The sequence below is a fragment of the Streptomyces caelestis genome (assembly GCF_001279005.1).
Lineage (GTDB): Bacteria > Actinomycetota > Actinomycetes > Streptomycetales > Streptomycetaceae > Streptomyces > Streptomyces heliomycini.
Genome location: NZ_LGCN01000251.1, coordinates 55454 through 113124, shown reverse-complemented (window position 1 = coordinate 113124; position 57671 = coordinate 55454). Strand labels below are relative to the sequence as shown.

50 protein-coding genes and 1 pseudogene (2 of these 51 running past the window's edge) are annotated in these 57671 nt (G+C 72.1%); 15 read left to right on the top strand and 36 right to left on the bottom strand.

The window, feature by feature from the left end:
- The 8 genes in view from hisF to hisD are tightly spaced (at most 4 nt apart) and all read right to left on the bottom strand, a layout consistent with a single transcriptional unit that may run on beyond the window.
- Positions 1–397: the 5' portion of an imidazole glycerol phosphate synthase subunit HisF gene (gene hisF, locus ADK41_RS34545; protein WP_030820684.1), read on the bottom strand. Its footprint begins 359 nt before the window's first position; only the first 397 of its 756 coding nucleotides appear in the window; the start codon lies at positions 395–397; its stop codon lies beyond the left edge, outside the window.
- Entirely contained in the window at positions 394–798 is a 405-nt protein-coding gene (locus ADK41_RS34540; protein WP_030820682.1) for a Rid family hydrolase, read from the bottom strand. Before ADK41_RS34540 ends, hisF begins: the two co-directional genes overlap by 4 nt.
- A complete protein-coding gene (gene priA / locus ADK41_RS34535) occupies positions 795–1520 on the bottom strand; it encodes a bifunctional 1-(5-phosphoribosyl)-5-((5-phosphoribosylamino)methylideneamino)imidazole-4-carboxamide isomerase/phosphoribosylanthranilate isomerase PriA (RefSeq protein ID WP_030820680.1) in 726 nt (241 codons plus the stop codon). The genes ADK41_RS34540 and priA overlap by 4 nt, the downstream gene beginning before the upstream one ends.
- Positions 1521–1524: 4 nt before the next feature.
- A complete protein-coding gene (gene hisH, locus ADK41_RS34530; protein WP_030820678.1) occupies positions 1525–2166 on the bottom strand; it encodes an imidazole glycerol phosphate synthase subunit HisH in 642 nt (213 codons plus the stop codon).
- Positions 2167–2170: 4 nt separating this feature from the next.
- Positions 2171–2329: a hypothetical protein gene (locus tag ADK41_RS42340; RefSeq protein WP_030820676.1), complete on the bottom strand. Its 159-nt coding sequence runs from the start codon at positions 2327–2329 to the stop codon at positions 2171–2173.
- A 3-nt stretch (positions 2330–2332) separates the two neighbouring features.
- On the bottom strand, positions 2333–2926 hold the full coding sequence (gene hisB / locus ADK41_RS34520) for an imidazoleglycerol-phosphate dehydratase HisB (protein ID WP_030820674.1): 594 nt from the start codon (positions 2924–2926) through the stop codon (positions 2333–2335).
- Positions 2923–4032 carry a histidinol-phosphate transaminase gene (locus ADK41_RS34515; protein WP_030820672.1) on the bottom strand — a complete coding sequence of 370 codons (1110 nt, stop codon included), beginning with the start codon at positions 4030–4032 and terminating at the stop codon, positions 2923–2925. Before ADK41_RS34515 ends, hisB begins: the two co-directional genes overlap by 4 nt.
- Complete coding sequence (hisD, locus tag ADK41_RS34510; RefSeq protein ID WP_030820670.1) at positions 4029–5378, bottom strand: histidinol dehydrogenase; 1350 nt, start codon at positions 5376–5378, stop codon at positions 4029–4031. Before hisD ends, ADK41_RS34515 begins: the two co-directional genes overlap by 4 nt.
- A gap of 192 nt (positions 5379–5570) precedes the next feature.
- Between hisD and ADK41_RS34505 the strand changes: the two genes are divergently transcribed.
- The 4 genes from ADK41_RS34505 to ybaK all read left to right on the top strand — a co-directional run bounded on the left by ADK41_RS34505 (position 5571) and on the right by ybaK (position 9662).
- The gene (locus tag ADK41_RS34505; RefSeq protein WP_030820668.1) at positions 5571–7148 is read left to right on the top strand and encodes a hypothetical protein; all 1578 of its coding nucleotides are present in this window, start codon (positions 5571–5573) and stop codon (positions 7146–7148) included.
- A 151-nt stretch (positions 7149–7299) separates the two neighbouring features.
- The gene (locus ADK41_RS34500; RefSeq protein WP_030820666.1) at positions 7300–8376 is read left to right on the top strand and encodes a hypothetical protein; all 1077 of its coding nucleotides are present in this window, start codon (positions 7300–7302) and stop codon (positions 8374–8376) included.
- 11 nt (positions 8377–8387) lie between these two features.
- Entirely contained in the window at positions 8388–9128 is a 741-nt protein-coding gene (locus ADK41_RS34495; RefSeq protein WP_030820662.1) for an LON peptidase substrate-binding domain-containing protein, read from the top strand.
- 30 nt (positions 9129–9158) lie between these two features.
- Positions 9159–9662, top strand: a complete 504-nt coding sequence (gene ybaK / locus ADK41_RS34490) for a Cys-tRNA(Pro) deacylase (protein ID WP_030820659.1) — start codon at positions 9159–9161, stop codon at positions 9660–9662.
- A 273-nt stretch (positions 9663–9935) separates the two neighbouring features.
- Here the strand turns inward: ybaK and ADK41_RS34485 are convergent, their stop codons facing one another.
- The 4 genes from ADK41_RS34485 to ADK41_RS34470 all read right to left on the bottom strand — a co-directional run bounded on the left by ADK41_RS34485 (position 9936) and on the right by ADK41_RS34470 (position 13958).
- Positions 9936–10649 carry a hypothetical protein gene (locus ADK41_RS34485; RefSeq protein WP_030820657.1) on the bottom strand — a complete coding sequence of 238 codons (714 nt, stop codon included), beginning with the start codon at positions 10647–10649 and terminating at the stop codon, positions 9936–9938.
- Between the two features lie 34 nt (positions 10650–10683).
- Positions 10684–11505, bottom strand: coding sequence for an ABC transporter permease (locus tag ADK41_RS34480; RefSeq protein WP_030820655.1), 822 nt, complete (start codon positions 11503–11505; stop codon positions 10684–10686).
- Positions 11506–11585: 80 nt separating this feature from the next.
- On the bottom strand, positions 11586–12560 hold the full coding sequence (locus ADK41_RS34475; protein WP_030820652.1) for an ABC transporter ATP-binding protein: 975 nt from the start codon (positions 12558–12560) through the stop codon (positions 11586–11588).
- A 189-nt stretch (positions 12561–12749) separates the two neighbouring features.
- The gene (locus ADK41_RS34470; RefSeq protein WP_030820651.1) at positions 12750–13958 is read right to left on the bottom strand and encodes an NYN domain-containing protein; all 1209 of its coding nucleotides are present in this window, start codon (positions 13956–13958) and stop codon (positions 12750–12752) included.
- Between the two features lie 221 nt (positions 13959–14179).
- Between ADK41_RS34470 and ADK41_RS42335 the strand changes: the two genes are divergently transcribed.
- The gene (locus tag ADK41_RS42335; protein WP_167353504.1) at positions 14180–14347 is read left to right on the top strand and encodes a hypothetical protein; all 168 of its coding nucleotides are present in this window, start codon (positions 14180–14182) and stop codon (positions 14345–14347) included.
- A 107-nt stretch (positions 14348–14454) separates the two neighbouring features.
- Here ADK41_RS42335 and dnaE read toward each other — a convergent pair whose 3' ends face one another.
- A complete protein-coding gene (gene dnaE / locus ADK41_RS34465) occupies positions 14455–17994 on the bottom strand; it encodes a DNA polymerase III subunit alpha (RefSeq protein WP_030820644.1) in 3540 nt (1179 codons plus the stop codon).
- Positions 17995–18199: 205 nt separating this feature from the next.
- Here dnaE and ADK41_RS34460 point away from each other — a divergent pair, with 205 nt between their 5' ends.
- The 4 genes and pseudogenes from ADK41_RS34460 to ADK41_RS34445 all read left to right on the top strand — a co-directional run.
- Positions 18200–19552 (top strand): DUF2252 domain-containing protein, encoded by a 1353-nt coding sequence (locus ADK41_RS34460; protein ID WP_030820642.1) that lies wholly within the window; start codon positions 18200–18202, stop codon positions 19550–19552.
- A 68-nt stretch (positions 19553–19620) separates the two neighbouring features.
- Entirely contained in the window at positions 19621–20322 is a 702-nt protein-coding gene (locus ADK41_RS34455) for a hypothetical protein (protein WP_030820640.1), read from the top strand.
- Positions 20323–20417: 95 nt separating this feature from the next.
- Complete coding sequence (locus ADK41_RS34450) at positions 20418–21233, top strand: DsbA family protein (RefSeq protein ID WP_030820638.1); 816 nt, start codon at positions 20418–20420, stop codon at positions 21231–21233.
- 90 nt (positions 21234–21323) lie between these two features.
- Positions 21324–23047: pseudogene (locus ADK41_RS34445) on the top strand (alkaline phosphatase D family protein); the annotation flags it as partial.
- 15 nt (positions 23048–23062) lie between these two features.
- Here ADK41_RS34445 and ADK41_RS40330 read toward each other — a convergent pair.
- Positions 23063–23638, bottom strand: coding sequence for a dienelactone hydrolase family protein (locus tag ADK41_RS40330; protein WP_078661824.1), 576 nt, complete (start codon positions 23636–23638; stop codon positions 23063–23065).
- A 107-nt stretch (positions 23639–23745) separates the two neighbouring features.
- Between ADK41_RS40330 and ADK41_RS34440 the strand changes: the two genes are divergently transcribed.
- Positions 23746–24879 carry a mechanosensitive ion channel family protein gene (locus tag ADK41_RS34440; RefSeq protein ID WP_030820635.1) on the top strand — a complete coding sequence of 378 codons (1134 nt, stop codon included), beginning with the start codon at positions 23746–23748 and terminating at the stop codon, positions 24877–24879.
- A gap of 6 nt (positions 24880–24885) precedes the next feature.
- On the opposite strand, the gene ADK41_RS34435 is transcribed toward ADK41_RS34440, so the two are convergent.
- The 6 genes from ADK41_RS34435 to ADK41_RS44425 all read right to left on the bottom strand — a co-directional run bounded on the left by ADK41_RS34435 (position 24886) and on the right by ADK41_RS44425 (position 29932).
- The gene (locus ADK41_RS34435) at positions 24886–25626 is read right to left on the bottom strand and encodes an SDR family NAD(P)-dependent oxidoreductase (RefSeq protein WP_030820633.1); all 741 of its coding nucleotides are present in this window, start codon (positions 25624–25626) and stop codon (positions 24886–24888) included.
- 41 nt (positions 25627–25667) lie between these two features.
- Positions 25668–27254 carry a Na+/H+ antiporter gene (locus ADK41_RS34430; RefSeq protein WP_030820631.1) on the bottom strand — a complete coding sequence of 529 codons (1587 nt, stop codon included), beginning with the start codon at positions 27252–27254 and terminating at the stop codon, positions 25668–25670.
- A gap of 63 nt (positions 27255–27317) precedes the next feature.
- The gene (locus tag ADK41_RS34425) at positions 27318–27809 is read right to left on the bottom strand and encodes a GNAT family N-acetyltransferase (protein WP_030820629.1); all 492 of its coding nucleotides are present in this window, start codon (positions 27807–27809) and stop codon (positions 27318–27320) included.
- Positions 27806–28750, bottom strand: a complete 945-nt coding sequence (locus ADK41_RS34420; RefSeq protein ID WP_030820627.1) for an RluA family pseudouridine synthase — start codon at positions 28748–28750, stop codon at positions 27806–27808. The genes ADK41_RS34425 and ADK41_RS34420 overlap by 4 nt, the downstream gene beginning before the upstream one ends.
- Before the next feature lie 43 nt (positions 28751–28793).
- Positions 28794–29390, bottom strand: coding sequence for a signal peptidase II (lspA, locus tag ADK41_RS34415; protein WP_030820625.1), 597 nt, complete (start codon positions 29388–29390; stop codon positions 28794–28796).
- Between the two features lie 65 nt (positions 29391–29455).
- On the bottom strand, positions 29456–29932 hold the full coding sequence (locus tag ADK41_RS44425) for a TraR/DksA family transcriptional regulator (RefSeq protein WP_030820624.1): 477 nt from the start codon (positions 29930–29932) through the stop codon (positions 29456–29458).
- A gap of 1224 nt (positions 29933–31156) precedes the next feature.
- On the opposite strand from ADK41_RS44425, the gene ileS reads away from it, so the two are divergent.
- Positions 31157–34303, top strand: coding sequence for an isoleucine--tRNA ligase (ileS, locus tag ADK41_RS34400; RefSeq protein ID WP_030820620.1), 3147 nt, complete (start codon positions 31157–31159; stop codon positions 34301–34303).
- 305 nt (positions 34304–34608) lie between these two features.
- On the opposite strand, the gene ADK41_RS34395 is transcribed toward ileS, so the two are convergent.
- The 16 genes from ADK41_RS34395 to rsmH form a co-directional block, all read right to left on the bottom strand.
- Positions 34609–35871, bottom strand: coding sequence for a DivIVA domain-containing protein (locus ADK41_RS34395; protein WP_030820617.1), 1263 nt, complete (start codon positions 35869–35871; stop codon positions 34609–34611).
- Positions 35872–35923: 52 nt separating this feature from the next.
- Positions 35924–36214, bottom strand: coding sequence for a YggT family protein (locus ADK41_RS34390; protein ID WP_030820615.1), 291 nt, complete (start codon positions 36212–36214; stop codon positions 35924–35926).
- Positions 36215–36263: 49 nt separating this feature from the next.
- Positions 36264–36905, bottom strand: coding sequence for a cell division protein SepF (locus tag ADK41_RS34385; protein ID WP_030820613.1), 642 nt, complete (start codon positions 36903–36905; stop codon positions 36264–36266).
- A 129-nt stretch (positions 36906–37034) separates the two neighbouring features.
- A complete protein-coding gene (locus ADK41_RS34380; RefSeq protein WP_030820611.1) occupies positions 37035–37754 on the bottom strand; it encodes a YggS family pyridoxal phosphate-dependent enzyme in 720 nt (239 codons plus the stop codon).
- A gap of 6 nt (positions 37755–37760) precedes the next feature.
- Complete coding sequence (pgeF, locus tag ADK41_RS34375; RefSeq protein WP_030820609.1) at positions 37761–38489, bottom strand: peptidoglycan editing factor PgeF; 729 nt, start codon at positions 38487–38489, stop codon at positions 37761–37763.
- On the bottom strand, positions 38486–39676 hold the full coding sequence (ftsZ, locus tag ADK41_RS34370) for a cell division protein FtsZ (RefSeq protein WP_030820607.1): 1191 nt from the start codon (positions 39674–39676) through the stop codon (positions 38486–38488). Before ftsZ ends, pgeF begins: the two co-directional genes overlap by 4 nt.
- Before the next feature lie 288 nt (positions 39677–39964).
- The gene (locus ADK41_RS34365; protein ID WP_030820605.1) at positions 39965–40762 is read right to left on the bottom strand and encodes a cell division protein FtsQ/DivIB; all 798 of its coding nucleotides are present in this window, start codon (positions 40760–40762) and stop codon (positions 39965–39967) included.
- Positions 40763–40787: 25 nt separating this feature from the next.
- Complete coding sequence (murG, locus tag ADK41_RS34360; protein WP_030820604.1) at positions 40788–41882, bottom strand: undecaprenyldiphospho-muramoylpentapeptide beta-N-acetylglucosaminyltransferase; 1095 nt, start codon at positions 41880–41882, stop codon at positions 40788–40790.
- Between the two features lie 6 nt (positions 41883–41888).
- The gene (gene ftsW, locus ADK41_RS34355) at positions 41889–43241 is read right to left on the bottom strand and encodes a putative lipid II flippase FtsW (RefSeq protein ID WP_030820601.1); all 1353 of its coding nucleotides are present in this window, start codon (positions 43239–43241) and stop codon (positions 41889–41891) included.
- A 74-nt stretch (positions 43242–43315) separates the two neighbouring features.
- Positions 43316–44734 (bottom strand): UDP-N-acetylmuramoyl-L-alanine--D-glutamate ligase, encoded by a 1419-nt coding sequence (gene murD, locus ADK41_RS34350; RefSeq protein ID WP_030820599.1) that lies wholly within the window; start codon positions 44732–44734, stop codon positions 43316–43318.
- Positions 44716–45789 (bottom strand): phospho-N-acetylmuramoyl-pentapeptide-transferase, encoded by a 1074-nt coding sequence (gene mraY, locus ADK41_RS34345; protein ID WP_030820598.1) that lies wholly within the window; start codon positions 45787–45789, stop codon positions 44716–44718. Before mraY ends, murD begins: the two co-directional genes overlap by 19 nt.
- Positions 45786–47201 carry a UDP-N-acetylmuramoyl-tripeptide--D-alanyl-D-alanine ligase gene (locus ADK41_RS34340; protein ID WP_030820596.1) on the bottom strand — a complete coding sequence of 472 codons (1416 nt, stop codon included), beginning with the start codon at positions 47199–47201 and terminating at the stop codon, positions 45786–45788. The genes mraY and ADK41_RS34340 overlap by 4 nt, the downstream gene beginning before the upstream one ends.
- A 4-nt stretch (positions 47202–47205) precedes the next feature.
- Positions 47206–48726, bottom strand: coding sequence for a UDP-N-acetylmuramoyl-L-alanyl-D-glutamate--2,6-diaminopimelate ligase (locus tag ADK41_RS34335; RefSeq protein ID WP_030820594.1), 1521 nt, complete (start codon positions 48724–48726; stop codon positions 47206–47208).
- Positions 48727–48896: 170 nt separating this feature from the next.
- On the bottom strand, positions 48897–50855 hold the full coding sequence (locus tag ADK41_RS34330) for a peptidoglycan D,D-transpeptidase FtsI family protein (protein ID WP_030820592.1): 1959 nt from the start codon (positions 50853–50855) through the stop codon (positions 48897–48899).
- A 5-nt stretch (positions 50856–50860) separates the two neighbouring features.
- On the bottom strand, positions 50861–51328 hold the full coding sequence (locus ADK41_RS34325) for a septum formation initiator family protein (protein WP_030820590.1): 468 nt from the start codon (positions 51326–51328) through the stop codon (positions 50861–50863).
- 75 nt (positions 51329–51403) lie between these two features.
- Entirely contained in the window at positions 51404–52360 is a 957-nt protein-coding gene (rsmH, locus tag ADK41_RS34320; RefSeq protein ID WP_078661816.1) for a 16S rRNA (cytosine(1402)-N(4))-methyltransferase RsmH, read from the bottom strand.
- Between the two features lie 417 nt (positions 52361–52777).
- On the opposite strand from rsmH, the gene ADK41_RS34315 reads away from it, so the two are divergent.
- The 4 genes from ADK41_RS34315 to ADK41_RS34300 all read left to right on the top strand — a co-directional run.
- Positions 52778–53326, top strand: a complete 549-nt coding sequence (locus ADK41_RS34315) for a beta-class carbonic anhydrase (RefSeq protein ID WP_030820588.1) — start codon at positions 52778–52780, stop codon at positions 53324–53326.
- Positions 53327–53588: 262 nt separating this feature from the next.
- Positions 53589–54635: an AAA family ATPase gene (locus ADK41_RS34310; protein ID WP_030820587.1), complete on the top strand. Its 1047-nt coding sequence runs from the start codon at positions 53589–53591 to the stop codon at positions 54633–54635.
- The gene (locus ADK41_RS34305; protein WP_030820579.1) at positions 54635–55996 is read left to right on the top strand and encodes a DUF58 domain-containing protein; all 1362 of its coding nucleotides are present in this window, start codon (positions 54635–54637) and stop codon (positions 55994–55996) included. The genes ADK41_RS34310 and ADK41_RS34305 overlap by 1 nt, the downstream gene beginning before the upstream one ends.
- 47 nt (positions 55997–56043) lie before the next feature.
- A protein-coding gene (locus ADK41_RS34300) for a transglutaminase TgpA family protein (protein WP_199822365.1) crosses the window boundary here: on the top strand, positions 56044–57671 show its 5' portion. Its footprint extends 709 nt past the window's final position; the window shows 1628 of its 2337 coding nt (coding positions 1–1628); its start codon is at positions 56044–56046; the stop codon falls past the right edge of the window.

The window sequence follows — 57671 nt, the reverse complement described above, 5'->3', positions numbered from 1 at the left end:
GGGCGTCCACCGACAGCACCAGGACCTGCCGGCCGAAGCGTTCCGCGATCTCGCGGATGAGCTCGGGCCGGGCGATGGCCGCCGTGTTGACGCCCACCTTGTCGGCGCCCGCGCGGAGCAGCTTGTCCACGTCCTCGGTGGTGCGGACGCCGCCGCCCACCGTCAACGGGATGAACACCTGCTCGGCGGTGCGGCGCACCACGTCGTACGTCGTCTCGCGGTTGCCGGACGAGGCGGTGATGTCCAGGAACGTCAGCTCGTCGGCGCCCTCGGCGTCGTACACCTTGGCCATCTCGACGGGGTCGCCCGCGTCGCGCAGGTTCTGGAAGTTGACGCCCTTGACGACCCGGCCGTTGTCCACGTCCAGGCAGGGGATGACTCGGACCGCCAGGGTCATGAAGTCACGGCTCCTCTGAATGCTTCGAGTTCCACTGAGACCAGTACGCGCGAGTCGACGAAGCCCTCGACCACCAGCAGGGTGGTGACCGGGCGCACCGAGTCGAACAGCTCCTTGTGGGCGCGTCCGGCCGCGTCGACGTCCCGCGCGTGGGCGAGGTGGACGCGCGTGCGGATCACGGACTCGATGCCGAGCCCGAACTCGGCGATCGCCTCCAGCGCGCCGGCGAAGGCCACCTTGGCCTGCTCGTACGGGTCGCCCTCGCCGTACAGCACCTCGCCCCGGAACGCGGTCGTGCCCGCCACCAGGACGCGGTCGCCCGCCGCCACGGCACGTGCGAAGCCGAAGGTCTCCTCCCAGGGGTTTCCGCTCTGCACGCGCCGTACGGCATCGATCGTCATGAGGACACGGCCTCCAGAGCCTCTTCCAGGGTGAACGCCTTGGCGTACAGGGCCTTCCCGACGATGGAGCCCTCGACACCGAGCGGGACGAGCTCGGCGATGGCGCGCAGGTCGTCGAGGGAGGAGACGCCGCCCGAGGCGACCACCGGACGGTCGGTGGCGGCGCAGACGTTCTTCAGCAGCTCCAGGTTGGGGCCCTGGAGGGTGCCGTCCTTGGCGATGTCGGTGACGACGTAGCGGGCGCAGCCCTCCTTGTCGAGGCGCTCCAGCGTCTCGTAGAGGTCACCGCCGTCACGGGTCCAGCCGCGGCCGCGCAGCGTGGTGCCGCGCACGTCGAGGCCCACGGCGATCTTGTCGCCGTGCTCGGCGATGACCCGGGCGACCCACTCGGAGGTCTCCAGGGCGGCGGTGCCGAGGTTGACGCGGGTGCAGCCGGTGGCGAGGGCGGCGGCGAGGGTGTCGTCGTCGCGGATGCCCCCGGACAGCTCCACCTTGATGTCCATCGCCCCGGCGACCTCGGCGATCAGCGCGCGGTTGTCGCCGGTGCCGAACGCGGCGTCCAGGTCGACCAGGTGCAGCCACTCGGCGCCCGAACGCTGCCAGGCGAGGGCGGCCTCCAGGGGGGAGCCGTACGACGTTTCCGTCCCGGACTCGCCGTGCACCAGGCGGACCGCCTGGCCGTCGCGGACGTCGACGGCGGGGAGGAGTTCGAGCTTGGCCATGTCTCTACAGGGTTCCGATCCAGTTGGTGAGGAGCTGGGCGCCGGCGTCGCCGGACTTCTCGGGGTGGAACTGGGTGGCCCACAGGGCGCCGTTCTCCACGGCCGCCACGAAGGGCTTGCCGTGGGTGGACCAGGTGACCAGCGGGGCGCGCATCGCCGGGTTCGTCGTCTGAAGCGTCCAGTCGTGGACGGCGTAGGAGTGCACGAAGTAGAAGCGGGCGTCCGCGTCGAGGCCGGCGAACAGCTCGGAACCGGCCGGGGCGTCCACGGTGTTCCAGCCCATGTGGGGCACGATCTCGGCCTGGAGCGGCTCGACCGAGCCGGGCCACTCGTCGAGGCCCTCGCTCTCCACGCCGTGCTCGACGCCCCGTGCGAACAGGATCTGCATGCCGACGCAGATGCCCATCACCGGGCGTCCGCCGGACAGCCGGCGGTCGACGATCCAGTCGCCGCGCGCCTCCTTCAGACCCCGCATGCAGGAGGCGAAGGCGCCGACGCCGGGCACCAGCAGCCCGTCGGCCTCCATGGCCCTGTCGAAGTCGCGGGTGATCTCGACGTCGGCTCCCGCGCGGGCGAGGGCACGCTCGGCGGAACGGACGTTGCCGAAGCCGTAGTCGAAGACCACGACCTTCTTGGTGGTGCTCAAGGGTTCACACCTCCAGTCGCAGAAGACCCGTGACGAGGCACATCGCGGCGCCGATGGAGAGCAGCACGATGAGGCTCGTGGGCATCTTCTGCCTGGCGAAGGAGATGATGCCGCCGACGAAGAACAGGCCGACGACGATCAGGACGGTGGACAGACCGTTCATGGCTTACAGCGCGCCCTTCGTCGAGGGCAGGATGCCGGCCGCGCGGGGGTCGCGCTCGGAGGCGTAGCGCAGGGCGCGGGCGAGGGCCTTGAACTGGCACTCCACGATGTGGTGCGCGTTGCGCCCGTAGGGCACGTGCACGTGCAGCGCGATCCGGGCCTGGGCGACGAAGGACTCCAGGATGTGCCGGGTCATCGTCACGTCGTACTCGCCGATCATCGGCGCCATGTTCTCGGGCTCGGTGTGCACGAGGTAGGGGCGGCCGGACAGGTCGACGGTGACCTGGGCGAGGGACTCGTCCAGCGGGACCGTGCAGTTGCCGAAGCGGTAGATGCCCACCTTGTCGCCGAGCGCCTGCCTGAAGGCGGCGCCGAGCGCGAGGGCGGTGTCCTCGATGGTGTGGTGGGAGTCGATGTGCAGGTCGCCCTCGGTCTTCACGGTCAGGTCGAACAGACCGTGCCGGCCGAGCTGGTCGAGCATGTGGTCGTAGAAGCCGACCCCGGTGGAGATCTCGGTCCTCCCGGTGCCGTCGAGGTCGATCTCGACGAGGACGGACGTCTCCTTGGTGGTGCGTTCCACGCGTCCTGTGCGGCTCATGAACTCTGCTCCTTCTTCAACTCGCGTACCGCGTCGAGGAACGCGTCGTTCTCTTCGGGGGTTCCGGCGGTCACCCGCAGCCATCCGGGCACGCCGTTGTCCCGGACCAGGACGCCCCGGTCGAGGATCTTCCGCCAGGTGGCGTGGGAGTCCTCGAACCGTCCGAACTGGACGAAGTTCGCGTCGGACTCGGTCACCTCGTAGCCGAGGGCGCGCAGTTCGGCGACCAGCCGGTCGCGCTCGGCCTTGAGCTGCTCGACGTAGCCGAGCAGCGTGTCGGTGTGCTCCAGGGCGGCCAGCGCGGTCGCCTGGGTGATCGCCGAGAGGTGGTACGGCAGCCGGACCAGCTGGACGGCGTCGACGACCGCCGGGTGGGCGGCGAGGTAGCCGAGGCGCAGGCCCGCCGCGCCGAACGCCTTCGACATGGTGCGGGAGATCACCAGGTTCGGGCGCCCGTCGAGCAGTGGGAGCAGCGAGTCGCCGTGGCTGAACTCGACGTACGCCTCGTCGACGACCACCATCGACGGCTTGGCCGCCTGGGCGGCCTCGTACAGCGCGAGGACCGTCTCCGGCGGGACCGCGTTGCCGGTGGGGTTGTTGGGCGTCGTGACGAAGACGACGTCGGGCCGGTGCTCGGCGATCGCCTTCTCGGCGGCGGCCAGGTCGATGGTGAAGTCCTCGTTGCGGGGCCCGGAGATCCAGCCGGTGCCGGTGCCGCGCGCGATGAGGCCGTGCATCGAGTACGACGGTTCGAAGCCGATGGCGGTGCGGCCGGGTCCGCCGAAGGTCTGCAGCAGCTGCTGGATGACCTCGTTGGAGCCGTTGGCGGCCCACACGTTCTCGACGGCGACCGGGTGCCCGGCCGTCTTCGTCAGGTATGCGGCCAGCTCGGTGCGCAGTTCGACCGCGTCCCGGTCGGGGTAGCGGTTGAGCTGCCGGGCGGCCTCGCGGACCCGCTCGGCGATCCGCTCGACCAGCGGCTCGGGCAGCGGGTAGGGGTTCTCGTTGGTGTTCAGCCGTACGGGGACGTCCAGCTGGGGAGCGCCGTAGGGGGACTTGCCCCGCAGCTCGTCCCGTACGGGAAGATCGTCGATTCCGAAGCTCACTTGTTCTCAGGCACCTTCCACCCACGCGACATCTGTTCGTCTCCGACGAACCTCGCCTTGATCGCCGCGCCGTGCGCGGGCAGGTCCTCCGCCTCCGCCAGCGTGACCACGTGGTGCGCGACCTCGGCCAGCGCGTCCTTCGTGTAGTCGACGATGTGGATGCCGCGCAGGAAGGACTGGACGGACAGGCCCGAGGAGTGGCAGGCGCAGCCGCCGGTGGGCAGCACGTGGTTGGAGCCGGCCGCGTAGTCGCCGAGCGAGACCGGGGACCAGGGGCCGATGAAGATCGCGCCCGCGTTGCGCACCCGGTCGGCGAGCGCCGCGGCGTCGGCGGTCTGGATCTCCAGGTGCTCGGCGCCGTAGGCGTCGACGACCCGCAGGCCCTCGTCGAGACCGTCGACCAGGACGATCGCGGACTGGCGGCCGGACAGGGCCGGGACGATCCGGTCGTCGACGTGCTTGCTGGCCTCGACCTGCGGCCGCAGTTCCTTCTCCACCGCGTCCGCGAGCTCGGCGGAGTCGGTGACCAGGACGGCGGCGGCCAGCGGGTCGTGCTCGGCCTGGCTGATCAGGTCGGAGGCCACGTGCACCGGGTCGGCCGTGGAGTCCGCGAGGATCGCGATCTCGGTCGGGCCGGCCTCGGCGTCGATGCCGATCTTCCCGGTGAAGTAGCGCTTGGCGGCGGCGACCCAGATGTTGCCGGGGCCGGTGACCATGTTCGCGGGCGGGCAGGACTCGGTGCCGTACGCGAACATCGCGACGGCGGTGGCGCCGCCGGCCGCGTAGACCTCGTCGACGCCGAGCAGGGCGCAGGCGGCGAGGATGGTGGGGTGCGGCAGCCCGCCGAAGTCGGCCTGGGCCGGGGAGGCGAGCGCGAGGGAGGGGACGCCGGCTTCCTGGGCGGGTACGACGTTCATGATCACGGAGGAGGGGTAGACGGCCCGGCCGCCCGGCGCGTACAGCCCCACGCGGTCGACCGGAACCCACTTCTCGGTGACCGTGCCGCCGGGCACGACCTGGGTGGTGTGGGTGGTGCGGCGCTGCTCGCGGTGGACGAGCCGGGCGCGCCGGACGGACTCCTCCAGGGCCGCGCGCACGGCCGGGTCCAGCTCTTCCAGCGCGCGCTCGATGGCGGCGGCCGGGACCCGCACCCGCTCCAGCTTCACGCCGTCGAAGCGCTCGGCGAAGTCGATCAGCGCCGCGTCACCCCGATGATGCACGTCCTCGCAGATGGGCCGCACCTTCTCCAGGGCGGCCGCGACGTCGAAGTCGGCTCGGGGCAGCAGGTCGCGCAGGGCGGGGCCCTCGGGGAGGGCGTCGCCGCGCAGGTCGATTCGCGAGATCACGTGCTCAATTCTCTCAGACCCGCACGGTGGGCCGTCCGCCCGTTCCAATGGCTGATACGTCACCCCGCGGTGACGGTCCGCGCACATTCCGGAGATCCTCTTCACTTTCCGTGTTCGACGCGTCACCGTACCGGGCATGAACGGTTGTACGAAGGGACGAACCGGCGAGTAGGCGGGGAGGAGGGGAGTGCCGTGACCCACGGGGTGGGACCGGGCGGCGGAGAGCCGCCGGAGGATCTGACCGCCACGGAGGCCGGCATGTGGCAGGCCTTCCGCAACGGCAGCGTGTACGACCTGAGCAGCGGGGACACGACCGTCGACGATCCGCACGGAGGGCATCCGTGGGGCCCCGAGCGGACGGTCCGGGCGCGCGTCGTGTGCTGGCTGCTGCTGGACGGGCCGCCCGCCCTGGCCGGCCGGGTCTCGTCGCTGAAGCTGGTCGGGGTGCGGATCAGCGGAGCACTGGACCTCGCGGGCGGCACGGTGGCGCCCTACCTGGAGATGCGGGCCTGCCGTTTCGAGCGGGAGGTGCTGCTGCCGGAGGCCCGCTTCACGACCGTGCGGATGGTGGACTGCTCGATACCGCGTCTGGAGGCGGCCCGGCTGCACACCGAGGGCGACCTGCACCTGCCGCGCTGCCGCTTCCCGGGCGGCATACGGCTCACCGACGCCCGGATCGGTACGGATCTGCTGCTCAACCAGGCGGTCGTGCACCGGGACCGCAGCGGCCGCTCGATAGCGGCCGACGGGATGAACGTGGGCCAGGACCTCCAGGCGGAGTTGCTGGAGTCGCACGGCGAGCTGAGTCTGCGCAGCGCGACGATCGGCGTGTCGCTGAGCCTGCGCGGGGCCCGGCTGGTCAATCCGTACACCCGGCTCGCGCTGAACGCGCCGCAGCTGACCGTGGAGCGCTCGCTGTACCTCACCCCGGCGGGGGTGGGCGCCCAGGCGCGCAGCGGGATGACGCCGGCGCGCGGGACGCGGATCCAGCGCTTCGAGTGCCGGGGCGGGGTGCGGCTGGACGACGGGCGGTTCGGGGACGCGGTCGATTTCGAGGGGGCCCGGTTCGTCCTCACCGACGAGCAGGAGCTGTCGCTGCGCCGGGTGCAGACGCCGGAGCTGCGCTTCCTCGGGGAGCGGCCGGTGCGCGGCAAGGTCGTGCTGTCGGGGGCGAGGGTGGTCAACCTGATCGACCGGGCGGACAGCTGGCCCGGCCCCGGCCGGCTGCACATGGGCGGCTTCGCCTACGAGAACCTGGTGCCGCGCGGGCCGTTCCCGCTGGCGTTGCGGCTGCGCTGGGTGGACGCGGCGAGCGCCGAGTACAACCCGGAGCCGTACGAGCGGCTGGCCGCCGTGCTGCGGGAGGGCGGGGAGGACGAGGACGCCCGCGAGGTGCTGCTCGCCAAGCAGCGCCGGCGCCGCGAGAGCCTGCCGCTGGCGGCCAAGCTGTGGGGGTACGCGCAGGACTGGACGGTCGCCTACGGATACCGTCCGGGCCGGGCCGCGGTGTGGATGGCGGTCCTGTGGGCGTGCGGTTCGCTGGCCTTCGCGCGCTCCGACCATCCGCCCCTCAAGAGCGGTGAGCATCCCGCGTGGAACCCGCCCCTGTTCGCCCTGGACCTGCTGCTGCCGGTGATCGACCTCGGCCAGGTCGGCTTCTGGCAGCTGCGCGGCGGCTGGCAGTGGCTGTCGGCCGCGTTCGTCCTGCTGGGCTGGATCCTGGCGACGACGGTGGCGGCGGGGGCGACGCGGACACTGCGGCGTATGTAGCGGTCACCGCGACCCTCTGGGGCCAGGGGGGCGCGAAAGACCCGCGCGCGGGGAGGAACGCTCCGCTCTTTGCCGGGCCTTGACCGAGCCCCGTACAACCTTCCATGACTTCCGTGTCGCCTCTGGCGCCGTTGTGACCTGCGGACTTTCAATGGTCGACACCATGGCTCTGCTGCACGCGTTCACCCGTACGTCCCGGGTGCGAGAGAAGACGACGGGCGCCACGTCCCCCGTCCCCGTCGTGCTGCCCGCCGACGACGAGGTGCTGCTCGACGCGCCCGACGATCTGCTGGGCCCGGCGCTGGTCGGGGCCGCGGCCGGTGACCACACGCCCGTCGCCGGGCTGCTCGCCGTCACCCGGCGCACCGGCGCCTGGGAGCACCGCGACCGGTACGTGCGGCGGCTGGCCGCCTTCGCGCGTTCGCGCCCCGAGTGGCTGGACACCTGGCGCACCCGCCACCCGCGCGACCCCGACGGGCTGCTGGTCGACGCCCAGCGGGCGGTGGACCGCGCCTGGGACTCACCGGCGCGGGTCGAGCTGCTGCGCGAGGTGAGCCCGCTGATCACGGCCGCCGCCCGGGCGGACGACCGCGACCCGGTGCCCTGGCGGCTCGCCCTGGACCACGCCCGCGGCGCGCGCGCCGGGCACACGTACGTCGAGGAGCTGTGGGAGGCGGCGGTCCGGCGGGCCCCGCACCACCACGGCTGCCATGTGGCGGCCCTGCGCTATCTGGCGTCCTCGTGGCACGGTTCGCACCGCGAGTGCTTCACCTTCGCGGACCTGGCCGCGCAGGACGCGCCGGAGGACTCGCTCACCCAGTCGCTGCCGTTGTGGGCGGCGTTCGGCTACCTGACCGACCGGTGTGGTCCCGAAGTTCCCCGCGAACGGCTGGAGGCGGCGGCCGACCGCGCCGTGGCCCTGTCCGCCCGGCTGCCGGCGGGCCGGCCCTGGCCGGCCGAGCTGCGCAATCTGCTGGCGTACGTCCTGGTCCGGCTGGAACGCCGGCGGGACGCCCTGGAGCAGCTGCGGCTGACCGGCCCGTACGCCACGTCCTTCCCCTGGGACCGGGACGCGGACGATCCGCTCGGCCGGTTCCTGGAAGTCCGTCAGAGCGTGCGTGCGGCGGTCGCGGCCGGCCGTCCGGAGCCGGGGTCCGGCTCCCCGGCGCCGGCCCTCGGCCGACCGAGGAGCGGGCAGGGCGACCGGTTCCGCTTCGGCGACCATTAGGCTCTTGGTTCGTGACGACCGTCCGGCTTCCGCTCTTCCCCCTGAACACGGTGCTGTTCCCGGGGCTCGTGCTTCCGCTCAACGTCTTCGAGGAGCGCTATCGCGCCATGATGCGCGAGCTGCTGAAGACCCCGGAGGACGAGCCGCGCCGGTTCGCCGTCGTGGCGATCCGCGACGGGCACGAGGTGGCGCCGAGCGCGCCCGGCCTGCCCGATCCGACGGCCGCGCCCGCGCGCGGCCCGGCGGCGGGCTTCGGCGCCGATCCGCTGCACGCCTTCCACAAGGTGGCCTGTATCGCCGACGCGGCCACGATCCGGGAACGGGCCGACGGCACCTTCGAGGTGCTGGCGACCGGTACGACCCGGGTGCGGCTGCTGTCCGTCGACTCCTCGGGGCCGTATCTGACGGCCGAGACGGAGCCGCTGGCCGAGGAGCCCGGCGACGAGGCGGGGACGCTGGCCGAGGGGGTGCTGCGGTCCTTCCGCCAGTACCAGAAGCGGCTGGCGGGGGCGCGGGAGCGGTCGCTGACGACCGGCGCGGACCTGCCGGACGAGCCGGGTGTCGTCTCCTACCTGGTCGCCGCCGCGATGATGCTGGACACGCCGACGAAGCAGCGGCTGCTCCAGGCGCCGGACACCGCGTCCCGGCTCCGTGACGAGCTGAAGCTGCTGCGCGCGGAGACGGCCGTCATCCGTCATCTGCCGTCGTTGCCGGCCGTGGAGCTGACGCGCGGTCCGACCAGTCTCAACTGACGTACGAAATCGACCGGGGTGCAGGCGGGGATGGCGAAGAAGTCCAAGAAGCAGCAGCAGTCGGGAGGAACGCCCGCGACGGTGGCGCTCACCGCGGCCGGGGTGCCGTTCACGGTGCACTCCTACGACCACGACCCCTCCCACCCGTCGTACGGCGAGGAGGCGGCCGAGGCGATGGGGGTCTCGCCGGAGCGGGTCTTCAAGACGCTGGTGGCGGACGTCGACGGTGCGCTGACGGTGGCGGTGGTGCCGGTGGCGGGACAGCTGGACCTGAAGGCCCTCGCGGCGGCGGCCGGCGGCAAGCGGGCCGCGATGGCCGACCCGGCCCTGGCGGAACGCACCACGGGCTACGTCCGGGGTGGCATCTCCCCCCTGGGCCAGCGCAGGAAACTTCCCACGGTGGTGGACGGGTCGGCCACCCTCCACGAGACGATCTGCGTCTCGGCGGGCCGCCGCGGCCTGGAGGTGGAACTCTCCCCGACCGACCTGACCGCCCTGACGTCGGCCACCCTGGCCCCCATCGGCCGCCCGTAACGCCCCGCCGTCCCCGCGGGCGGACGCAGCCGCACCGCCGGCCGTCCCCACGGGCAGTCGTGCCTCCCCCAGTGCCTCCAGGGCGCTGGGGGCGCCTCCCGCTCATGGAGCGCCTCCCGCTCGTGGGGCCCCCGTTCGAGCGAAGCCGAGAGTGGGGGAGGAGCCGAGAGTGGGGAGAGTGGGCGCTGGGGGCGCCCTTCCCGGGGAGGCACCGCGCAAGCGCCGGGCCGCGCGACCCACCCTCGACCAGCGACAACGCCGGAACCCGGAGACCTACGCCCCCGGCTGCGCCCCGGACGGCTCCGCCGGCGGCGACTGCTCCGGATCCCGCGGCCCGAACAACCCCGTCAGCCCCAGATGCAGCACCAGCGCCGCGAACGGCCACGCCAACAGCGCCCCCTTCGCGCCCAGCTTCAACGGCGCGTCGAACGCGACCCCGTCACCCGCGCTCCTCGCCCGGGCGATCAGGTCCGACGACGGCCCCAGCCACACCCCCAGCCGCCACGCCAGCACCGATCCCAGCAGCCCGCCGACCGCCAGCGCCACCACCAACGGCACGCCCCCGCGCCGCCGCACCAGGAACACGGCGAGCGCACTCACCGCGCCGAACCCCAGCGCGAGCAGCGCGAACGTCCCGTCGACCCCGACGCTCTGCTCGCCCTCTGCGTCCTTGAGGTACACGACCCAGCCGTCACCGGCCACGTCGCCCACGTACGGCACGCGCGGCGCCAGCCACCACCACAGCACCCCGAGCAGCGCCCCGCCGAGCGCCACCGCCACCGCGGTCACGGCGGCCTCCCGTATCTCCGCCTTCATCCCGGGACCGTCCTGTTCGTACCACCAGCCGTGCCGTGGCTGCCCGGCGGCGGGCCCCTCCTCGTCCGCGTGCGGGGTCGTGGCGGCCGCCTGCCCGTCGGACGGCGGCCGCCCCACGTCCCGCGAGGAACGCTCGTGCGGAGGCGGCGGTGGTGTCAGAGGTGCGCTCACCCCGCCATCGTGCCAGGCCCGGCTGTGCGATGCGTCACCGGACGGCCGCCCTGCGGTACGCCCAGGTCGCGACGGCCAGCGAGAGCACGCCGACGCCCCCGCACACGGCGAGGTCGCCGAGCACCCGCGCCCAGTCGGGGTGCGGTCCGAAGGTCCGCGCGAAGGCCTCGACGCCGTACGTCGACGGCAGCAGGTCCCGGACGAGACGCACCGCCTCCGGCATCCGCTCCGCCGGCAGCACACCGAGCAGCAGCGCGGCCGACATGCCGAGCTGGCCCAGCAGTGTGGCCAGCTCCGCGCGGGGCGCGAGCAGGCCGAGCGCCGCGCCGAGTCCGGCGAGCGCGGCCCCGGCGAGCGGGATCACGGCGGCCAGCACCCACAGGTTCGCCAGCGGCAGTCCGAACAGCACGCACCCGAAGACGGCGGTCACCACGGTCCCCGGCACGGTGAACGAGGCGTACGCGCCCGCCGCGCCCAGCACCACCGCGGCCGGCGGCACCGGCAGCGTCGCGTAGTGGTCGAGCCCGCCGCTGGCCCGCAGCTGCCCGAAGTACTGGGCGAGCAGGTTCAGCGCGACGAAGGCGACGACCAGGACCGCCGAGCCGGCGACCACGGCCTGCGCCTCGCCTCCGCCGTCCACGACCCCGCGCATCAGGACCATGATCCCGACCGACTGGAAGGTCGCCACGAACAGCAGCGGTATCCGCGCGACCCGGGCCCGGGACAGCTGCGCCCGGTACACGGCCGCCAGCGACGGCCACAGCCGCGCCCGGGGGCCGAGTTCGGCTGCTTCCGGCGCGGCCTCCTCCACGGCCAGGACGCCGCCCGGCACGACATCGGCGGGTACGACACTCACGTCGTGCTGCTCCCCTTCGTTCGGAGGTTCGCCCGAAACCACTGCGGCCCCGTTCCGTACGCGTGTCGCGGCCCGTGTGCTCACGCCTTCACCAGTCCCTGTCGTACGGCGCCGCCCAGCGCCAGGTAGACGTCCTCCAGGCTGGGCGTGGCCAGCGTGAAGTCGTCCAGCGCGGCGAAGGCGGCCCCGCCGGTGACGGTGGCGACGACCGCACGCGCCTCCTCGGGCGCGAGCCGCAGGGTCCAGCGGCGGCCCGACTCGACGACCCGGTCCCGCAGTGCGGCGACCTCGGGCACGTGCAGGGGCGCCGCCTCGCGCCACACCAGGTCGACCCGTACCTCGCCGGCCACCCGCTCCTTGAGCCCGGCCGGGCTGTCGCAGGCGATGACCCGGCCCCGGTCGAGCACGGCGACCCGGTCGAGCACGGTCTCGGCCTCGATGACGTTGTGGGTGACCAGCAGCACGGTGGTGCCGTGCTCGGCGCGGCGCCGGTCGACGGCGGACCACACGGCGCGCCGGGCCACCGGGTCCATGCCGGTGGTGGGCTCGTCCAGGACGAGCAGGGGCCGCTCCCCCACCAGCGCGGCGGCGAAGCAGGCCAGCCGGCGCTGGCCGCCGGACAGCTTCCTCAGCGGGCGTCCGGCGATCGGGGTGAGCCCCAGTTCGTCCAGGACGTCGTCCCGCTCGGCCCGCGCCCGCCGCGCGTCGAGTCCGCGCAGCCGCCCGGTGGTCTCGGCGGCGAGGGACACGGTCAGCTCGTCGAGGGCGCTGGACTCCTGGCCGAGGTAGGCGAGGATGCGGGCGGCGCGCTCGGGGTGGCGCACGATGTCGTGGCCGAGGATCTCGACGCTGCCGCGGTCGGGCCGCATCAGTCCGGTCAGCTGGCGCACGAGGGTGGACTTGCCGGCGCCGTTCGGCCCGAGCAGCCCGAAGATCTCACCGCGCCGGATGTCGAGCCCCACGTCGTCGGTGGCCCGGATCTCGGGCGTCGCGGGGGCCCCGCGCCGGCCGCGCACCGCCGGATAGGTCTTGGTCAGCCCGCGCACCGCACACACGACGTCACCACCGTGCCGGAATCCCTGTGCCGCGCGCGTACTCACAAGGGACGAGCCTACGGGGTCGACGGCCCCGCCCCGCCCTCGGGTCACCCCACCACCCGCAAACCCGCCCCAACCGCCCATCGGCCCACCGGGTCGGGGCGGCCGGGCACGGGCCGGGGTCCAGGGGCGGGGCGGCGCCCTCGCTCACTCCTCGGCGGGAGCCCTCTCCGTACCGGTGCGGAGATCCAGTTCGCGCCAGAACCCCGCCCGGATGGCGTAGCGGTCACGCTCGTCGATCTGGTCGTCCTTGTGGGCGAGCAGACCGAAGCGGGCCGCGTAACGCAGCAGCTCGCCGTCGACCCGGTGCGGAATGCGGGGGTACATGGCGGACAGCCTCTGGATGTGGCCCTGGTCGCCGAGCCGCTCCACCCAGCGCCGGGCGAAGACCTGCCCCACCTCGAAGGGGTCCCCGCCGACGGTGGTGATGTCCTCCTCCCGGTCGGCCCACCGCTGCTCCGCCGTGGTCAGCTGGGCGAGCGTCGGCATGGAGGCCGCGTCCGGCGGCTCGGCGGCCGGCCGGTCGACCCAGCCCTTGTCGGAGGACCAGCGCAGGGTGGCGGAGGCGGGCTGCTGGGGCGGGTGCGGGCCGGGGCCGCGCAGTGCGGCCAGGTCCTTGGGGGTGGGCACGCCCTTGGCCGTGGAGGCCCGCTCGGCGGTGCCGTTGTGCTCGGCGCCGGTCGGGTGCTGCGGCTCCTGGACGGTCCGCCCGGCCGTCGCGCCGAGCGCGGACTCCGGCAGCGGGGCGGAGAGGATCGCGGCGATCTCGGGCCGCGGCACGGGCGGCGGGGCGCACACCCCGGTGTGCTCCTTGGCGCGTACGGCCCGGGTGATCCACGCCCGGTCCAGCACCCGGCGCTCGTCGGCCTCGGCGACCAGGTCCTCGGACTGGTTGTAGTCGCCGTCGGCGGCCTGCACGGCCCACAGGTGCACGGCGACGCCGTGTTCCTTGGCGGCCATCATGCCCGGCAGCAGGTCGCCGTCCCCGGTGACCAGGACGATGTCGGAACAGGCGCGGTTGCGGGCCAGCTCGGTCAACTCGGCGTGCATCGCGGCGTCGACGCCCTTCTGCGCCCAGCGGCCGTCGCTGCGGGTCAGCGCGCCGAGCCGGACGGTGACCCGGGGCATCACGCGCAGCCTGCGGTGCTCGGGCTGCGGGACGCGGTCGGGGGCGCCGTCGAACCAGTAGATGCGCAGCAGCGGCTGACGCGTGTCGGACTCGGCGCGCTCCCGCAGCCCCTGGATGAGGGCGGCGTGGTCGACGGTGATGCGGGACCGCGACGGCTCCCCGGCGAGGAGGCTGGCGGCGGCCCCCAGCAGATACCCGGCGTCCACCAGGACGATGCAGCGGTCCACGCGGTCCACCCTCTTTCCGGGAGGTTTGCTTCGGGCTTGCTTCGAGTCTGCCCGACCACGCCGGGGTTAACGGCCCGAACTCGATCTTCGGCGTGGCGTTTCCACACTTCCTCCTCCGATCACCCCGGTCACACACGGTAATTGTCCGGCATGCGTCCGTCACCGGGCTGTGTGAATCTGGTTCCGGCCCTGGCCCCTAGTCCCCCACAGGAGGCACCACCATGGCCAAGAACAAGAACCGTGACCGTAAGCAGCCGCAGGCCGAACGCGCCCAGCGGGCGGCCCAGTCGTCCACGATGGAGACGCCGGACGAGCAGCGCACCACACAGGTCGTACCCGGCGAGGTCGGCCGGGGCAAGGGCCGGCAGAAGCGCTTCGGCCACAACTGACCTCCGCGTGACGGGCCGTCGCGGCCCGGGCACGGGAAGCTCCACGCGCAGGAAGAGGGGCGCACCCACCGCGGGGTGCGCCCCTCACACGTGTCGAACGGGCGTCGTCAGCCCGCCAGGCAGGACGGTCCGAGGAGGACCTTCAGGTCGCCGAACAGGGCCGGGTCCGGCTTCACCCGGTGCCGGTCCAGGCGCAGCACCGTCGTCTTCGTCGGCCCCTGGAGCTTGATGCGGACCTCGCTGTCACCCTTGTGGTGGGTGAGGATCTCCCCGAGCCGGCTGACCATCGGCGGGGTCACGCGAGTGGCCGGGATGGTGAGCACCACGGGCGCGTTGGCGCCCGCGTTGGACAGGTCGGGGACCATCAGCTCCATCGCGACCAGCCGCGGCACGTCCTCCCGCTTGTCGAGCCGGCCCTTGACGAACACCACGGCGTCCTCGACGAGTTGCGTCGAGACGAGCTGGTACGTCGCCGGGAAGAACATGCACTCGATGGAGCCCGCGAGGTCCTCCACGGTGGCGATCGCCCAGGCGTTGCCCTGCTTGGTCATCTTGCGCTGCAGGCCCGAGATGATGCCGCCGATGGTGACCACCGCGCCGTCGCCGAAGTCGCCGCCGGTGAGCTGGGAGATGCCCGCGTCGGCCTTGTCGGACAGCACGTGCTCCAGGCCGAACAGCGGGTGGTCGGAGACGTAGAGCCCGAGCATCTCGCGCTCCTGGGCGAGCAGGTACGTCTTGTCCCACTCGTCGTCGGTGAAGGTGACGTCGAGGCCGAAGCCGGGCTCGCTGGTCTCCTCCTCGCCCATGCCGCCGAAGAGGTCGAACTGTCCCTCGGCCTCCTTGCGCTTGACCGCGACCACGTTGTCGATCATCGGCTCGTAGTGGGCGGTGAGGCCCTTGCGGGTGTGCCCCAGTTCGTCGAAGGCGCCGGCCTTGATCAGCGACTCCGTGGTCCGCTTGTTGCAGACGACCGCGTCGACCTTGTCGAGGTAGTCCGGGAAGGAGGTGTACTTCCCCTTGGCCTTGCGGCACTTGATGATCGACTCGACCACGTTGGTACCGACGTTGCGCACGGCCTCCAGACCGAAGAGGATCACGTCGTCGCCCTGGGCGGCGAAGTTGTGCACCGACTCGTTGACGTTCGGCGGGAGGACCTTGATGCCCATGCGGCGGCACTCGTTGAGGTAGATCGCCGACTTGTCCTTGTCGTCCTTCACCGAGGTGAGCAGCGCGGCCATGTACTCGGCCGGGTAGTTCGCCTTGAGGTAGGCGGTCCAGTAGGACACCAGTCCGTACGCGGCGGAGTGCGCCTTGTTGAAGGCGTAGCCGGCGAAGGGCACCAGCACGTCCCACAGGGCCTGGATGGCTTCGTCGCTGTAGCCGTTCTTGCGGGCGCCGGCCTGGAAGATGGTGAAGTTCTTCGCCAGTTCCTCGGGCTTCTTCTTGCCCATGACGCGGCGGAGGATGTCGGCCTCGCCGAGCGAGTAGCCGGCGATGATCTGGGCGGCCTTCTGCACCTGCTCCTGGTAGACGATCAGGCCGTAGGTGACCGCGAGGACCTCTTCGAGCGGCTCCTCCAGCTCCTTGTGGATCGGGGTGATCTCCTGGAGCTTGTTCTTGCGCAGCGCGTAGTTGGTGTGCGAGTCCATGCCCATCGGGCCGGGCCGGTAGAGCGCGGAGACGGCGGAGATGTCCTCGAAGTTGTCCGGCTTCATCAGCCGCAGCAGCGAGCGCATCGGTCCGCCGTCGAACTGGAAGACGCCGAGGGTGTCGCCGCGCTGGAGGAGCTCGAAGGTCTTCGGATCGTCGAGCGGCAGGCCCAGCAGGTCCAGGTCGACGCCCTTGTTGGCCTTCACCATCTTGACGGCGTCGTCCATGATGGTCAGGTTGCGCAGGCCGAGGAAGTCCATCTTCAGCAGGCCCAGCGACTCGCACTGGGGGTAGTCCCACTGCGTGATGGTCACGCCGTCGGTGTGCCGCACCCAGATGGGGGCGTGGTCGACGATGGGCTCGCTGGACATGATCACTCCGGCGGCGTGCACGCCCATCTGCCGGACCAGGCCCTCGACGCCCTTGGCGGTGTCGATGACCTTCTTCACGTCCGGCTCGTTCTCGTACATCGCGCGGATCTCGCCGGCCTCGCTGTAGCGGGGGTGCGAGGGGTCGGTGATGCCGTTCAGGTCGATGCCCTTGCCGAGGACGTCGGCGGGCATCGCCTTGGTGAGGCGGTCGCCCATCGCGTACGGGTAGCCCAGCACGCGCGCGGAGTCCTTGATGGCGTTCTTCGCCTTGATCTTGCCGTACGTGCCGATCATGGCGACCTTGTCGGCGCCGTACTTCTCCGTCACGTACCGGATCACCTCGACGCGCCGGCGCTCGTCGAAGTCGATGTCGACGTCGGGCATGGAGACGCGCTCGGGGTTGAGGAACCGCTCGAAGATCAGTCCGTGCGGGATCGGGTCGAGGTCGGTGATCCCCATGGCGTAGGCGACGATCGAGCCGGCCGCGGAACCACGGCCGGGGCCGACCGCGATGCCGTTGTTCTTGGCCCACATGATGAAGTCGGCGACGACGAGGAAGTACCCCGGGAACCCCATCTGGATGATGACGTCCATCTCGTAGTCGGCCTGCTTCTGGCGGTCCTCGGGGATGCCGCCGGGGAAGCGGCGCTCCATGCCGCGGCGGACCTCCTCCTTGAACCAGCTGACCTCGGTGTACCCCTCCGGGATGTCGAACTTGGGCATCAGGTCGCGCTTGACGAACATGCCCGTGGTGTCGACCATCTCGGCGATCAGCCGGGTGTTGGCGCAGCCCTGCTGCCAGGCGTCCGAGGAGTCGATGGCGTACATCTCGTCGGTGGACTTGAGGTAGTAGCCGGTGCCGTCGAACTTGAAGCGGTCGGGGTCGGAGAGGTTCTTGCCGGTCTGGATGCACAGCAGCGCGTCGTGGGCGGTCGCCTCGTGCGCGTACGTGTAGTGCGAGTCGTTGGTGACCAGGGGCGGGATGCCGAGCTTCCGGCCGATCTCCAGCAGGCCGTCGCGGACCCGGTGCTCGATCTCGATGCCGTGGTCCATCAGCTCCAGGAAGTAGCGGTCCTTGCCGAAGATGTCCTGGTAGTCGGCGGCGGCCTTGAGGGCCTCGTCGAAGTGGCCGAGGCGCAGCCGGGTCTGCACCTCGCCGGAGGGGCAGCCGGTGGAGGCGACGATGCCCTCCGACCACTGCGCGATGGTCTCCTTGTCCATCCGGGGCCACTTCTGCAGCCAGCCCTCGGCGTACGCGTCGGAGGAGAGCCGGAAGAGGTTGTGCAGGCCGGTGCTGTTCACCGCCCACATCGTCTTGTGGGTGTAACCACCGGAACCGGAGACGTCGTCCCGCTTCTGGTGCGGCTGGCCCCACTGGATCTTGCGCTTGTTGCGCCGGGACTCGGGCGCGACGTACGCCTCGATCCCGATGATCGGGGTGACCCCGGCCTTCTGCGCGGAGTGGAAGAAGTCGTACGCCCCGTGCAGGTTGCCGTGGTCGGACATGGCGATGTGCGTCATGCCCATCTCGTTGCAGGCGTTGAACATGTCCTTGAGCCGCGCGGCACCGTCCAGCAGCGAGTACTGGGTGTGGACGTGCAGGTGCGTGAACGGCGGCTTCGACACGGTTCGGCCTCCAAGGAAAACAGCCTGTGACGGGCGGGCGGACGGTCCGGGGGACAGCGTCGAAGTCTATGCCCCGGCACTGACACGAGGAGCGCGTCCCGACGTACCTTCGGGCGGTGGCGCGGGCACTCCCGTGTCCCGTCGCGCGTTAGGCAGGGGACGGACCAGCCGTCCCGAGACATCCCGCACCTGGAGGCACACAGCGATGTCGGTCCCGCAGCTCAACGACGAGCACCGCGGTGAGGAGATCCTCGCCGTCCTCGACACCGCCTTCGGCGAGCTCCTGGCCGCCGACCCGGCCGCGTTCCGGGTGAAGTTCCGGAAGATGGCGGCCTCGGCGTTCGCCTTCTACCGCGGGACGGCGTGCCTCTTCTACCACGACCTGGACGCGGCGGAGGGCGCCGGGCGGGACGGCGGGAGGACATACGGCGGCCCGTACCTGGACGAGCGCACCTCGCGCGTGTGGATCCACGGCGATCTCCACGCGGAGAACTTCGGCACGTACATGGACTCCAACGGCCGCCTGGTCTTCAACGTCAACGACTTCGACGAGGCCTACGTCGGCCCCTTCACCTGGGACCTCAAGCGCTTCGCGGCCTCCGTGGCGCTGATCGGCTACGCGAAGGCGCTCAGCGACGAGCAGATCACCGAGCTGGTCACGATCTACGCGGCCGCCTACCGGGAGCGCGTCCACGCGCTGGCCACCGGCGCGAAGAGCGACGAGGTGCCGCCGTTCACGCTGGACACCGCCCAGGGGCCGCTGCTCGACGCGCTGCGCGACGCCCGCTCGCTGACCCGGTTCGGGCTGCTGGACTCGATGACGGAGATCCGCGACTTCGAGCGCCGCTTCGCCCCCGGCGGCGGCGCGGTCGAGCTGGACGCCGCCACCCGCTACAAGGTGCTCGCCGCCTTCGACGGCTATCTGGAGACGCTGCCGGACGCCTCCCTGGCCCGCCCGGACTCCTACCGCGTGAAGGACGTCGTGGGCCGCCGCGGCATCGGCATCGGCTCGGCCGGGCTGCCGTCGTACAACATCCTCCTGGAGGGGCACAGCGACGCCCTGGAGAACGATGTGGTGATCTACATCAAGCAGGCCCAGACCCCGGCCGTCTCCCGGCACGTCACCGACCGGGCGATCCGGGACTACTTCCGGCACGAGGGCCACCGCACGGTGATCTCCCAGCGCGCCCTCCAGGCGCACGCCGACCCGTGGCTGGGCTGGACCGAGCTGGACGGTGCGGGCCAGCTGGTCGCCGAGGTCTCGCCGTACGCCGTGGACCTGGACTGGGGCGACATCGACGACCCGGAGGAGATCGCCCTGGTCGTCGCCGACCTCGGCCGGGCCACGGCCACGATGCACGCGGCGGCGGACGACACCTCCGGCGAGTCCCTGGTGCCGTTCTCCACCGAGCGCGCCATCGACGCCGCGATCGCCGCCGACGAGGACTCCCTGGTCCCCCTCCTGGTCGAGTTCGCGCACGACTACGGGGCCAGGGCGCGCGGCGACCACCAGATCTTCCTGGACCTGTTCCGCAACGGCAGGATTCCGGGTCTGTGACCGTCGGGACGTCCACAGGAACCCTTTAGGGATCCCTTACCGGAGCACGTGACACACTCTTCACCGCCATGGACATATCCGGAACCCAGCTCAGAGCCGTGCGCGCGGCGCTGTTCACGGCCGTCGTCGTGACGCTCAGCACCGCGTCGCACGTGCTGCTGTCCGGGGTCCCGCTGCCGCTGAACACGGTGGCCGCGATCGCCGCCACCGTGTTCGTGCTGACGTACGCCCTGGCGGGGCGGGAGCGTTCCTTCGGGCGGATCGCCGCCCTGCTGATCCCGCTGGAACTGGCCGCCGACACCGTCTTCACCACCGGCCAGCACGTCTGCTACGGCCGGATGGGCGGGCCCGTGGCGGGCCCGCTGCGCTCCGTCGGCTTCGACGTGCTGTGCGGGGACGGCGCCAGCGTGGGCGCCCCGCTCGCCCGGGCCACCGGGCACGCCGCCGAGGACGGCGACCGGCTGGCGACGCTGCTGGCCCAGGCCGACCCGGCGACCGCCTGGGCACTGCTCGGCGCGCACATCGGGGTCGGTCTGTTCGCCGCCGCCTGGCTGCGCCGCGGCGAGCGGGCGCTGGCCCAGCTGCTGAGCGCGGTGGCGGCCACGACGTTCCGGCCGCTGCTGTTCGCGGTCGCCGCGGTGACCGTGCGCCGGGCCCCGGAGGCCGTCCGCCCGGCCCGCCCGGCCCGCCGCACCGCGGCCGCCCGGACCCTGCTGCTCGCGCACTCCCTGGGGCGGCGCGGACCGCCGTGCTCCGTCGCCTTCGCCTGAGGCGTTCCCGCCCCGGCGAACCCCCTGAGCACCAGCAGTCCCCCCGTACGCATCCCGCACACGACCCGTGTGCGTCCCCCCGTGGAGACATCACCATGAGCAAGCGGAACAGCCAGGCGGCGAAGACGGCGGCCCGGGAGCGGCTGCGCGTGGAGCGCGAGCGCCAGGCGAAGAAGGCGAAGGCCAAGCGGCAGCTCGTCGTCGCCCTGTCGGTCGTCGGCGTGCTGGCCGCGGCCGGCGGCATCGGCTACGCGGTCGTCCAGGCCAACAAGCCGGGCGCCTGGGAGGCGGCGAAGGACGCCAAGCTCGTCAAGCCGGCCAACACCAGCGGCGAGAACGGCACGACCGTCGTCATCGGCGAGTCCGACGCGAAGAAGACCCTCGAACTGTACGAGGACCCGCGCTGCCCGGTCTGCGCCTCCTTCGAGCAGACGGTCGGCAAGACCATCGAGAAGGACGTCGAGGACGGCAAGTACAAGATCCGCTTCATAGGCGCCTCGTTCCTCGACCGCAGCATGAGCGGCGAGGGCTCCAAGAACGCCCTGAGCGCCCTGGGCGCCGCGCTGAACGTCAGCCCCGAGGCGTTCCTCGCCTACAAGAGCGCGCTCTACTCGGCCGAGTACCACCCCGAGGAGACGGACGACAAGTTCAAGGACGACGCGTACCTGATCAAGGTCGCCAACAGCGTCGACGCCCTGAAGGACGACAAGGAGTTCCAGTCGGCCGTCAAGGACGGCACCTACGACAAGTGGGCGCTGGAGATGTCCGACGTGTTCGACGACAGCGAGGACGTCCGGGGCACCCCGACGCTGATGATGGACGGCAAGAAGCTCACCGGCTCCGACGGACAGAACGCGCCCATGACGGTGGACGAGTTCAACACGGCCATCGACGCGGCCCTCAAGGCCTGAACCCCGGCCGGCTGGCGGCGCGCCGAAGAGCGGGCGAACTTTCACGGGTTCGCCCGCTCTCACGTGTACCTGTCAGTAACCTGATCGGCTGTGACCAGTCGCCACAGATCATCCGAGAGCGCCGCCTGCGCCACCGCGGACACCGACTCCCCTTCCCCGCGCCGTCGTTCGGCCGTCAAGGCGGCAGCCGCCACCGCGGTGCCGGCCGGACCGCTCGCCGCCGCCCTCCCCGCGCGCGCCGCGACCGCGCAGGCGCCCGCCTTCCTGCACGGCGTGGCCTCCGGCGCCCCTCCCCCACTGCCTCAAGGGCGTGGGGGGACCCCCACCCGGACGGCGTCCTGCTGTGGACCCGGGTGACGCCGGCGCCGGAGGCGATACCCGGCTCCGGGCTCGGCCCGGACACCGAGGTGAGCTGGACCGTCGCCCGGGACAAGGCGTTCACCGACGTCGTCGCGAAGGGCTCGACCCTCGCCACCGCCGCCTGCGACCACACCGTCAAGGCGGACATCCGCGGCCTGCGGCCGGCCACCGACTACTGGTTCCGCTTCTCCGCCGGCGGCGCCGACTCCCCCGTCGCCCGCACCCGCACCGCCCTGGCCGCCGACGCCGCCGTGACCGGGCTGCGCTTCGGCGTGGTCTCCTGCGCCAACCGGGAGGCCGGCCACTTCTCGGCGTACCGCCGCCTCGCGGCCCGCGGCGACCTGGACGCCTGGCTGCACCCGGGCGACTACATCTACGAGTACGGCACCGGCGAGTACAGCGCCCGCGGCGAGGTCGTCCGGCCGCACACGCCCGCCCACGAGATCGTCACCCTCGCCGACCACCGGCTCCGGCACGCGACGTACAAGACCGCCCCCGACCTCCAGGCGCTGCACGCCAAGGCGCCGGTCGTCGCCATCCGGGACGCCCACGAGTTCGCCGACGACACCTGGTCGGGCGGCGCCGAGAACCACACCGAGGGCGCGGAGGGCGCCTGGGCGGCCCGCCGGGACGCCGCCCGGCAGGCCTCCTTCGAGTGGATGCCGGTACGGCCCGCGATCGCCGGCACCACCTACCGCCGGCTCCGCTTCGGCAAGCCGGCCGACCTCTCGCTGCTCGACCTGCGCTCGTTCCGCTCCCCGCAGGTCTCCCCGGGCGACGGCGAGGTCGACGCCCCGGACCGCACGCTCACCGGGGGCGCCCCACTGGAGTGGCTGAAGGCCGGTCTGACGGCGTCCGACACCACCTGGCGGCTGGTCGGCACCTCGGTGATGATCTCGCCGTTCGCCCTCGGCTCCCTTCCCGCGAGCCTCCTCAAGCCGCTCGCGAAGCTGCTGGGCCTGCCGCAGGAGGGCCTCGCCCTCAACACCGACCAGTGGGACGGCTACACCGACGACCGCCGCGAACTCCTCGCGCACCTGCGCGCGAACGCCGTCCGCAACACGGCCTTCCTCACCGGCGACATCCACATGGCGTGGGCCGACGACGTGCCGGTGAACGCCGGGACCTGTCCGCTGTCGGCGTCGGCCGCCACGGAGTTCGTGGTCACCTCGGTCACCTCGGTCACCTCCGACAACCTCGACGACATCGTGAAGGTCTCCGAGGGCACCGTCTCCGGGCTCGCCGCACCGCTGATCCGGGCCGCCAACCGGCACGTCCACTGGGTCGACGCCGACCGGCACGGCTACGGCGTGCCGGACATCACCGCCGAGCGGGCGCAGATGGACTGCTACGTGCTGTCGGACCGTACGGCGGCGGACGCCGCGGCGGAGTGGGCCCGCTCCTACCGCACCCGCAGCGGCACGCAGAAGGTCGAGCGCGCCCACGCCCCGGTCCGATCCTCGCCCGGGTCAGTCCTCCAGGGAGTCGAGGAAGCCGAGCGCCACCCGCCAGGTGGCCTCGGCGGCCTCCTCGTCGTAGTCCGGCAGATCGGGGTCGGTGTAGAGGTGGCCGGCCCCCGCGTACCGGTACACCTCGACGTCGGCCCCGGTCCGGCCCATCCGCAGGTACCAGGCGGTGAGCCAGTCGTCGGTCTCGAACGGGTCGGGCTCGGCGACGTGCAGCTGTACCGGCAGTCCGTCCGCCGAGGCGCTCTCCGCGATGTCCGACGTGCCGTGCAGGAGCAGCAGTCCGCGCGCCTTGTCGTCGCCGAGGGCCAGCGTCTGGGCGACGGAGGCGCCGAAGGAGAACCCCGCGTACACCAGCCCCCGCCCGGAGTAGGGCGCGGCGGCCAGCACGGCCCGCTTCAGCAGCTCCTCCTTGCCGGTCGCGTCCTGGTACGCCATGCCCTCCTCGACCGTGTCGAACGTGCGGCCCTCGAAGAGGTCGGGCGTCCACACCTCGTGTCCGGCCGCGCGCAGCCGGTCCGCGGCCCGGTGCACCGCGGGCCGCAGACCGTGGGTCGAGTGAAAGAGCATGATGTTCATGCGGTCCATGGTGCCAGCCCGGTGTGACGACGCCGGATCGAGGCACTACCCGTGATGGTGCGGAAGTCACATGTTCATGCCCGTCCGGGCCGGTTAGGTTCGGGGGCATGGATGACGTGCTCCGCCCATTGATCGTGGTCGGCGGCTCGGTCGTGCTCACACTGCTGCTCGGCTGGGCCACCGACCTGCTGCTGCGCAAGGCCGACGAACGCCACCACGAGACTCCGCTGTGGGGCCTGCTGCGCCGCGCCCGGGTCCCCTACCAGCTGCTGCTCTGCGCGGCGCTGCTCAGAGGGTCGTACGACGAGGCACGGCTGCTGCCGGACCGCGAGATCGCCCTCGGCCGGATCCTGACGCTCGTGCTGATCGGGTCGGCCGCCTGGCTGGCGATCCGGATCGCGGCCGCGGTCGTCGAGACCACGTACGCCCGGTACGCCAGCACCCACCGCCAGCGCAACCCCGCCCGGGTCCGCCGGGTGCGCACCCAGGTGACGCTGATCCGGCGGGTGGTCTCGGCGATCGTCGGTGTGGTGGCGGTGGCCGCGATGCTGCTGACCTTCCCCGCGATGCGGGCGGCCGGGGCCTCGTTGCTGGCCTCGGCCGGCATCCTCGGCATCGTCGCCGGTGTGGCCGCCCAGTCCACGCTGGGCAACATGTTCGCCGGACTGCAGATCGCCTTCGGCGACATGGTGCGCATCGGCGACACGGTGGTCGTGGACGGCGAGTGGGGCACGGTCGAGGAGATCACGCTGACCTTCCTGACCGTGCGCACCTGGGACGAGCGCCGGATCACCATGCCGGTGTCGTACTTCACCTCCAAGCCGTTCGAGAACTGGTCGCGCGGTACGCCGCAGATGACCGGCACCGTCTTCTGGCACCTCGACCACTCGGCGCCGCTGGAGGCGATGCGCGACAAGCTCCGTGACGTCCTCCGGGAGTGCCCGGCCTGGGACGGCCGCGCCTTCAACCTGACCGTGACGGACAGCACCCCCAGCACCATGGAGGTGCGCGCCCTGGTGACGGCCAGGGACGCCGACGACATCTGGACGGTGCGGGTCGCGGTCCGCGAGCAGATGATCCGCTGGCTGACGGACGAGCATCCCTACGCCCTCCCCCGGGTCAACACGGCGGACGCGGTGCCCGCGCCCCGCTTCGACGGGTACCGCGTCCCCGACGGCCACCGCGTCCCCGACGGTGTGCCCGCGGCCCGCCGCGCGCACCGCCACCCCCGGGAGCGCTGACGGCCCTCAGTGGCCCCGCTCGGCCCCGCCGTTGACCTGGATGATCTGCGAGGTGACGTGCGCGGCGCCCGGGGACGCCAGCCAGTGCAGGGTCGCGGCGACGTCCCCGGGCGTCCCGGCGCGTCCGTCGGACGTCTCGGCGATCAGCCGGGCCCGCCGCTCCTCGTCCATGCCGTCGCCGAAGAACCCGGTGTCCTCGATGTAGCCCGGCGCGACCACGTTCACCGTGATGCCGTGCGGCCCCAGTTCCCGGGCCAGGGCGTGGGCGTACGGATGCAGCGACGCCTTGGCCGCCGCGTACGACCCCCGTCCGGACCCCCGGTAGGCGGCGATGGAGCCGAGGAACAGCACCCTCCCGCCCGGTTCGGCGAGCCGTTCCCGCAGGGCCTCGGTGAGCAGTACGGCGGTCAGCGCATTGAGGCGGAAGTTGACCGTCCAGTCACGGGCGACCGCGTCGAGGGGGTCGTCGCCGCCGACGGGGGGTTCGAGGAGTCCGTTGCCGCCGGCGCAGTGGATCAGCACGTCCACGGCGCCGAACTCCCGGCCCACGAAACCGGCCACGCCGCGCACGGCCTCCGGGTCGGCCAGATCGGCGGCGTACGTCAGGGCGCCCGGCACCTTCGCCCGCTCCAGTACGTCCCCGCGCCGTCCGAGCAGCAGCACCTGGTCCCCGTCGGCGGCGAACACCTGCGCGGCGGCCAGCCCGATCCCGGTACCGCCTCCGCTGATCACAACGTTCCGAGTCATGAGGCGATCCTAGGAACACGCAGCCCCCGGCGCCGCGCAGCTCACCGCAGGCTGCGCACATCCAGCTGCCGCAGCACCCGGTCCACGACCTCCGGATCCGCCCCCGCCTCGCTCCGCGCGGCCAGCACCTCGTGCCGCGCCGCGCTCAGCATCTCCCGCTGGATCTCCCGCACCCGCTTCAGCCGCCGCGCCCGCTGCCGGTGCGCCTCCCGCCGTTCGTCGTCCGCGAGGTCGGGGCTGATCCGCACCCCGATGTCGAAGGCGCTGCGCAGCATCTGCTCGGACAGTTCCTCCGGCAGGTCCTCGGCCTCCTCGATCGTGCGCAGCCTGCGCTTCGCCGCCTTGGCCGCACGGACCGCCAGGTCGTGCTCGAACCGCTTCTCCCGCCCGCTGTCGTCCCGCACCCCCAGCCGCCCCACCAGCCACGGCAGGCTCAGCCCCTGCACCAGCAGAGTCGCCATGATCACACCGAACGCGATGAAGATGATCTCGCCCCGGCCGGGGAAGTCGCCTCCGGCGCCGGTCTCCAGCGGGATCGCCAGCGCCAGCGCGGCGGAGGCCACCCCGCGCATCCCGGCCCACCACATCACCACGGTCTCGCGCCAGCTCACCGGGATCTCCTCGGCGGTGTCCCGGGCGGCGTGCAGCCGTTTCGTCAGCCAGGTCGCCGGCAGCAGCCACAACAGCCGGACCAGGACGACCACGCCCACGATCACCGCCGCCCAGGTGAGCAGCTCGCCCCAGTGACCGGCCGCGGTCCGCACCGCGTTGTGCAGTTCGAGCCCGACCAGCCCGAACGCGACCCCGGTGACGAGGGTGTCGACGATGTCCCAGAAGGTGTGCCCGGCCAGCCGGGTCATGACGTCGTCGGCGTCGGTGGCGTACTCCGCCAGGAACAGCGCGGTGGTGAGCACGGCGAGCACGCCCGAGCCGTGCAGTTCCTCGGCCGCGACATAGGCGGCGTACGGCACGAGCAGGCTCAGCCCGATCTGCAGGGTCGCGTCCCCGAGGAAGTCCATCAGCTTGTTGGCGCCCCAGCCCAGCGCGAGCCCGACCGCCACCGCCACCACGGCCGACAGCACCAGGTCGAGCCCGGCCTCCCAGGCCGAGAAACCGCCGCTCACGGCGGCGGCGATCGCCACGTTGTAGAGGACGATCGCCGTGACGTCGTTGAAGAGCCCCTCGCCCTCCAGGATCGACACCAGCCGGCGCGGCAGCCCCAGCTTCCCGGCGACGGCGGTCGCCGCGACCGGGTCGGGCGGCGCGACCAGGGCGCCGAGGGCCACGGCGGCGGCCAGCGGCAGCCCCGGCACGATCGCGTGGGCGACGACGGCCACGCACAGCGTGGTGACGAAGACCAGCGCCACCGCGAGCAGCAGGATCGGTCTGACGTTCGCCGCGAACTGCCGCCAGGAGGTCCGTCGTACGGCGGCGTAGAGCAGGGGCGGAAGCAGCAGCGGGAGGATCAGGTCAGGCGGGACGTCGACGTTCGGCACGAAGTCCAGCAGGGCCAGTACGGCCCCGAGGACCGTCATCAGCACCGGCGCGGGCAGTCCCAGCCGCTCCCCCACCGGGACGCTCACCACGGCCCCGAGCAGCAGGGCGAACAGCAGGGTCAACTGGTCCACGGTCACGGCTCCGGGCGGATCGACGATCGGCGGGTGGATCTCCACCCTGCCACGCCGATGCCCTCACCCGGCCGTTCGCAATCCCGCCGGCAGAACGCGCCGCATGGCGCGGTGCGGTATCCCGGCGTCCGGGAACTCGGGGCCGTAGGCCTCGTAGCCCAGCCGTTCGTAGAAACCGAGGGCGTGGGTCTGCGCGTGCAGGTCGACGGCGGTGAGGCCCTGCGCGCGGGCCGCGTCCTCGATGGCCCGCACCAGCGCCGCCCCGACCCCGAGGCCCCGGGCCCGGCGCGTCACCGCGAGCCGGCCGAGCGAGCCGACCGCCGGGTCGCCGCCGTTCTTCGCCGCGGCGGCCCCGCCGTGCAGCAGCCGTCCGGTGCCGAGCGGTGTGCCGTCCTGCCCGACCGCCAGCACATGGACGGCGCCGGCGTCGTAGGCGTCGTACTCGATGTCCTCGGGGACGCCCTGCTCGGCGACGAAGACCTCCTTGCGGACCGCGAAGCACGCCTCGCGGTCGGCGGGCTCCTCCGCCACGCGGACCGTGAAGGCGGCGCTCACGCGTAGGTCTCCTCGCGGACCTGGTCCAGCGCCTGCTGCAGGTCCTCCGGGTAGTCGCAGGAGAACTCCGCCCACTGCCCGTCGCCCGGGTGCTCGAAGCCGAGGCGCACGGCGTGCAGCCACTGGCGGGTCAGCCGGAGCCGCTTGGCGAGCGTGGGGTCGGCGCCGTAGGTCAGGTCGCCGACGCAGGGGTGCCGGTGGGCGGCCATGTGGACGCGGATCTGGTGGGTGCGGCCGGTCTCCAGCTTGACGTCGAGGAGGGAGGCGGCGCGGAAGGCCTCGATGAGGTCGTAGTGCGTGACGGACGGCTTGCCGTCGGCGGTGACCGCCCACTTGTAGTCGTGCTGCGGATGGCGGCCGATGGGGGCGTCGATGGTGCCGCTGGTGGGATCGGGGTGGCCCTGGACGAGCGTGTGGTAGCGCTTGTCGACCGTGCGCTCCTTGAACTGGCGCTTCAGCGACGTGTACGCGCGCTCCGACTTGGCGACCACCATCAGGCCGGAGGTGCCGACGTCGAGGCGGTGCACGATGCCCTGGCGCTCGGCGGCGCCGGAGGTCGAGATGCGGTACCCGGCGGCGGCCAGGCCGCCGATCACCGTCGGGCCGGTCCAGCCCGGCGAGGGGTGGGCGGCGACGCCGACCGGCTTCACGATCACGACCACGTCGTCGTCGTCGTGCACGATCTCCATGCCCTCGACCGGCTCGGCGACGACCTGGACCGGCGTGGGCGCCTGCGGCATCTCCACCTCGAGCCAGGCGCCGCCACTGACCCGCTCGGACTTGCCGACCACCGATCCGTCGACCGTGACCTTCCCCGCGGCGGCGAGCTCGGCCGCCTTGGTACGGGAGAAGCCGAACATGCGGGAGATGACGGCGTCGACGCGCTCGCCCTCCAGGCCGTCGGGCACGGGCAGGGTACGGATCTCGGGAATCGTGCTCACCCGTCGAGTATGCCGGACGGGTCCGACGACCCCGTACGCGCGTTCAGTCCTTGTGGACGGTGCCGTCCGGGTCGAGGCCCCGGAACGACAGCAGCACGATCAGGATGCCGCCGCACACGATCGCCGAGTCCGCCAGGTTGAACACGGCGAACCCCTTGGGCGCGATGAAGTCGACCACCGCGCCCTCGAAGACGCCCGGCGACCGGAAGATCCGGTCGGTGAGGTTGCCGAGGGCGCCGCCGAGCAGCAGGCCCAGCGCGATCGCCCACGGCAGGCTGTAGAGCTTGCGGGCGAGGCGGATGATCACCACGATCACGGACGCGGCGATCACCGTGAAGATCACGGTGAAGGCCTCGCCGAAGCCGAAGGCCGCGCCCGCGTTGCGGATCGCCTCGAACCTCAGCCACTCCCCGACGATCTCGATGGGCTCATGGTGCTCCAGCTCGGCCACCACGATCATCTTGCTGATCAGGTCGAGGGCGTAGGCGAACACGGCGACGGTGAACAGCACGGCGATCCGCCGCTTGCCCCGGGGCCGCCCGGCCTCCGCCGCCGTCCCCTCGGCGCCGGCCCGTTCCCGCTCCTCCCGGTCCGCGTCCGGGGTGTCCGGCGTACCGATGATGCGCTCCGCCTCTGCCACGTGAGTCCCTCAGCCTAGGTACCTGACTGAGGACGAGGGTACGGCACGCCCCGCGCGCCCGCCGATCAGTACCGCCGCTCCTGCTTCTGCTTGCACTCGACGCACAGGGTGGCCCGGGGAAAGGCCTGCATACGGGCCTTTCCGATGGGATTGCCGCAGTTCTCGCACAGGCCGTAGGTACCGGCGTCGAGGCGCTGCAGGGCGCGCTCGAACTGGCTGAGCATCTCGCGCGCGTTCGCGGCGAGCGCGAGTTCGTGCTCGCGCGTGATGTTCTTGGTGCCGGTGTCGGCGTCGTCGTCGCCCGCGCCGTCGCCGGAGTCCCGCATCAGGCCGGCCAGCGACTGCTCGGAGGAGGTGATCTCCTCGCGCAGCCGCAGCACCTCGGACGTCAGCTCGGTCCGCGCCTCCTCGGCCTCCTCCGGGGTCCAGGGGTCCTCGCCCGGACGTACCGCGAGGTCGCCCGGCTCCGCCGCGCCGATCCGGGCCTTGGGTACGGGGCTCTTCGCCGCCGTGGCCGTGCCAGGAGTCTTCTTCGCACCCACCGTCGTCACTCCCGTCTGCGCCGCGGCATCCACCGCGCCCGCGTCATCGGCCGTGCTGTGCCCGGCCACATCCTGTACGGGCCCGCCGGTCCCGGCGGCACCGCCGCCCGAGCCCGGCGATCCGGCCTCTCGGCCCCCCTCGGGAACCACCCCCGGGCCGGCCCCCCGTCCCGACACCTTCTTCCCCGCCCCGTCCCCACCAGGCCCGGCCGCCTCGCCGGTCCCCTTCTCGGCCGCCGCCTTCCCGGCAGGGGCTTTCTTCGCAGGGGCCTTCTTCGTCGCGGACGCCTCCTCGGCATCCGCCTTCCGCGCGGGCGCATCCCCCGCCGCGGCCTTCCGCGCGGGCGCCTTTCCGGTCGCGGCTCTCCTGGCCGGCGCCTTCTTCGCGGATGTCTTCTTCCCGGGCGCCCCGGACCGCGGCCGCGCCGCCGCCGTCCCGTCGCCGGGCGCCGTGCGCGCCGTCGGCTCCTCCGCGGCGACCGGCGCCTTCCCGGCCGTCCCCTTCCCGGCGGACGGCCTCGTCGCCGTCGTCCGTGGCGTCGTGGCTCCGGCCGGCCCGCCCGGCCCCCCGGCCCCGTCGCCATGAGCGAGCCCGTGCCTGCCGGACGGTGCCGGCTGCTGTACGGCGGTCTTCTTCGCCACCATGGCCGCGGCCCCTTCACATATTGTGATCTTGCGCGCAAATCGTGCTGGGACGATAAATCGACTCGAGTCCCGCGGCAACGGGGCGCACCGCCCGATTCCCCCGCCCCGCGGACGCCGCGCGGCGAGCCTGCATGCGTTGTGCCCAGCTCCCCGCCGGGTATGCCACCGACACGGACGTCCCCGGATCCGAACGGGCACGCTTCGCCATTCGGGGGAGGCCGGGTCGCGGGGCGAGCGGAAATCCGGTCGGCCGCCCTCCCCGCCGCGCCGTACACTGGGCGGAGCGAAAAGCGTGGATGGGGACGAGTAGCGGCGTACGCAGCCCAGAGCGACCCGGGGACGGTGTGAGCCCGGGGGTGAGCGCGACGTGAAGATCACCCCGGAGCCGCCGGAAGAAACCCCGTGCGGGGCGGTAGAACCGGCATCGCGACCCCAATGAGGGGGCTCACCGGAGCACACGTGGCACCGGGGGGCCAAGGAGGGTGGTACCGCGGGAGCGCGCCGACGGCGGCGCAGGGATCGACACAGCTCTCGTCCCTCCGGACGGAAGGCAGCAAGTCCGCCGGAGGAAGCCAGCTGATGACAACGCCGACGTACCGCCAGGTACCCGCCCAGATCGACCTGCCCGCCCTCGAGCACGCGGTGCTCGACTTCTGGCGCGAGCAGAAGATCTTCGCCAAGAGCCTGGAGCAGTCCGAGGGGCGCCCCGAATGGGTGTTCTACGAGGGCCCGCCCACCGCCAACGGCATGCCCGGCGCCCACCACATCGAGGCCCGCGTCTTCAAGGACGTCTTCCCCCGCTTCCGCACCATGCGCGGCTACCACGTGGCCCGCAAGGCCGGCTGGGACTGCCACGGCCTCCCGGTGGAGCTGGCCGTGGAGAAGGAGCTCGGCTTCTCCGGCAAGCAGGACATCGAGGCGTACGGCATCGCCGAGTTCAACGCCAGGTGCCGCGAGTCGGTGACCCGCCACACCGACGCCTTCACCGAGCTGACGACCCGCATGGGCTACTGGGTCGACCTCGACGACGCCTACCGCACCATGGACCCGGAGTACGTCGAGTCCGTCTGGTGGTCGCTGAAGGAGATCTTCGACAAGGGCCTGCTGGTCCAGGACCACCGCGTCGCCCCCTGGTGCCCCCGCTGCGGCACCGGCCTGTCCGACCACGAGCTGGCGCAGGGCTACGAGACGGTCGTCGACCCGTCCGTCTACGTCCGCTTCCCGCTCACCTCCGGCCCGCTGGCCGGCGAGGCCTCGCTGGTCGTCTGGACGACGACCCCGTGGACCCTGGTCTCCAACACCGCGGTCGCCGCCCACCCCGAGGTCACCTACGTCGTCGCGACGAAGGGCCCCGAGGGCACGGAGAAGCTGGTCGTCGCCGAGCCGCTGCTCGCCAAGGCGCTCGGCGAGGGCTGGGAGGCCACCGGGGAGTCCTTCACCGGCGCCGAGATGGAGCGCTGGACCTACCGGCGCCCCTTCGAGCTGGTCGAGTTCCCGGCCGAGGCGCACTACGTGGTGAACGCCGAGTACGTCACCACCGAGGACGGCACGGGTCTGGTCCACCAGTCCCCCGCCTTCGGCGAGGACGACCTCAAGGTCTGCCGCTCCTACGGCCTGCCCGTCGTCAACCCGGTCCGCCCCGACGGGACCTTCGAGGAGGACGTCCCCCTGGTCGGCGGCGTCTTCTTCAAGAAGGCCGACGAGAAGCTCACCGCGGACCTCGACGAGCGCGGCCTGCTCTTCAAGCACGTCCCGTACGAGCACAGCTACCCGCACTGCTGGCGCTGCCACACCGCGCTGCTCTACTACGCGCAGCCGTCCTGGTACATCCGCACCACCGCCATCAAGGACCGTCTGCTCCAGGAGAACGAGAACACCAACTGGTTCCCGGACACGGTCAAGCACGGCCGCTACGGCGACTGGCTGAACAACAACATCGACTGGGCGCTGTCCCGCAACCGCTACTGGGGCACCCCGCTGCCGATCTGGCGCTGCGAGGACGACCACCTCACGGTCGTCGGCTCCCGCGCTGAGCTCACCGGGCTCACCGGCGCCGACCAGTCGGGGCTCGACCCGCACCGCCCGTACATCGACGAGGTCACCTTCGCCTGCCCGACGTGCGCGAAGACGGCCACGCGCGTGCCGGAGGTCATCGACGCCTGGTACGACTCGGGGTCGATGCCGTTCGCACAGTGGGGCTACCCGTACAAGAACAAGGAACTGTTCGAGGCCCGCTACCCGGCGCAGTTCATCAGCGAGGCCATCGACCAGACCCGCGGCTGGTTCTACACGCTGATGGCGATCGGCACCCTGGTCTTCGACAAGTCGTCGTACGAGAACGTCGTCTGCCTCGGTCACATCCTCGCCGAGGACGGCCGCAAGATGTCCAAGCACCTGGGCAACATCCTGCAGCCGATCCCGCTCATGGACCAGCACGGCGCCGACGCGGTCCGCTGGTTCATGGCGGCCGGCGGTTCCCCGTGGGCGGCCCGCCGGGTGGGCCACGGCACCATCCAGGAGGTCGTCCGCAAGACGCTGCTGACGTACTGGAACACGGTCGCCTTCCAGGCCCTGTACGCCCGTACGTCGAACTGGGCGCCGTCGGCGGCCGATCCGGCCCCGGCCGACAGGCCCGTTCTCGACCGCTGGCTCCTTTCCGAGCTGCACGCGCTCACCGACCAGGTGACCCAGGCGCTGGAGGGGTACGACACCCAGCGCGCCGGCAAGCTGCTGTCCGCGTTCGTCGACGACCTGTCCAACTGGTACGTCCGCCGCTCCCGGCGCCGCTTCTGGCAGGGCGACAAGGCCGCGCTGCGCACGCTGCACGAGGTCGTGGAGACGGTCACCCGGCTGATGGCCCCGCTGACCCCGTTCATCACCGAGCGGGTCTGGCAGGACCTGGTCGTTCCGGTCACCCCGGGCGCCCCGGAGTCGGTGCACCTGTCCTCCTGGCCCGAGGCGGACCTGTCCGCGATCGACCCCGAGCTGTCGAAGCAGATGGTGCTGGTGCGCCGGCTCGTGGAGCTGGGCCGGGCCACGCGCGCGGAGTCGGGCGTGAAGACCCGCCAGCCGCTGAAGCGCGCGCTGATCGCGGCGGGCGGCTTCGCCGGCCTCGACCCCGAACTGCACACGCAGATCACGGAGGAGCTGAACGTCGAGTCGCTGGCGTCGCTGTCCGAGGTGGGCGGCTCGCTGGTGGACACCACGGCGAAGGCCAACTTCCGTGCGCTGGGCAAGCGGTTCGGCAAGCGCGTCCAGGACGTCGCCAAGGCGGTCGCGCACGCGGACGCCGCCGCGCTGTCCCTGGCGCTGCGTGAGGGCACGGCCTCGGTGGAGGTCGACGGAGAGACGATCACCCTCGCTCCCGACGAGGTGATCATCACGGAGACCCCGCGCGAGGGCTGGTCGGTGGCGTCCGACGCCGGCGCCACGGTCGCCCTCGACCTGGAGATCACCGAGGAGCTGCGCCGCGCGGGCCTGGCCCGTGACGCGATCCGACTGATCCAGGAGGCCCGCAAGAACAGCGGCCTCGACGTGGCCGACCGGATCGCCCTGCGCTGGACGGCGACGGAGCCCGCGACGGTCGCCGCGCTGACGGAGCACGCGGAACTGATCTCCGACGAGGTCCTCGCCACGGACTTCGCCCGGGGCGAGGCGGACGACACGTACGGGAACGCGTTCACGGACGAGGGCCTGTCCCTGACGTTCCGCCTGCGCAAGGCGTAAAGCGCCGGTGGGCCCCGCGCCCTGAGGGGCGCGGGGAACTGCGCGATCAGCCACACACGATCCGCGGGCGCCTGCCCGCCTGCCCCCGCAGACGGGCAGGCGCGCACGCCGAAGGCCGGGGCCCACCAAGAATCTTGGGGCCCCGGCCTTCGGCGTTGCATACGTCGGACATGTCACCCAGGCCCGGACGAAAACCGCAAACCAGCGTGAACACGCGTAGCGAAAGGGCGGGCCCCGGGTTCGTGAACCCGGGGCCCGCCCTGAACGCTGCCGACCGCTACGCCGTACTCATGGTCACGGGGCCGTCAGTTGTCGTCCTCGTCGATCAGGAAGCCGCGCATCGGCGAGGGGGCCTGGCCCATCGGCGAGGGGCCCTGCGGACGCACCGGCGCCATCGGCTGGGTCATCGCCGGCTGCATCTGCTGCTGACCGCCGCCGTAGGACGGGCCGCCCTGACCGCCGGGGCCGCCGCCCATCGTCTGGTTGCCGCCGTAGGACGGCGCACCGGCACCGGCCGGAGCCATCGAGGGCGCCGGGGACGGCGGCAGCGACGGCGCGGCGCTCGCGGGCTGACGCGGCGGGGCGAGCGAGTCGTCCGCCTGGGTCTCCAGCTGACGCAGCTGCGACTCCAGGTAGGACTTCAGCCGCGTGCGGTACTCGCGCTCGAAGCCGCGCAGGTCCTCGACCTTGCGCTCCAGCGTGGCGCGGGCGGACTCCAGGGAGCCCATCGCGACGCGGTGCTTCTCCTGCGCGTCCCGCTCCAGGGCGTCCGCCTTGGCGCGGGCGTCCCGCTCGAGGCCCTCGGCACGCGAACGCGCCTCGCCCACGATCTTGTTGGCCTCGGAACGGGCCTCCGCGATCGCCTGGTCCGCGGTCTGCTGGGCCAGCGACAGGACGCGCGCGGCACTGTCGCCGCCGGGGCCCCCCTGGCCGGGCATGCCGGGGCCGCCCATGGGGCCGCCGGGGCCCATCTGCCCCTGCATGGGGCCACCCTGGCCCATCTGCCCCTGCATCGGGCCACCCTGACCCATCGGGCCGCCCTGACCCATCTGCCCCTGCATCGGGCCACCCTGACCCATCGGGCCACCCTGACCCATCGGGCCGCCCTGACCCATCTGCCCCTGCATCGGGCCGCCCTGGCCCATGGGGCCGGGGCCCTGCGGGCCGCCCTGTCCGCCGGGGCCGGCGGGCAGTTGAGGAGCACCGCTCGGCAGCTGGGGCGGACCACCCATGGGGCCACCCATCTGCTGCTGCGGCGGGCCCGATATGCCGGCGGGCACCGGAGCGCCGGGACCTCGCATGCCCTGCTGGGGCATGCCCTGGGGCGGCCCCTGCTGTTGCTGCTGGTCCTGCTGCTCGGGAGGCTTGCGCATGTTCTGCTGGTTCTGGGCGGCGGCGCGCGTGGCCGCGGCCAGCTTGGCGCGCAGGTCCTCGTTCTCGCGGAGCAGGCGGGTCAGTTCGGCTTCGACCTCGTCGAGGAAGGCATCGACCTCGTCCTCGTCATAGCCTTCTCGGAGGCGGACGGTCGTGAACTGCTTGTTCCGCACGTCCTCGGGGGTCAACGGCATCTCTTCACCTCAACGTAGTCATCGGCAGTCGGCAAGACCGTATCGTCCACAGTCACCTCGCGAGATTGCCCACGATCGAGATCAGGATGTAGACGATGATCATCAGGACGAAGAAGGACAGGTCGAGCGCCACGCCCCCGAGACGCAGCGGCGGGATGACCCGCCGCAGAAGCTTCAGCGGTGGATCGGTGACAGTGTAGGTGGCCTCCAGGACGACCACCATCGCCTTGCCGGGTTGCCACGAGCGGGCGAACTGGAACACGTAATCCATGACCAAACGGAAGATCAGCACGATGAGGAACACCATCAGCGCGATGTAGATCACCTGCGCGAACACGCCCATGGCCTGCTTTTCCCTCTCCCCTGTACCGCTCTTGATCCGGTCCCGCGTCTCAGCTCTGGTTGAAGAACCCGCCCTCTGCGATGCGGGCCTTGTCCTCCGCCGTGACATCGACGTTAGCAGGAGACAGCAGGAACACCTTCTGCGTCACCCGCTCGATACTGCCGTGAAGACCAAACACCAGACCGGCCGCGAAGTCGACAAGTCGCTTCGCGTCCGTGTCGTCCATCTCCGTCAGATTCATGATCACCGGCGTGCCCTCACGGAAGTGTTCCCCGATGGTACGGGCCTCGTTGTAGGTCCGCGGGTGAAGCGTGGTGATCCGGTAAGGCTCTCGTTCCGACACGACCTTGGGCATGATCACCGGTGCGTTCTTCTCCAGGCTTGCGCGTTCTTGTGTGATGGATGCCACGGGCGCGATCCGCGCCGGGCGTGGCGATTCCGCGGGGAGCGAAGCGGATCGGGCGACCGGTTCGCGCGGCGCGGGAGGGTGGGCGACTCGTACCTCTTCGTCCCTTTGGGGCTGATGTGACACGTGCGGCTGGTGCGACGGCTCGTGCCGCCGGTGGTCCCGCTCGGGCTCCGGGTCGAGTTCGGGTTCAAAGTCGTCGTCTGGGTCGAATCCGCGGCCGTCGTACCCATCGTCCTCCACGAGGCCGAGGTAGACCGCCATCTTGCGCATCGCGCCGGCCATGCTCCGAGTCCTCCGCTCTGTGGTGGATCCGCTGACGACCGCCAAGTGCCCGCGATCCACTAGGTCTTTATGTCCGCTGTTCGGCGGAACTGACCATATTTTCTGCTGTGGTCCGACTTCTTGGCGACGTTACCGGAGGCCGGGGCGGACTCCGAGCACCGCACTGCCGACGCGCACATGTGTCGCTCCGGCGGCCACGGCCTGTTCGAGGTCCGCGCTCATCCCCGCCGAGACCATGTTCGCAGCCGGATGGGTCCGGCGCAGGTCGGCCGACACATCCATCAGCCGCTCGAAGGCCGCCCGTTCGCGTCCCGCGTACTCCCCGGTGAGCGGGGCGACGGTCATCAGTCCGCCGAGCCGCAGCCCCTCGGAGCGCGCGATCAGCTCGGCCAACTCCGCGACCCCGCCGGGCGCCACGCCCCCGCGCTCGCCCCGGCCGCCGTCGTCGGCGTCGAACGCCACCTGGATCAGGCAGCCGATCTCGCGCCCGGCCCGCACGGCCTCCTTGGAGAGGGACGTCACCAGTCGGGAACGGTCGACGGACTGCACGAAATCGACGTAACCCACCACAGAGCGCACCTTATTGGTCTGAAGTTGACCGACGAAGTGCCAGGTAAGGGGCAGATCCGCGCATTCCGCCGCCTTGGGGGCGGCGTCCTGGTCCCGGTTCTCGGCGACATGGCGCACCCCGAGTCCGGACAGGATCCGCACGTCGTCCGCGGGGTAGGTCTTGGTGACCACGATCAGGGTCACCTCGTCGCGCCCGCGCCCGGCGGCGGCGCACGCGGCGGCGATCCGGTTCTCCACTCTCGCCAGGTTCGCGGCGAGTTCGTCCTTACGGTCCGTCATGTCCCATCAGTCCAGCCACACGTAGCCCGCGAGCCGCCCGGTGGTGCGGTCGCGGCGGTACGAGAAGTGATCAGCCGACTCCAGCGTGCACACCGACGACTGCTCCCGGTCGCGCACCCCGAGCCGTTCGAGCTGCGCGTGCACGCCCGCGCCCACGTCGACCGCCGGCGTGCCCCAGCTCGTCCCGGCGTGCGCCGCCGGCTCGACGGCGGCCACCTCGTCGCGCATCGCCTCCGGCACCTCGTAGCACCGGCCGCAGACGGCGGGTCCGGTGCGGGCGACGATCCGCGCGGGGTCGGCGCCGAGTCCGGTCATGGCCCGCACGGCGGCGGGGACGATCCCGGCGATCATGCCGGGCCGGCCCGCGTGGGCCGCGGCGACGACGCCCGCGACGGGGTCGGCGAGCAGCACCGGCACGCAGTCGGCGGTGAGCACCGCGAGGGCGAGTCCGCGCCGCGCGGTGACGATCGCGTCGACCTCGGGGACCGGGTTCCCGCCCCAGGGTTCGTCGACCACGACCGCGTCGGCCCCGTGCACCTGGTTCATCCAGACCACCCGGGCCGGGTCCAGGCCGAGGGACTCGGCGGCCAGTTCGCGGTTGGCGCGCACGGCGCCGGGGTCGTCGCCGACGGCCCCGCCGAGGTTGAGCTCCTCATACGGAGCGGCGCTCACCCCGCCCCACCGGTCGGTGAAGGCGAAGTGCGCGCCGCTCACGCTCTCGCGCCGCCCTATCACTTCAGGAAGTCCGGTACGTCCAGTTCCTCGGCCGCGCTGTCGTAGGTCCGCGACGGCGGGACCGGGGGCTGGACGACCGGGATGTCCACCGGCTCCGGCGCCACCGGCTCCGGGTCCTCCTTCGGCGTGACGCTGCCGAGCGAACCGAAGGACGGGCGGCTCTCCGGCTGCCGCGCCGGGGCGGGCTCCTCGCGCTTGGCCGAGGACGAGCCGAGGACGTTGTCCCGCTTGGCCGGCGGCTGGCCGCCGTCGAAGCCGGCCGCGATCACGGTGACCCGGACCTCGTCGCCGAGGGCGTCGTCGATCACCGCGCCGAAGATGATGTTGGCCTCGGGGTGGGCGGCCTCGCTGACCAGCTGGGCGGCCTCGTTGATCTCGAACAGACCGAGGTCGGATCCGCCGGAGATGGAGAGCAGCACGCCGCGGGCGCCGTCGATGGAGGCTTCGAGGAGCGGCGAGGAGATGGCCATCTCGGCCGCGGCCACCGCGCGGTCGTCGCCGCGGGCCGAGCCGATGCCCATGAGGGCCGATCCGGCCTCGGACATGACCGACTTGACGTCCGCGAAGTCCAGGTTGATCAGACCGGGCGTGGTGATGAGGTCGGTGATGCCCTGCACACCGGAGAGCAGCACCTGGTCCGCCGACTTGAAGGCGTCGAGGACCGACACCTGGCGGTCCGAGATGGACAGCAGGCGGTCGTTCGGGATCACGATGAGGGTGTCGACCTCTTCGCGGAGCTCGGCGATGCCGTCCTCGGCCTGGTTCGCGCGACGCCGCCCCTCGAAGGTGAACGGGCGCGTGACCACGCCGATGGTGAGGGCGCCCAGCGAGCGGGCGATGTTGGCCACGACGGGCGCGCCGCCGGTGCCGGTGCCGCCGCCCTCGCCGGCCGTCACGAAGACCATGTCGGCCCCCTTGAGGACCTCCTCGATCTCCTCGCGGTGGTCCTCCGCGGCCTTGCGGCCGACGGCCGGGTTGGCTCCGGCGCCGAGTCCGCGGGTGAGTTCACGGCCGACGTCGAGCTTGACGTCGGCGTCGCTCATCAACAGGGCTTGCGCGTCGGTGTTGATGGCGATGAACTCGACGCCCTTGAGACCGACCTCGATCATCCGGTTGATGGCGTTGACACCACCGCCGCCGACACCGATGACTTTGATGACTGCGAGGTAGTTCTGCGGTGCTGCCACGTCGAAGGCCTCTCGCCTCGAGTTACGTGTCGCCCGACCGCTGAAGCACTGATGCCCCCGCGACCCGACGACTGATGCCGAATGGGACGGTCCGTAGCGCCGACCCGAACCCTAACGTTGAAGTTTAGGGTTACCAGTGTGTCCGTTCCCTGGAGTCTTCTGAACAGGACACTAAGTCGACAAGTGGCGCCCGTTCAACGAACACGCCGAACCTCCCGTTTTTCTTTTCACCCTATGTGATCAGCCGTAGCGCTGCCCAACCGGGGTGCCGACCTGCACCGATGTGCGTCAACTCCCTGCTGACGCCGGGGCCGTGGGCACGCTGACGTCGAAGTGCCGCGCACCGGACTCGGCTTTCATCAGCGCGGTGAGGGCACGGCCCTTCTCGGCGCCCTTCTCACCGCTTCCCCAGTCGACCGTACGTCCGTCCGCCAGTTCCAGCGAGATGTCGTCGTAGGAACGGACCTTGACGCTGCGGGTGGCGTGCGCCACGGGGTCCGGGATCGCGCCGGCCACCCGCACCGCCTCCCGGGTCAGCCGGTCCTCGCCGAAGCGGCGCAGGCTCGCCGCCGCGGAACCGGTCCCGGAGACGGCCAACTTCAGCGCGGGCACGCCTTCGGGAGCCTTGGAAACCGTGGCGAACCGGACACCTTCCTCGTCCACTTCGATGAACTTCCCGCCCTTGTGAACGAGGAGAACGGCGGTACGTTCCGTCACCTCCAGGGTGATTTCGTGCGGCCAGGAACGCACCACGTCGACGGTGTCGATCCGGGGCAAAGCGGAGGAAAGCCGCGCCTCGATCGCGTCGGTGTCGACGGAGACCAGCTGTTCCCCGAGGGGGACGTCGGCGGCCTCGCGCACCTCCGCGGGCGTCAGGACCCGGGTCCCCGACACCGACACGCGCTCCACGCGCACCAGGTCCGACCCGTACAGCAGCCAGAACGTCCCACTGCCGAGGAACACCAGGGCGACGGCGAGAATGATGATCCGACGAACCTGTCGTCGTCCGAACCGCCGGACGCGCGGCAGCGGGCCGGACGACTCCCGCTTGCGTTCACCACGCTCGGCGGTGGTCGATCCGGCCATGCTGCCTGCCCTCCGTCATACGCCTCTAGCGGTGCGCACGGGCGGCGATCGCCTCGTACACCATGCCGACGAGCAGGTCGTCGGCGTCCCGGCGGCCGAACTCGGCGGCGGCACGGGACATCTCGTACAGCCGGTGCGGGTCGGCGAGCACGGGCAGGACGTTCTGCTGCACCCACTCGGGCGTCAGCTCCGCGTCGTCGACCAGCAGTCCGCCGCCGGCCTTGACCACCGGCTGGGCGTTGAGCCGCTGTTCGCCGTTGCCGATGGGCAGCGGGACGTAGGCGGCCGGGAGCCCGACGGCGGAGAGTTCGGCGACGGTCATCGCGCCCGCGCGGCAGAGCATCATGTCGGCCGCGGCGTACGCGAGGTCCATCCGGTCCAGGTAACTTACCGGGATATAGGGGGGCATACCCGGCATCTGGTGCACCTGCGGCAGTTCGTTCTTCGGGCCGACCGCGTGCAGGATCTGGATGCCGGCCTGCTGGAGCCACGGAGCGACCTGCTGGACGACCTCGTTGAGCCGGCGGGCGCCCTGCGAGCCGCCGGAGACCAGCAGCGTGGGCAGATTGGGGTCGAGGCCGAACGCGGCGCGGGCCTCGGGGCGCACCGCGGCCCGGTCGAGGGTGGAGATGGCGCGGCGCAGCGGGATGCCGATGTAGCGGGCGCCCCGCAGCTTGCTGTCGGGCGTGGAGACGGCGACCTGGGCGGCGTACCGGGAGCCGATCTTGTTGGCCAGTCCGGGCCGGGCGTTGGCCTCGTGGATCACGATCGGCACGCCGAGCCGCTTGGCCGCGAGGTAGCCGGGCAGGGCGACGTAGCCGCCGAAGCCGACCACGGCGTCCGCCTTGGTGCGTTCCAGGACCTGCTCGGCCGCCTTGATGGTGCCGCGCAGCCGGCCCGGAACGGTGATCAGCTCGGGGGTGGGCTTGCGTGGCAGCGGCACGGCGGGGATCAGCGCCAGCTCGTACCCGCGCTCGGGTACGAGACGGGTCTCCAGGCCTCGCTCCGTGCCCAGGGCCGTGATGCCCACGGTCGGATCCTGCCTGCGCAGGGCGTCCGCGAGGGCGAGCGCGGGCTCGATGTGGCCCGCGGTTCCTCCGCCGGCGAGTACGACATGCACCGAAATTCACCGCTCTCCGGACGAACGCGCCACCGGGGCACGCCGTCGCATCGTGTTCCATCTGCGGGGCCGCTGTGAACCCCCGTTCCGCTTTTTACCAAAGCGGGGTTGCCGCATGGCAAGCGCCATCCGTGCAGCGGGGTCCTCACGCGCGAAGGCGATCAGCAGCCCGATGGCGAACATGGTCGGCAGCAGGGCGGATCCCCCGTAGGAGAACAGCGGGAGCGGGACTCCGGCGATCGGCAGCAGACCGAGCACCGCACCGATGTTGATCACGGCCTGGGCCGTGATCCAGGTGGTCACGCCTCCCGCGGCATACCTGACGAAGGGGTCCTCCGTGCGTCCGGCCACGCGGATACCCGCATAGCCTAGAGCCGCGAACAGGGCGAGTACCGACAGCGTCCCCGCCAGACCCAGTTCCTCACCGGTGACGGCGAAGATGAAGTCCGTGTGCGCTTCGGGGAGTTGGCCCCATTTCTCCACGCTCGCACCGAGTCCGGAACCGAAGATTCCGCCGGAGGCGAGGGCGTAGATCCCGTGCACGGCCTGCCAGCAGTCGACCGGTCCCGTCCGGGGTTCGGTGGCGCCGAGGCAGGCGAGCCGGGCCATGCGGTTGGGGCTGGTGCGGATGAGGATCGCGCCGAGCAGCGCGGCGATCGACAGCACGCCGACGAACAGCCGGGTCGGCGCCCCCGCCAGCCACAGCAGGCCGAAGAGGACCGCCGTCAGGATGATCGCCGTGCCCATGTCGCCGCCGAGCATGATCAGTCCGAGCAGCATGAAGGCGGCCGGGACGAGCGGCACCAGCATGTGCTTCCACTGGGACAGCAGCCGCCTGTCCTGCTTGCGGGCGAGCAGATCCGCGCCCCACAGCACCAGCGCGAGCTTGCCGAACTCGCTGGGCTGGATCTGGAAGGAGCCGCCGACGGCGATCCAGTTCTGGTTGCCGTTGACCGAGACCCCCACCCCCGGCACCTGCACCAGGGCCATCAGGACGACGGCGCCCGCGAGGATCGGGTAGGCCAGGGCCCGGTGCAGCTTCACCGGCATCCTGGAGGCCACCAGCAGCAGTACGCCGCCGATCGCGGCGGCCAGCAGCTGCTTGCGGAAGAAGTAGGAGCCCGGCAGCGACATCTGCAGCGCCGTGATCTGGGAGGCCGAGTAGACCATCACCAGGCCCAGCACGGTGATCAGCGCGCTGCCGCCGAGGATCAGGTAGTACGCGGTCAGCGGCCGGTCCCAGGCCCTGCGCGCCCGGACGATCAGGGTGCGCAGCGGGTTCTCGCGCGCGGGCCCGGACACGACGGGCCGGCGCGCCGCCCGCTGCACGGGCGGGCGCCCGGTACGGCTACCGCTCATCCGGGCCTCCGCTGTACGCCGTCGACGGTCCCACGCGTCCCTCCCAAGGTCGCCCGGCGCCAGGCGGGCCGGGGTCAGGCGCCGAGCTCGCGCACCGCCTGTGCGAACGCGTCACCGCGCTTGTTGTAGTTGGCGAACATGTCCATCGAGGCGCAGGCCGGGGCCAGCAGCACCGTGTCGCCGGGCCGGGCGAGCCGCCGCGCCTCCTGGACGGCCCGGAGCATCGCCCCAGTGTCGGTCCGGTCGAGGTCGACGACGGGTACTTCCGGGGCGTGTCGCGCGAGGGCTTCGCGGATCAGGGCGCGGTCCCGGCCGATCAGCACGGCGCCGCGCAGCCGCTTGGCCGCGCCGGCGGCCAGTTCGTCGAAGGTGGCGCCCTTGGCGAGCCCGCCCGCGATCCACACGATCGACTCGTAGGCCGCCAACGAGGCTTGCGCGGCATGCGTGTTGGTCGCCTTGGAGTCGTCGACGTACGCGACCCCGTCCACGTCGGCGACGTGCGCGATGCGGTGGGCGTCCGGGGTGAAGGCCCGCAGGCCGTCCCGTACGGCGCTCGCGGGCACCCCGTAGGCCCGCGCGAGGGCCGCGGCGGCAAGGGCGTTGGCGATGTTGTGCGGGGCCGGGGGCGTCACGTCGGAGACCTCGGCGAGTTCCTGGGCGTTCTTGTGCCGGTTCTCGACGAAGGCGCGGTCGACCAGGATGCCCTCCACGACGCCGAGTTGGGAGGGCCCCGGCGTGCCCAGGGTGAAGCCGATCGCGCGGCAGCCCTCCTCGACGTCGGCCTCGCGGACCAGGTCCTCGGTGGCCTTGTCGGCCACGTTGTAGACGCAGGCGACGCGGTTGCCCTCGTAGATCCGGCCCTTGTCGGCGGCGTACGCCTCCATGGAGCCGTGCCAGTCGAGGTGGTCCGGAGCCAGGTTGAGGACGGCCGCCGAGTGGGCGCGCAGGGAGGGCGCCCAGTGGAGCTGGTAGCTGGACAGCTCCACGGCGAGCACGTCGTACTCCTCCTCGCCGAGCACCGCGTCGAGGAGGGAGACGCCGATGTTGCCGACGGCGGCGGTGCGCAGGCCCGCCGCCTCCAGGATGGAGGCGAGCATCTGGACGGTCGTGGTCTTGCCGTTGGTGCCGGTGACCGCGAGCCAGGGGGCCGCGTCGGGCTTCCTGAGCCGCCAGGCGAGTTCGACGTCGCCCCACACCGGCACCCCGGCCGCGCCCGCCGCCGCGAACAGCGGCTTGTCGGGCTTCCAGCCGGGGGCCGTGACGATCAGCTCGGCGCCTTCGGGCAGGGTGTCGCCGTCGCCCAGGCGCACGGTGACGCCCAGCGCCTCCAGTTCGGCGGCCTGTTCACGCGCCCGCGCGTCGTCCCCGTCGTTGACGACGGTGACCCGCGCGCCGAGCCCGTGCAGCACCTTGGCCGCCGGGACGCCGGAGACTCCGAGTCCGGCGACGGTGACGTGCTTTCCCTGCCAGTCGGTCACTTGTCCGCTGCCCATCCCGCGTAGAAGAGGCCCAGTCCGACGATCACGCAGATGCCCTGGATGATCCAGAAGCGGACCACCACAAGGACTTCGGACCAGCCCTTGAGTTCGAAGTGGTGCTGGAGTGGCGCCATCCGGAAGACCCGCTTCCCGGTGAGCTTGAACGAGCCGACCTGGATGACCACCGACATGGTGATGAGGACGAACAGACCGCCCAGGATGGCCAGCAGCAGCTCGGTGCGGGAGCAGATCGCGAGACCCGCGAGCACACCGCCGAGCGCCAGCGAACCGGTGTCGCCCATGAAGATCTTGGCCGGGGAGGTGTTCCACCACAGGAAGCCGAGGCAGGAACCCATCAGCGCGGAGGCGACGACCGCGAGGTCCAGCGGGTCGCGCACCTCGTAGCAGGCGCCCGGGTTGGTCAGCGTCTCGCCGTTGGCGCAGGACTCCTGGAACTGCCAGACGCCGATGAAGGTGTAGGCGCCGAAGACGAGCACGGAGGCGCCGGTGGCGAGACCGTCCAGACCGTCGGTCAGGTTCACGCCGTTCGACATGGCGAGGATCATGAACAGCGCCCAGACGACGAACAGCACCGGGCCGATGGTCCAGCCGAAGTCCGTGATGAACGACAGCTTCGTGGAGGCCGGGGTCTGTCCGCGGGAGTCCGCGAACTGCAGCGAGAGCACCGCGAAGGCGATGCCGACGATCAGCTGGCCGGCCATCTTCGCCTTGGCCCGCAGACCCAGCGAGCGCCGCTTGACGATCTTGATGTAGTCGTCCAGGAAGCCGACCAGGCCCATGCCGACCATCAGGCCCAGCACCAGCACGCCGGAGTACCTCGGCGGCTCGCCGCTGATCACCTTGCTGAGGAAGTACGCGGCGACCGTCGCCAGGATGAAGGCGATGCCGCCCATGGTCGGCGTACCGCGCTTGCTGGCGTGCTCGCGCGGGCCGTCGTCACGGATGTACTGCCCGTACCCCTTGCGCGCGAGCAGTTTGATCAGCAGCGGGGTGCCGATCAGCGTCAGGAAGAGGCCAATGACTCCTGCGAACAGGATCTGATTCATCATCGGGCTGCGACCTCACCCTCGGCACCGGTCTCGAGCAGCGCCTGCGCCACGCTCTCGAGCCCTACCGAACGGGACGCCTTCACGAGAACGACGTCTCCCGGGCGCAATTGGCTGCGCAACAGGTCGACCGCCGCCTGTGCGTCGGACACGTGCACCGACTCCTCACCCCACGAACCCTCGTTATATGCGCCCAGTTGCAGCCAGGCGGCTTCCCTGCCCCCGACCGCGACGAGCTTGCTGACGTTGAGCCGGACGGCAAGCCGTCCGACCGCGTCGTGCTCGGCGAGCGCCTCGTCCCCGAGCTCGGCCATCTTGCCGAGCACCGCCCACGTACGGCGTCCCTTGCCCATGGCCGCCAGCGCGCGCAGCGCGGCCTTCATGGACTCGGGGTTCGCGTTGTAGGCGTCGTTGACGACCGTCACGCCGTCCGGGCGCTCGGTGACCTCCATCCGCCAGCGGGAGAGGGAGCCCGCCTCGGAGAGCGCGGTGGCGATCTCGTCTGCGGACATGCCCAACTCGTGGGCGACGGCGGCCGCGGCGAGCGCGTTCGACACGTGATGCTCACCGTACAGGCGCATGGTCACATCGGATGCACCGGAGGGTGTGTGAAGCCTGAAGGAAGGCTGTCCGCTGTCCGTGAGTCGCACGTTCTCGGCCCGAACGTCCGCTTCGTCGGACTCTCCGAAAAGGATCACCTTCGCCTTCGTACGGGATGCCATGGCCCGTACGAGGGGGTCGTCCGCGTTGAGGATCGCGGCGCCGCCCTCCTCGGCCGGGGGCAGGGCCTCCACCAACTCGCCCTTGGCCTGGGCGATCTGCTCCCGGCCGCCGAACTCGCCGATGTGGGCGGAGCCGACGTTCAGGACCAGTCCGACTCTCGGGGGCGTCAGACCGGTGAGGTAGCGGATGTGGCCGATTCCGCGCGCTCCCATCTCCAGTACGAGGAACTTCGTCTCCTCGGTGGCGGTGAGCGCGGTGAGCGGCAGCCCGATCTCGTTGTTGAGCGAGCCGGGGGTGAAGACGGTCGGCGCCTTGCGCTGCAGGACCTGCGCGATGAGGTCCTTGGTGCTGGTCTTGCCGGCCGAGCCGGTGAGCGCGACGAGGGTGGTGCCGAGCCGGCCGACGACGTGCCGGGCGAGGGCGCCGAGGGCCGCCTGGACGTCCGCCACGACGATCGCGGGGACCCCGACGGGCCGGGAGGCGAGCACGGCGACCGCGCCCGCGTCGACGACCTGCGCCGCGAAGTCGTGGCCGTCCACGCGCTCGCCGGCGAAGGCGACGAACAGGCTGCCCGGTCCCGCCTCCCGCGAGTCCCGGACGACCGGTCCGGTGACCTGGACGGACGGGTCCGGTATGTCGTGCGTCTGCCCGCCGACGACTTCTGCGATCTCGGCGAGGGAGAGGGCGATCACAAGTTCATCCCTGGGTTTTCTCGATGGCTTCCCGAAGCACCTGGCGGTCGTCGAAGGGACGCACCACCCCGGCGATGTCCTGCCCCTGCTCGTGGCCCTTGCCGGCGACCAGCACCGTGTCACCGGGCCGTGCCCGGGCGACGGCGGCGGCGATCGCGGCGGCCCGGTCCTCGAAGACCTGGACCTCGCCGCGCTCGTGGGCGGGCACGGAGGCGGCGCCGTGGAGCATGGCGGCGAGGATCGAGAGGGGGTCCTCGGAGCGGGGGTTGTCGGAGGTCAGTACGGCGGTGTCGGCGAGCCGCGCGGCGGCGGCGCCCATGGGCATCCGCTTGGTCGTGTCGCGGTCCCCGCCGCAGCCGAGCACGACGTGCACCCGGCCCTCGGTGACCTTGCGCAGGGCGCGCAGCACCGACTCCACGGCGTCGGTCTTGTGGGCGTAGTCCACCACCGCGAGATACGGCTGTCCGGCGTCCACGCGCTCCAGCCGGCCCGGCACGCCCGGTACGGCGGCGACGCCGTCGGCGGCGGCCTGCGGGTCGAGCCCGGCGGCGGCGAGGGCGACGATCGCGGCGAGGGTGTTGGCCACGTTGAACGGTCCCGGCAGCGGCGACTTCGCGCCGATCCGCTCACCCCCGGGGCCGATCACGGTGAACGTCGAGTCCATCGGGCCGACCGTGACGTCCTCGGCGCGCCAGTCGGCGTCGGGGTGCCCCTCGGCGGAGTAGGTGACGACCGGGACGCCGGCCTCCTTGACGAGCCGGCGGCCGTACTCGTCGTCCACGTTGACCACGCCGAGCCTGCTGCGCTCCGGCGTGAACAGCTGCGCCTTGGCCCGGAAGTAGTCCTCCATGCCGGAGTGGAACTCCATGTGCTCCGGGCTGAGGTTGGTGAAGACGGCGATGTCGAAGACGCAGCCGTCGACCCGGCCGAGGACCAGGGCGTGGCTGGAGACCTCCATGGCGACCGCGTCGGTGCCGCGCTCGCGCATGACGGCGAACAGGGCCTGGAGATCGGTGGCCTCGGGCGTGGTGCGCTCGGACTTGATGCGCTCGTCGCCGATGCGCATCTCGACCGTGCCGATCAGCCCCGTGCTGTGGACCGTCTTCAGGCCGCCCTCGACGAGGTAGGCGGTGGTGGTCTTGCCCGAGGTGCCGGTGATGCCGATCTGGAGCAGATCGCGGCCCGGGTGGCCGTAGATGGTGGCCGCCAGTTCACCCATCCGCGCGCGCGGGTCGTCGACCACCAGCGCCGGCAGTCCGGCCGCGGCGACGCGCTCGGCGCCGGACGGGTCGGTCAGCACGGCGACCGCGCCGAGGCCGGCGGCCTGGGTGACGAAGTCGGCGCCGTGGGCGCGGGCGCCCGGGAGGGCGGCGTACAGATCGCCGGGGCGGACGGCGCGCGAGTCGTGGGTGATGCCCGTGACCTCGGCGGCCCGCTCCGGCGTGGGGGCACCCAGCTGACCGGCGAGTTCCACGAGGGATGCGGCGGAGACCTGAACCGGACGGGGCGGTCCCGGATATGTCACGGGGTGGCCCTTCTGGGTGGTTTGGGACTGATCAGCGTGTGGCACGGCGGTGAGCGTACCCGGCGCACCGGTAGGGGGGCCAAGTGAGGGGCGGGAGGCGTTCTGGTTCCCGGGGTCGGGGGTGATCGTCGTCACGGGGTGGTTCCTGGTGGCTCGGTGCTCGGTACGGGTCAGGGCTTGAAGGTGACCGGTAGGTCTGCGGGGTCGGCGCCGGTCGGCGGCACCTGGAGGGTCTTCAGGGCGAACTCCATGACCTGCTTGTACACGGGTCCGCAGATCTGGCCGCCGAAGTAGCTGCCCTCGGTGGCGTTCTGGATGGCGCAGTAGACGGTGATCCTGGGCTTGTCGGCGGGGGCGAAGCCGGCGAAGGAGGAGGTGTAGCCGTGGTATTTGCCGGTGGCCGGATCCACCCGGTTCGCCGTACCCGTCTTCCCCGCGACCCGGTAGCCCGGGATGCGGGCCTTGGTTCCGGTGCCCTCCTCGTCGTCGACGACCGACTCCAGCATCCGGGCGAGCGTCTTCGCCGTCTTCTCGCTGACGACCCTGGTCCTCCCGGGCTCCGGGGCGGGGGTGAAGCGTCCGTCGGGGCCCTTGGAGCCGCGCACCAGGGTGGGCTCGACGCGGACGCCGCCGTTGGCGATGGTCGAGTAGATGGAGGCGGCCTGCATGGCGTTGACGGAGACGCCCTGGCCGAAAGGAATCGTGTACTGCTGCGAAGTGGACCACTCGTCCGGCGGGGCGAGGATGCCCTTGGTCTCGCCGGGGAAGCCGAGCCCGCTCTCGCCGCCGAGGCCGAACTTGCGCAGGTACCGGTAGAGGACCTTGTTGGCCTGGGCCTGGGTCTCGCCGAGCTGGCCGGTGGCGAGGATGGTGCCGATGTTGCTGGACTTGGCGAGCACGCCGTTGAGCGTCAGGTACCAGGTCGGGTGGTCGATGTCGTCCTTGAAGAGCCGGTCGCCGCGGTGCAGCCGGTTGGGCACGACGACGTGCGTTCCGGGGGTGGCGGCGTTCTCCTCGAGGACCGCCGCCATGGAGAGCACCTTGGCGGTGGAACCGGGTTCGAAGGCGTCCTGGACGGCCGCGTTGCCGAGCGCGTCCGGATCGGCCTCGGACAGGTCGTTGGGGTCGAAGCCGGGCGCGTTGGCCATCGCGAGGACCTCCCCGGTGCGGGTGTCCTGGACGATGACGTAGCCGCGGTCGGCCGCGGACTCCTTCACCTGCTCGGCGATGGCGTTCTGCGCGGCCCACTGGATGTCGCGGTCGATGGTGAGCTCGACGTCGCTGCCGGGCACGGCCGGGGTCTCGGTGGAGCCCGCGGTCGGGACGAGACGGCCGCCGGACTGGGCGTAGCGGATCTTGCCGTCCTCGCCGGCGAGCCGCTTGTCGAGCTGGAGCTCGATGCCGCCGCCGCCCTTGCCCTCGGCGTTGACCCAGCCCAGTATCCCGGCCGCGAGCTCCTTGTTGGGGTACACCCGCTTGCTGGTGGGCACGGAGAAGACGCCGGCCAGGACGTTGGCGGTGGAGTCGCCGGTCCCGGCCTTCTTGGCGAGCGCGGCCTTCAGGTCCTTGATCTGCCTCCAGGTCTGCGGGGTCTGACGGGCGGCCAGTTTGACGTAGCGCAGGGCCTTGTTCTCCGGGCGCAGCTTCTCGACCAGCTCGTCCTGGTCCTGGCCGAGGATCGGGGCGAGGAGGGCGGCGGCCTGCTCGGGCCCGTCGGCGATCTCCAGCTCGCCCGGGGCGAACATCGTGGGGTCGGCCGTGATGTCGTAGGCGTCCTCGGTGGTGGCCAGGGCCACGCCGTGGCGGTCGGTGATCCCGCCGCGCTCGGCCTCCAGCACCTGGCCGACGTAGCGGTTCCGGTCGGCCTTGGCGGCGTAGGTGCTCGCGTCGACGGCCTGCACCTGGAACAGGCGTACGACGAAGGCGAGCAGGACCAGGGCCAGGGTCACGCCGACCAGACGCAGCCGGGGGCGCGGGCTGCCCAGCCGGATGACCTTCGGGGGCGCGGGGCGGGGTCCCGCGGGCCTGCGGGCCGGGCGGGCGCCGGGGCCGGGGCGCTGTCCGGCGGCCGGGCGGGCGGGCCTGGCGGGGCCGGGCACCCGGCGGCGGGGCGGTTCCCTGTCGGACACTTCCGTCACCTGCCGGGGGTCGAGTTCGATGCGGAGGAGGGCGTGGCGGCAGCCTGCGCCCCGGGCGCGAGGACCAGGGGCGCTCGGACGGCGGAGGCGGCGCCGGGCACGCCCTTGACCGTGCCGTCGGGGGCGAGGAAGGCGGGGTCGCCGCCGGGCACCATGCCGAGCTCCCGGGCGCGGTCCTGGAGGGCGTCGGGGGCGGAGTAGGCGTCGATGTCCCGCTGCAGGGCCTGTTCCTCGTCGGTGAGGTTCTTGGTCTCCCGCTGGATGTCGTCGACCTGGAACGCGCCCTCGCTGAGGGCGGAGTTCAGCACCAGGAGGCCGATCAGACCGCCGCCGAGGAGGACGACGACGAGGAGGACGAAGGGGGTGCGCGCCGCCTGGGCGCGCCCGGTGGGCAGGAGCCGGGCGAGCCGGGCCGCCCTCCCCTTCAGCTCGGGCCGCCCCTTCGGTCCGGGTTTCCTACTCACTCGCGCTCCCCTGAGTCCGCTTCTCCCACCCGTGCGCCCGGCCGCCCGTCACCCGCCCCGCACGCCGTCCGTGCCTCAATCGACGTCCTCCCGGATCCGCTCGGCGCCGCGCAGCCGCGCGGGGGCCGCGCGCCGGTTCTCGGCGATCTCCTCCTCGGTGGGAAGTTCGGCACCGCGCGTGAGCAGCTTGAGCCGGGGCTGGTACCGCTCGGGGACGACCGGGAGTCCGGGCGGGGCGGTGGTGGCGGCGCCGGCCGCGAACACCTGCTTGACGAGCCGGTCCTCCAGGGAGTGGTACGAGAGCACGGCGATCCGTCCGCCGACGTCGAGGGCCTTCACGGCCGCCGGGATCGCCCGCTCCAGCACCGACAGCTCGCCGTTGACCTCGATCCGCAGGGCCTGGAAGGTGCGCTTGGCCGGGTTGCCGCCGGTGCGCTTGGCGGCCTGCGGCAGCGCGTCGCGGATCAGCTCGACCAGGCGCGCGCTGTTCGTGAACGGCTCCTTCTCGCGCTCGCGCACGACGGCGGCCACGATCCGCTTGGCCTGCTTCTCCTCGCCGTAGGCGCGCAGGATGCGGACGAGTTCGCCGGGCGGGTAGGTGTTGAGGACCTCGGCGGCGCTGACGCCGGTCGTCTGGTCCATGCGCATGTCGAGGGGGGCGTCCTGGGCGTAGGCGAAGCCGCGGTCGGCCTCGTCGAGCTGCATGGAGGACACCCCGAGGTCGAACAGGACGCCCCGCACGCGCGGGACGCCGAGCCGGTCGAGGACGTCGGGGAGCTCGTCGTAGACGGCGTGCACCAGGGTGGCCCGCTCGCCGTAGGGCGCGAGCCGTTCGCCGGACAGGCGCAGGGCCTCCTTGTCGCGGTCCAGGGCGAGGAGCCGGGCCTCGGGGAACCGCTGGAGCAGGGCCTCGCTGTGGCCGCCGAGCCCGAGCGTGCAGTCGACCACCACCGCTCCGGGCCGCTCCAGGGCGGGCGCCAACAGGTCCAGGCACCGCTGGAGCATCACCGGAACGTGTCGACTCTGGCTCAAGTGGCCCTCTCAAATCCGGCACGGCGCTCACGCACCGCCGGGTCCCCGCCCTCCCCCGGTGAGGGGCGGCCGGCGCCCTCGGGCGTCGGCCGGGCGGCGGCGGGAGGAGGCCGAGCCGTACGTGCGCGCCGCGCACACGGGGAGATCCTCCGGTCGTCGCCGGGGGATCCGGGGGAAATCAGTGCAGCGGGCGCTCTCGCCTCCCGCTTCGCGTCACTTTAGTCCACGGTCCCGCCCGGTCAATCAACCGGCCTGCGCGTCGCGGTCCACGCGGCGGGTCAAGGGGGGATCGGACACATCACCCGTGGGGAGGCGCTCACACCACCCCTGTGGGTTACCTCACACCAAGACTCGCTGACGTTCTTTGTCGCCTTTCACAACGGGCCTGGCGCCCTTGTGACCAGTACCGTCATGGGTATGACGACTTCCGCATCGGTTCCCACCGGCCCCCAGGACGCCACCTCCGGCCACGGCACGGTCACCGACCGTCTGGTCGAGGCCAACCAGCAGTACGCGGCCGCCTTCACCGACCCCGGGATGGACGCCCGCCCGGTGCTCCAGGTCGCCGTGGTGGCCTGTATGGACGCCCGCCTCGACCTGCACGACGCGCTGGGCCTGGCGCTCGGCGACTGCCACACCATCCGCAACGCGGGCGGCGTCGTCACCGACGACGTGATCCGCTCGCTGACCATCAGCCAGCGGGCGCTGGGCACCCGCAGCGTGGTCCTCATCCACCACACCGGCTGTGGTCTGGAGTCCATCACCGAGGAGTTCCGGCACGACCTGGAGATGGAGGTGGGCCAGCGTCCCGGCTGGGCCGTGGAGGCCTTCCGGGACGTGGACCAGGACGTACGGCAGTCGATGCAGCGCGTGCGCACCTCGCCGTTCCTGCTGCACACCGACGACGTGCGCGGCTTCGTCTTCGACGTGAGGACGGGTCTGCTGCGCGAGATCGACCCCGCCTGACCGGGCCGCCCGCCCCGGAGGGAACCCGGACTCCGGAATCCGTTCGACGTCGTGGGACCTGGCGTCCCGCTGTCAGTTGTCCACAGGCGAGTGACACGAATCGGTAACGGCGGCAAGAATGCGGGAGTGGCGCCACGCGGAACTTTTCCCGCGTGGTGTCCGTGATTCGGGGTGGGCCGGGCCGCACAGCAAGGCGTCGGCCCGGGACATTTGGGGTCCCCGCGCTCCTTGTGGAGGGCGGGGAAGGGCCGAGGAGGGCCGGGTGACGACCTATGACGATCGAGCGAGCCTCACTGATCTGACCGCCGTGGTGGAGCGCGTGCGGAGTTCGGTGGAAGGCGTGATCGAGGGAAAGCCAGAGGTCGTACGGCTCTCGCTGACCGTACTGCTCGCCGAGGGACATCTGCTCATCGAGGATGTCCCGGGAGTCGGCAAGACGATGCTGGCCAAGGCCCTGGCGCGGTCCATCGACTGCTCGGTGCGGCGGATCCAGTTCACGCCGGACCTGCTGCCCTCGGACATCACGGGTGTGTCCATCTGGGACCAGCAGCGCCGCGACTTCGAGTTCAAGCCGGGCGCCATCTTCGCGCAGGTGGTGATCGGCGACGAGATCAACCGCGCGTCGCCGAAGACGCAGTCCGCGCTGCTGGAGTCGATGGAGGAGCGCCAGGTCACCATCGACGGCAAGACCTACGAGCTGCCCAGCCCGTTCATGGTCGTGGCGACGCAGAACCCGGTCGAGATGGAGGGCACCTACCCGCTGCCGGAGGCCCAGCGCGACCGTTTCATGGCCCGCGTCTCGGTCGGCTACCCGAGCGCGGAGGCCGAACTGCGGATGCTGGACGTGCACAGCGGCGTCTCCCCGCTGGAGGACCTCCAGCCGGTGGCGCACGCGCACGAGATCCTCAAGCTCATCGAGGCGGTGCGCGACGTGTACGTGGCCGAGCCGATCCGCCGGTACGCGGTGGACCTGGTCGCCGCCACCCGCACCCACCCCGATCTCAGACTCGGCGCCTCGCCGCGCGCGACGCTGCACCTGCTGCGCGCGGCGAAGGCGGCGGCGGCCCTCGGCGGCCGCGACTACGCGCTGCCGGACGACGTGCAGGCACTCGCCGTGGCCGTCCTCGCCCACCGGCTGCTGCCCACCGCCCAGGCCCAGCTCAACCGCCGGACCGCCGAACAGGTGGTGCAGGACATCCTCCAGCGCACCCCGGTGCCCACGGACCGCCCCCAGGCGCCCGCGGGCACCCCGCGGCAAAGCGGCCTCGGCCGTCCGGAGTTCGGCCAGCAGCCGCCCCGGAGGCGGTGATGACCACCGCCGGCGCCGTCCACGCGGACGGCGACACGGGCGGCCGGAGCGGGGTCAGGACGGCCCTGGCGGGTCTCACCACCCGGGGGCGCTCCTTCCTGGCCGCCGGCGTGGCCGCCGCGATCTGCGCGTACGTGCTCGGACAGAGCGATCTGCTGCGGGTCGGGCTGCTGCTGGCGGTGCTTCCGCTGGTGTGCGCGGCCGTGCTCTACCGCACCCGTTACCGGGTCGCCGGCAGCCGTCGGCTCTCCCCCGGGCGGGTGCCCGCCGGCTCCGAGGCGCGGGTGCACCTGCGGATGGAGAACGTCTCGCGGCTGCCCACGGGCCTGCTGATGCTCCAGGACCGGGTGCCCTACGTGCTCGGCCCGCGCCCGCGGTTCGTCCTGGACCGGGTGGAGGCGGGCGGGCGCCGTGAGGTGTCCTACCGGGTCCGCTCCGACCTGCGCGGCCGTTATCCGCTGGGTCCGCTGCAGCTGCGGCTGTCCGACCCGTTCGGGATGTGCGAGCTGACCCGGTCCTTCTCCACGTACGACACGCTGACGGTGGTCCCGCGCGTGGAACCGCTGCCGCCGGTGCGGCTGAGCGGTGAGGCGAAGGGGTACGGCGACGGGCGGCAGCGCGCGCTGGCGCTGGCCGGCGAGGACGACGCGATCCCGCGCGGCTACCGCTACGGCGACGATCTGCGCCGGGTGCACTGGCGCTCCACCGCCCGCTACGGCGAGCTGATGGTGCGCCGCGAGGAACAGCCGCAGCGCGCCCGGTGCACGGTCCTGCTGGACACCCGGGCCGTCGCCTACGCGGGCGCCGGACCGGACTCGGCGTTCGAGTGGGCGGTGTCGGGCGCGGCGTCCGTGCTGGTGCACATGCTGGAGCGCGGTTTCTCGGTGCGGCTGCTGACCGACACCGGCACCTCGGTGCCGGGCGAGGGGTCCGACGGGTTCGCGGGGGCGAACCAGGAGTCGGCGGACGCGGCCGGGCTGATGATGGACGCCCTCGCCGTGGTGGACCACTCCGACGAGGAGGGCCTGTCCCGCGTGCACGACGTGCTGCGCGGCGGGAACGAGGGGCTGCTGGTCGCCTTCCTCGGCGACCTGGACGAGGAGCAGGCCGCGGTGCTCGCCCGGATGCGGCAGCGCAGCGGAGGCGCCCTCGCCTTCCTGCTGGACAGTGGGACCTGGCTGCGGGAACCGGCCGATGCGCCCGGTGCGTCGGACCGGCGCGGGGAGTGGCTGAGGATGCTGCGCGAGGCGGGCTGGACGGCGCTGGGCGTGCCGCGGGGCGCCGCGCTGGACGAGCTGTGGCGGCAGGCGGACCGGGAGCGCTCGGGCCTGGCCGCGGCGAGTGGTGGGGAGGGACCGTGATCAGCGGGCGGGCGAGGCTGGCACTGTGCGCGTGGGCGGCCACACTGATGGCGGCGGGCGCCCTGTTGCCGTTGGTCGACCGGGCGAGCTGGATCCTCCAGGCGGCGTTCCTGCTGGCGGTGCAGTCGGGCGTGGGCGCGCTGGCCCGGCGGGTGCCGCTGGCGCGTGCGCTGACGGTGGCGGCGCAGGCCCTGGTGACGCTGGCGCTGCTGACCCTGGTGTTCGCGCGTGAGCACGCCTTCGCCGGGCTGATACCCGGGCCGGACGCCTTGCGTTTCTTCGCCGGGCTGCTGGAGCAGGGCGGGAACGACGTCAGCCGGTACGCGATCCCGGCGCCGCTGTCCGACGGCATCCGGCTGATGCTGGTCGGCGGCGTCCTGGTGATCGGGCTGCTGGTGGACACCCTCGCGGTGACCTTCCGCGGCGCGGCCCCGGCCGGGCTGCCGCTGCTCGCCCTGTACTCGGTGGCCGCGGGGCTGTCCGACGACGGCATCGACTGGCTGTGGTTCCTGCTGGCGGCGGCCGGCTACCTGATGCTGCTGCTCGCCGAGGGCCGGGACCGGCTCTCCCAGTGGGGGCGCGTGTTCGGCGGGGCGCCGGGCCCGGGCGGGGACTCGCCCGGCGCCGTCGCACCGGTGCGCACCGGGCGACGGATCGGCGCGGTCGCGCTGGGCATCGCCCTGGTGGTGCCGCTCGGCCTGCCCGCGATGAACGGCGGTCTGCTGGATCCCACCGGTGCGGGGGCCGGCTCGGGCGCCGGCGGGGGCGGCACCATCTCGGCGGTGAACCCGCTGGTGTCGCTGCGCGACTCGTTGAACAGGGACGAGGACCGCCAGGTCCTGTCGGTGCGTTCCGAGTTGACGGACGTGTCGGACCTGTACCTGCGGATCGTGTCCCTGGACGACTTCGACGGCACCACGTGGAAGCCGTCGAAGCGGTCCATCACCACCGTCCCCGACGGCTCGTTCCCGACGCCGCCGGGCCTCGGCGCCGACACCGAGCGCACGGAGATCGGCACGACGGTCTCGACCGCCGACTGGTACGCCCAGGACTGGCTGCCGATGCCGTACCCGCCGAGCGGGGTGAGCATCCGGGGCAACTGGCGCTACGAACCCGTCGGCATGACGCTGGTCGGCGACCACGGGCAGAACACGCGCGGTCTGACCTACGAGGTGCGCAGCCTCCATGTGCGGCCCACGGCGGAGCAGCTGGCCGACGCGCCGGAGCCGGCGCCCGCGCTGCGGCGCGAGTACACCGAGCTGCCGGACTCGCTGCCGGCCGTGGTGTCCCGCACCGCCCGCGAGGTCACCGAGGGCGCGACCAACGCCTACGACCAGGCGGTCAAGCTCCAGGAGTACTTCACGCTGACCGGCGGCTTCGAGTACGACACCGAGGTCGACGTCGGCGGCGACTCGCAGGCGATCGCCCGTTTCCTGCGGGACAGGCAGGGCTTCTGCGTGCACTTCTCGTTCGCGATGGCGTCGATGGCCCGTTCGCTGGGCATACCGGCGCGGGTCGCGGTGGGCTTCGCGCCCGGCACCCCGCAGGCGGACGGCACGGTCGCGGTCGGGCTGCGGGACGCGCACGCCTGGCCGGAGCTGTACTTCGAGGGGGTGGGCTGGACCCGGTTCGAGCCGACCCCGACCCGTGGTTCGACGCCGTCGTACACCGTGGA

Coding starts and splice junctions, on each gene's coding strand:
- ADK41_RS34305 (WP_030820579.1), top strand. CDS start 54,635: ATGACCACCGCCGGCGCCGTCCACGCGGACGGCGACACGGGCGGCCGG.
- ADK41_RS34540 (WP_030820682.1), bottom strand. CDS start 798: ATGACGATCGATGCCGTACGGCGCGTGCAGAGCGGAAACCCCTGGGAG.
- murD (WP_030820599.1), bottom strand. CDS start 44,734: ATGGGCAGCGGACAAGTGACCGACTGGCAGGGAAAGCACGTCACCGTC.
- ADK41_RS34380 (WP_030820611.1), bottom strand. CDS start 37,754: ATGACGGACCGTAAGGACGAACTCGCCGCGAACCTGGCGAGAGTGGAG.
- ybaK (WP_030820659.1), top strand. CDS start 9,159: ATGGCGAAGAAGTCCAAGAAGCAGCAGCAGTCGGGAGGAACGCCCGCG.
- ADK41_RS34500 (WP_030820666.1), top strand. CDS start 7,300: ATGGTCGACACCATGGCTCTGCTGCACGCGTTCACCCGTACGTCCCGG.
- ADK41_RS34435 (WP_030820633.1), bottom strand. CDS start 25,626: ATGACTCGGAACGTTGTGATCAGCGGAGGCGGTACCGGGATCGGGCTG.
- ADK41_RS34460 (WP_030820642.1), top strand. CDS start 18,200: ATGTCGGTCCCGCAGCTCAACGACGAGCACCGCGGTGAGGAGATCCTC.
- ADK41_RS40330 (WP_078661824.1), bottom strand. CDS start 23,638: ATGAACATCATGCTCTTTCACTCGACCCACGGTCTGCGGCCCGCGGTG.
- ADK41_RS34395 (WP_030820617.1), bottom strand. CDS start 35,871: ATGCCGTTGACCCCCGAGGACGTGCGGAACAAGCAGTTCACGACCGTC.
- priA (WP_030820680.1), bottom strand. CDS start 1,520: ATGGCCAAGCTCGAACTCCTCCCCGCCGTCGACGTCCGCGACGGCCAG.
- mraY (WP_030820598.1), bottom strand. CDS start 45,789: ATGATGAATCAGATCCTGTTCGCAGGAGTCATTGGCCTCTTCCTGACG.
- ADK41_RS34450 (WP_030820638.1), top strand. CDS start 20,418: ATGAGCAAGCGGAACAGCCAGGCGGCGAAGACGGCGGCCCGGGAGCGG.
- ADK41_RS42340 (WP_030820676.1), bottom strand. CDS start 2,329: ATGAACGGTCTGTCCACCGTCCTGATCGTCGTCGGCCTGTTCTTCGTC.
- ADK41_RS34455 (WP_030820640.1), top strand. CDS start 19,621: ATGGACATATCCGGAACCCAGCTCAGAGCCGTGCGCGCGGCGCTGTTC.
- ADK41_RS34390 (WP_030820615.1), bottom strand. CDS start 36,214: ATGGGCGTGTTCGCGCAGGTGATCTACATCGCGCTGATGGTGTTCCTC.
- hisB (WP_030820674.1), bottom strand. CDS start 2,926: ATGAGCCGCACAGGACGCGTGGAACGCACCACCAAGGAGACGTCCGTC.
- ftsW (WP_030820601.1), bottom strand. CDS start 43,241: ATGAGCGGTAGCCGTACCGGGCGCCCGCCCGTGCAGCGGGCGGCGCGC.
- ADK41_RS34385 (WP_030820613.1), bottom strand. CDS start 36,905: ATGGCCGGCGCGATGCGCAAGATGGCGGTCTACCTCGGCCTCGTGGAG.
- ADK41_RS42335 (WP_167353504.1), top strand. CDS start 14,180: ATGGCCAAGAACAAGAACCGTGACCGTAAGCAGCCGCAGGCCGAACGC.
- ADK41_RS34365 (WP_030820605.1), bottom strand. CDS start 40,762: ATGGCCGGATCGACCACCGCCGAGCGTGGTGAACGCAAGCGGGAGTCG.
- ADK41_RS34315 (WP_030820588.1), top strand. CDS start 52,778: ATGACGACTTCCGCATCGGTTCCCACCGGCCCCCAGGACGCCACCTCC.
- ileS (WP_030820620.1), top strand. CDS start 31,157: ATGACAACGCCGACGTACCGCCAGGTACCCGCCCAGATCGACCTGCCC.
- ADK41_RS34440 (WP_030820635.1), top strand. CDS start 23,746: ATGGATGACGTGCTCCGCCCATTGATCGTGGTCGGCGGCTCGGTCGTG.